At 38.0% G+C, this 57,671-nt stretch carries 54 protein-coding genes, 3 tRNA genes, 1 pseudogene and 1 riboswitch (2 of these 59 only partly in view); of the genes and pseudogenes, 22 read left to right on the top strand and 36 right to left on the bottom strand.

From position 1 onward, the window contains the following. The 14 genes and pseudogenes from D8801_RS04370 to D8801_RS04435 all read right to left on the bottom strand — a co-directional run. Nucleotides 1-269: the beginning of an ABC transporter ATP-binding protein gene (locus D8801_RS04370; protein WP_093586254.1), read on the bottom strand. Its footprint begins 460 nt before the window's first position; the window shows 269 of its 729 coding nt (coding positions 1-269); its start codon is at nucleotides 267-269; its stop codon lies beyond the left edge, outside the window. Then, the gene (locus tag D8801_RS04375) at nucleotides 269-1,276 is read right to left on the bottom strand and encodes an ABC transporter substrate-binding protein (RefSeq protein ID WP_125848130.1); all 1,008 of its coding nucleotides are present in this window, start codon (nucleotides 1,274-1,276) and stop codon (nucleotides 269-271) included. The genes D8801_RS04370 and D8801_RS04375 overlap by 1 nt, the downstream gene beginning before the upstream one ends. Nucleotides 1,277-1,312: 36 nt before the next feature. Then, nucleotides 1,313-2,071 (bottom strand): ABC transporter permease, encoded by a 759-nt coding sequence (locus D8801_RS04380; RefSeq protein ID WP_125848132.1) that lies wholly within the window; start codon nucleotides 2,069-2,071, stop codon nucleotides 1,313-1,315. Then, nucleotides 2,034-2,324, bottom strand: coding sequence for a thiamine-binding protein (locus tag D8801_RS04385; RefSeq protein WP_125848134.1), 291 nt, complete (start codon nucleotides 2,322-2,324; stop codon nucleotides 2,034-2,036). Before D8801_RS04385 ends, D8801_RS04380 begins: the two co-directional genes overlap by 38 nt. 72 nt (nucleotides 2,325-2,396) lie before the next feature. Then, nucleotides 2,397-2,499, bottom strand: a riboswitch (TPP riboswitch). Nucleotides 2,500-2,602: 103 nt separating this feature from the next. Further along, entirely contained in the window at nucleotides 2,603-5,236 is a 2,634-nt protein-coding gene (gene polA, locus D8801_RS04390; protein WP_125848136.1) for a DNA polymerase I, read from the bottom strand. Between the two features lie 84 nt (nucleotides 5,237-5,320). Continuing rightward, nucleotides 5,321-6,430, bottom strand: coding sequence for an SH3 domain-containing protein (locus tag D8801_RS04395; protein ID WP_125848138.1), 1,110 nt, complete (start codon nucleotides 6,428-6,430; stop codon nucleotides 5,321-5,323). Between the two features lie 91 nt (nucleotides 6,431-6,521). Further along, the gene (locus D8801_RS04400; protein ID WP_001278166.1) at nucleotides 6,522-6,797 is read right to left on the bottom strand and encodes a Veg family protein; all 276 of its coding nucleotides are present in this window, start codon (nucleotides 6,795-6,797) and stop codon (nucleotides 6,522-6,524) included. A 1-nt stretch (nucleotide 6,798) separates the two neighbouring features. Continuing rightward, nucleotides 6,799-8,151 (bottom strand): replicative DNA helicase, encoded by a 1,353-nt coding sequence (gene dnaB, locus D8801_RS04405; RefSeq protein WP_084974687.1) that lies wholly within the window; start codon nucleotides 8,149-8,151, stop codon nucleotides 6,799-6,801. Between the two features lie 43 nt (nucleotides 8,152-8,194). Next, nucleotides 8,195-8,647: a 50S ribosomal protein L9 gene (gene rplI, locus D8801_RS04410; protein ID WP_000864206.1), complete on the bottom strand. Its 453-nt coding sequence runs from the start codon at nucleotides 8,645-8,647 to the stop codon at nucleotides 8,195-8,197. Further along, the gene (locus D8801_RS04415) at nucleotides 8,644-10,617 is read right to left on the bottom strand and encodes a DHH family phosphoesterase (RefSeq protein WP_125453763.1); all 1,974 of its coding nucleotides are present in this window, start codon (nucleotides 10,615-10,617) and stop codon (nucleotides 8,644-8,646) included. The genes rplI and D8801_RS04415 overlap by 4 nt, the downstream gene beginning before the upstream one ends. A gap of 161 nt (nucleotides 10,618-10,778) precedes the next feature. After that, complete coding sequence (locus tag D8801_RS04420) at nucleotides 10,779-11,957, bottom strand: acetyl-CoA C-acetyltransferase (protein WP_125453764.1); 1,179 nt, start codon at nucleotides 11,955-11,957, stop codon at nucleotides 10,779-10,781. An 87-nt stretch (nucleotides 11,958-12,044) separates the two neighbouring features. Next, nucleotides 12,045-12,593, bottom strand: a complete 549-nt coding sequence (hpf, locus tag D8801_RS04425) for a ribosome hibernation-promoting factor, HPF/YfiA family (RefSeq protein ID WP_125453765.1) — start codon at nucleotides 12,591-12,593, stop codon at nucleotides 12,045-12,047. A gap of 78 nt (nucleotides 12,594-12,671) precedes the next feature. Beyond that, nucleotides 12,672-13,333: pseudogene (locus tag D8801_RS04430) on the bottom strand (ComF family protein). Next, nucleotides 13,330-14,628 (bottom strand): ATP-dependent helicase ComFA, encoded by a 1,299-nt coding sequence (locus tag D8801_RS04435; RefSeq protein ID WP_125848140.1) that lies wholly within the window; start codon nucleotides 14,626-14,628, stop codon nucleotides 13,330-13,332. Before D8801_RS04435 ends, D8801_RS04430 begins: the two are co-directional and overlap by 4 nt. A gap of 56 nt (nucleotides 14,629-14,684) precedes the next feature. Here D8801_RS04435 and D8801_RS04440 point away from each other — a divergent pair, with 56 nt between their 5' ends. Together D8801_RS04440 and cysK are read left to right on the top strand one after the other, a co-directional pair. Continuing rightward, a complete protein-coding gene (locus D8801_RS04440; protein WP_125848142.1) occupies nucleotides 14,685-15,320 on the top strand; it encodes a YigZ family protein in 636 nt (211 codons plus the stop codon). 156 nt (nucleotides 15,321-15,476) lie between these two features. Then, nucleotides 15,477-16,403 (top strand): cysteine synthase A, encoded by a 927-nt coding sequence (gene cysK / locus D8801_RS04445; RefSeq protein WP_093586276.1) that lies wholly within the window; start codon nucleotides 15,477-15,479, stop codon nucleotides 16,401-16,403. 104 nt (nucleotides 16,404-16,507) lie between these two features. Here cysK and tsf read toward each other — a convergent pair whose 3' ends face one another. The 12 genes from tsf to yfmF form a co-directional block, all read right to left on the bottom strand. Continuing rightward, nucleotides 16,508-17,548: a translation elongation factor Ts gene (gene tsf / locus D8801_RS04450; protein WP_093586278.1), complete on the bottom strand. Its 1,041-nt coding sequence runs from the start codon at nucleotides 17,546-17,548 to the stop codon at nucleotides 16,508-16,510. Nucleotides 17,549-17,626: 78 nt separating this feature from the next. Then, nucleotides 17,627-18,406: a 30S ribosomal protein S2 gene (rpsB, locus tag D8801_RS04455; RefSeq protein ID WP_002876048.1), complete on the bottom strand. Its 780-nt coding sequence runs from the start codon at nucleotides 18,404-18,406 to the stop codon at nucleotides 17,627-17,629. A gap of 223 nt (nucleotides 18,407-18,629) precedes the next feature. Continuing rightward, a complete protein-coding gene (gene pcsB, locus D8801_RS04460) occupies nucleotides 18,630-19,829 on the bottom strand; it encodes a peptidoglycan hydrolase PcsB (RefSeq protein WP_125848144.1) in 1,200 nt (399 codons plus the stop codon). A 93-nt stretch (nucleotides 19,830-19,922) separates the two neighbouring features. Next, nucleotides 19,923-20,417 (bottom strand): rod shape-determining protein MreD, encoded by a 495-nt coding sequence (gene mreD, locus D8801_RS04465; protein WP_125848146.1) that lies wholly within the window; start codon nucleotides 20,415-20,417, stop codon nucleotides 19,923-19,925. A 2-nt stretch (nucleotides 20,418-20,419) separates the two neighbouring features. Continuing rightward, entirely contained in the window at nucleotides 20,420-21,235 is an 816-nt protein-coding gene (mreC, locus tag D8801_RS04470; protein WP_125848147.1) for a rod shape-determining protein MreC, read from the bottom strand. A 60-nt stretch (nucleotides 21,236-21,295) separates the two neighbouring features. Continuing rightward, nucleotides 21,296-22,090, bottom strand: a complete 795-nt coding sequence (locus D8801_RS04475) for an energy-coupling factor transporter transmembrane component T family protein (protein WP_125848149.1) — start codon at nucleotides 22,088-22,090, stop codon at nucleotides 21,296-21,298. Next, the gene (locus D8801_RS04480; RefSeq protein WP_125848151.1) at nucleotides 22,083-22,922 is read right to left on the bottom strand and encodes an energy-coupling factor transporter ATPase; all 840 of its coding nucleotides are present in this window, start codon (nucleotides 22,920-22,922) and stop codon (nucleotides 22,083-22,085) included. The genes D8801_RS04475 and D8801_RS04480 overlap by 8 nt, the downstream gene beginning before the upstream one ends. Continuing rightward, nucleotides 22,907-23,734 (bottom strand): energy-coupling factor ABC transporter ATP-binding protein, encoded by an 828-nt coding sequence (locus D8801_RS04485; protein ID WP_125848153.1) that lies wholly within the window; start codon nucleotides 23,732-23,734, stop codon nucleotides 22,907-22,909. Before D8801_RS04485 ends, D8801_RS04480 begins: the two co-directional genes overlap by 16 nt. Further along, nucleotides 23,731-24,276: a CDP-diacylglycerol--glycerol-3-phosphate 3-phosphatidyltransferase gene (gene pgsA / locus D8801_RS04490; protein ID WP_125848155.1), complete on the bottom strand. Its 546-nt coding sequence runs from the start codon at nucleotides 24,274-24,276 to the stop codon at nucleotides 23,731-23,733. The genes D8801_RS04485 and pgsA overlap by 4 nt, the downstream gene beginning before the upstream one ends. Before the next feature lie 10 nt (nucleotides 24,277-24,286). Next, entirely contained in the window at nucleotides 24,287-25,111 is an 825-nt protein-coding gene (gene rodZ / locus D8801_RS04495; RefSeq protein ID WP_185758496.1) for a cytoskeleton protein RodZ, read from the bottom strand. A gap of 38 nt (nucleotides 25,112-25,149) precedes the next feature. After that, nucleotides 25,150-26,433: an EF-P 5-aminopentanol modification-associated protein YfmH gene (gene yfmH, locus D8801_RS04500; RefSeq protein WP_125848159.1), complete on the bottom strand. Its 1,284-nt coding sequence runs from the start codon at nucleotides 26,431-26,433 to the stop codon at nucleotides 25,150-25,152. Next, a complete protein-coding gene (gene yfmF, locus D8801_RS04505) occupies nucleotides 26,430-27,680 on the bottom strand; it encodes an EF-P 5-aminopentanol modification-associated protein YfmF (protein ID WP_125848161.1) in 1,251 nt (416 codons plus the stop codon). The genes yfmH and yfmF overlap by 4 nt, the downstream gene beginning before the upstream one ends. Nucleotides 27,681-27,838: 158 nt before the next feature. Between yfmF and yaaA the strand changes: the two genes are divergently transcribed. Together yaaA and recF are read left to right on the top strand one after the other, a co-directional pair. Further along, nucleotides 27,839-28,207, top strand: a complete 369-nt coding sequence (gene yaaA / locus D8801_RS04510; RefSeq protein WP_084971997.1) for a S4 domain-containing protein YaaA — start codon at nucleotides 27,839-27,841, stop codon at nucleotides 28,205-28,207. Nucleotides 28,208-28,209: 2 nt separating this feature from the next. Next, a complete protein-coding gene (gene recF, locus D8801_RS04515; RefSeq protein ID WP_125848163.1) occupies nucleotides 28,210-29,301 on the top strand; it encodes a DNA replication/repair protein RecF in 1,092 nt (363 codons plus the stop codon). 58 nt (nucleotides 29,302-29,359) lie between these two features. Here recF and guaB read toward each other — a convergent pair whose 3' ends face one another. Both guaB and trpS read right to left on the bottom strand, forming a co-directional pair. Next, complete coding sequence (gene guaB, locus D8801_RS04520) at nucleotides 29,360-30,838, bottom strand: IMP dehydrogenase (RefSeq protein ID WP_000073412.1); 1,479 nt, start codon at nucleotides 30,836-30,838, stop codon at nucleotides 29,360-29,362. Nucleotides 30,839-30,998: 160 nt separating this feature from the next. Next, on the bottom strand, nucleotides 30,999-32,024 hold the full coding sequence (gene trpS, locus D8801_RS04525) for a tryptophan--tRNA ligase (protein WP_125848165.1): 1,026 nt from the start codon (nucleotides 32,022-32,024) through the stop codon (nucleotides 30,999-31,001). 194 nt (nucleotides 32,025-32,218) lie between these two features. Between trpS and D8801_RS04530 the strand changes: the two genes are divergently transcribed. Together D8801_RS04530 and D8801_RS04535 are read left to right on the top strand one after the other, a co-directional pair. Next, nucleotides 32,219-33,841, top strand: a complete 1,623-nt coding sequence (locus tag D8801_RS04530) for an ATP-binding cassette domain-containing protein (protein ID WP_000958774.1) — start codon at nucleotides 32,219-32,221, stop codon at nucleotides 33,839-33,841. Between the two features lie 61 nt (nucleotides 33,842-33,902). Then, nucleotides 33,903-36,446 carry a YfhO family protein gene (locus D8801_RS04535; protein WP_125848167.1) on the top strand — a complete coding sequence of 848 codons (2,544 nt, stop codon included), beginning with the start codon at nucleotides 33,903-33,905 and terminating at the stop codon, nucleotides 36,444-36,446. 29 nt (nucleotides 36,447-36,475) lie between these two features. On the opposite strand, the gene D8801_RS04540 is transcribed toward D8801_RS04535, so the two are convergent. Next, complete coding sequence (locus tag D8801_RS04540) at nucleotides 36,476-39,130, bottom strand: YhgE/Pip domain-containing protein (protein ID WP_125848169.1); 2,655 nt, start codon at nucleotides 39,128-39,130, stop codon at nucleotides 36,476-36,478. A 129-nt stretch (nucleotides 39,131-39,259) separates the two neighbouring features. On the opposite strand from D8801_RS04540, the gene D8801_RS04545 reads away from it, so the two are divergent. Beyond that, the gene (locus D8801_RS04545) at nucleotides 39,260-39,802 is read left to right on the top strand and encodes a TetR/AcrR family transcriptional regulator (RefSeq protein ID WP_125848171.1); all 543 of its coding nucleotides are present in this window, start codon (nucleotides 39,260-39,262) and stop codon (nucleotides 39,800-39,802) included. Nucleotides 39,803-39,837: 35 nt separating this feature from the next. On the opposite strand, the gene D8801_RS04550 is transcribed toward D8801_RS04545, so the two are convergent. The 7 genes from D8801_RS04550 to rlmH all read right to left on the bottom strand — a co-directional run bounded on the left by D8801_RS04550 (nucleotide 39,838) and on the right by rlmH (nucleotide 43,018). After that, nucleotides 39,838-39,911, bottom strand: a tRNA-Asn gene (locus D8801_RS04550). Nucleotides 39,912-39,916: 5 nt separating this feature from the next. Then, nucleotides 39,917-39,988 (bottom strand) — tRNA-Glu (locus tag D8801_RS04555). A gap of 51 nt (nucleotides 39,989-40,039) precedes the next feature. Further along, a complete protein-coding gene (gene comE / locus D8801_RS04560; protein ID WP_044019988.1) occupies nucleotides 40,040-40,792 on the bottom strand; it encodes a competence system response regulator transcription factor ComE in 753 nt (250 codons plus the stop codon). After that, nucleotides 40,789-42,108, bottom strand: a complete 1,320-nt coding sequence (comD, locus tag D8801_RS04565; RefSeq protein WP_125848174.1) for a competence system sensor histidine kinase ComD — start codon at nucleotides 42,106-42,108, stop codon at nucleotides 40,789-40,791. Before comD ends, comE begins: the two co-directional genes overlap by 4 nt. Before the next feature lie 22 nt (nucleotides 42,109-42,130). Beyond that, nucleotides 42,131-42,256 carry a competence-stimulating peptide ComC gene (gene comC / locus D8801_RS04570; protein ID WP_125848176.1) on the bottom strand — a complete coding sequence of 42 codons (126 nt, stop codon included), beginning with the start codon at nucleotides 42,254-42,256 and terminating at the stop codon, nucleotides 42,131-42,133. A 165-nt stretch (nucleotides 42,257-42,421) separates the two neighbouring features. After that, nucleotides 42,422-42,495, bottom strand: a tRNA-Arg gene (locus D8801_RS04575). A 43-nt stretch (nucleotides 42,496-42,538) separates the two neighbouring features. Further along, a complete protein-coding gene (gene rlmH / locus D8801_RS04580; protein ID WP_125848178.1) occupies nucleotides 42,539-43,018 on the bottom strand; it encodes a 23S rRNA (pseudouridine(1915)-N(3))-methyltransferase RlmH in 480 nt (159 codons plus the stop codon). Nucleotides 43,019-43,202: 184 nt separating this feature from the next. Between rlmH and htrA the strand changes: the two genes are divergently transcribed. The 15 genes from htrA to ftsH all read left to right on the top strand — a co-directional run. Continuing rightward, entirely contained in the window at nucleotides 43,203-44,393 is a 1,191-nt protein-coding gene (gene htrA, locus D8801_RS04585; protein WP_125848180.1) for a serine protease HtrA, read from the top strand. Between the two features lie 57 nt (nucleotides 44,394-44,450). Continuing rightward, nucleotides 44,451-45,209 (top strand): ParB/RepB/Spo0J family partition protein, encoded by a 759-nt coding sequence (locus tag D8801_RS04590; RefSeq protein WP_125399611.1) that lies wholly within the window; start codon nucleotides 44,451-44,453, stop codon nucleotides 45,207-45,209. A 222-nt stretch (nucleotides 45,210-45,431) separates the two neighbouring features. Next, nucleotides 45,432-46,793, top strand: coding sequence for a chromosomal replication initiator protein DnaA (gene dnaA, locus D8801_RS04595; RefSeq protein ID WP_004244340.1), 1,362 nt, complete (start codon nucleotides 45,432-45,434; stop codon nucleotides 46,791-46,793). 158 nt (nucleotides 46,794-46,951) lie between these two features. Further along, nucleotides 46,952-48,088, top strand: coding sequence for a DNA polymerase III subunit beta (gene dnaN / locus D8801_RS04600; protein ID WP_125848182.1), 1,137 nt, complete (start codon nucleotides 46,952-46,954; stop codon nucleotides 48,086-48,088). A gap of 64 nt (nucleotides 48,089-48,152) precedes the next feature. Beyond that, a complete protein-coding gene (locus tag D8801_RS04605) occupies nucleotides 48,153-48,347 on the top strand; it encodes a DUF951 domain-containing protein (RefSeq protein ID WP_093586316.1) in 195 nt (64 codons plus the stop codon). Nucleotides 48,348-48,431: 84 nt separating this feature from the next. Beyond that, nucleotides 48,432-49,547, top strand: a complete 1,116-nt coding sequence (ychF, locus tag D8801_RS04610; protein ID WP_125848184.1) for a redox-regulated ATPase YchF — start codon at nucleotides 48,432-48,434, stop codon at nucleotides 49,545-49,547. 72 nt (nucleotides 49,548-49,619) lie between these two features. Beyond that, on the top strand, nucleotides 49,620-50,189 hold the full coding sequence (gene pth / locus D8801_RS04615) for an aminoacyl-tRNA hydrolase (protein ID WP_061453864.1): 570 nt from the start codon (nucleotides 49,620-49,622) through the stop codon (nucleotides 50,187-50,189). Then, nucleotides 50,190-53,693 (top strand): transcription-repair coupling factor, encoded by a 3,504-nt coding sequence (gene mfd / locus D8801_RS04620; RefSeq protein WP_125848185.1) that lies wholly within the window; start codon nucleotides 50,190-50,192, stop codon nucleotides 53,691-53,693. Nucleotides 53,694-53,750: 57 nt separating this feature from the next. Continuing rightward, entirely contained in the window at nucleotides 53,751-54,017 is a 267-nt protein-coding gene (locus tag D8801_RS04625) for an RNA-binding S4 domain-containing protein (protein WP_001234975.1), read from the top strand. After that, the gene (locus D8801_RS04630; RefSeq protein WP_000041924.1) at nucleotides 54,010-54,378 is read left to right on the top strand and encodes a septum formation initiator family protein; all 369 of its coding nucleotides are present in this window, start codon (nucleotides 54,010-54,012) and stop codon (nucleotides 54,376-54,378) included. Before D8801_RS04625 ends, D8801_RS04630 begins: the two co-directional genes overlap by 8 nt. Nucleotides 54,379-54,382: 4 nt before the next feature. Then, nucleotides 54,383-54,505, top strand: a complete 123-nt coding sequence (locus tag D8801_RS09915) for an SP_0009 family protein (protein WP_260468141.1) — start codon at nucleotides 54,383-54,385, stop codon at nucleotides 54,503-54,505. Then, nucleotides 54,498-55,769, top strand: a complete 1,272-nt coding sequence (locus D8801_RS04635) for a serine hydrolase (RefSeq protein WP_125848187.1) — start codon at nucleotides 54,498-54,500, stop codon at nucleotides 55,767-55,769. The genes D8801_RS09915 and D8801_RS04635 overlap by 8 nt, the downstream gene beginning before the upstream one ends. Beyond that, nucleotides 55,766-57,043, top strand: coding sequence for a tRNA lysidine(34) synthetase TilS (tilS, locus tag D8801_RS04640; RefSeq protein WP_125848189.1), 1,278 nt, complete (start codon nucleotides 55,766-55,768; stop codon nucleotides 57,041-57,043). The genes D8801_RS04635 and tilS overlap by 4 nt, the downstream gene beginning before the upstream one ends. 4 nt (nucleotides 57,044-57,047) lie before the next feature. Then, nucleotides 57,048-57,590 (top strand): hypoxanthine phosphoribosyltransferase, encoded by a 543-nt coding sequence (gene hpt / locus D8801_RS04645; protein ID WP_125848191.1) that lies wholly within the window; start codon nucleotides 57,048-57,050, stop codon nucleotides 57,588-57,590. A gap of 15 nt (nucleotides 57,591-57,605) precedes the next feature. Further along, a protein-coding gene (gene ftsH, locus D8801_RS04650; RefSeq protein ID WP_125848193.1) for an ATP-dependent zinc metalloprotease FtsH crosses the window boundary here: on the top strand, nucleotides 57,606-57,671 show its 5' portion. The gene runs 1,893 nt beyond the window's last position; the window shows 66 of its 1,959 coding nt (coding positions 1-66); its start codon is at nucleotides 57,606-57,608; the stop codon falls past the right edge of the window.

Below are 57,671 nucleotides of genomic sequence, written 5' to 3' on the forward strand. Positions count from 1 at the left end.
TTGCCAAGTACCGTCTTATGTTCTAAGAGCAAATCCTTTTGCAACATATAACTAACGCGCCCCTTGGGATTTTCCTCGCCATCAAGGACAATTCGCCCTGACTGAACTTCTAAAATCCCAGCGATCAGATTAAAGAGGGTGGTTTTTCCAACACCACTTGGACCTAGGATAGAAACCACTTCACCTGAAGTCACTTTCAGATTGATATCCTCTAAAATCCTCTCTTGACCATAGGCATAACTGACGTGTTCTAGTCTAATTTCTGTCATTATTTCACAAATTCATTGGTAAAGCCTTTGCCTGTCAAGTCTTCTTTAAGGATACCATTTTCTTTATCCCATTTGTAGAAGGCATTCCAGCGAGCTACGTCAAATTGTCCCCATTTTTCCTTGTCGCTTGCGTATTCTTTCGACAAGTATTTTTGAGATTCGATAACGAAATCACGTTTTTCCTTGAGTTCGGGAGCATTCTTGATGAGGATATCTGCAGCTTCTTCTGGATGTTCCATGGCATATTGGTAGCCTTTTTTGATAGCTTGGATAACTTTGCGAGCTTCTTCTTTGTTGTCTTTGAGATAGTCGTTGTTTGCGATGATGACTGGTGAGTAGTAGTCAAACTCCTTGACATAGTCTTTCAAGTACATGAAGTTAGCATCTACGCCTTGAGATTTGGCAAGGATACCATCCCAACCGTAGTAGATCCAAGCAGTGTCAAAGACGCCATTGGCAATCGGTGTGATGGAGTTTGAGTCGTTGTTTGGTACTTTTTCGACCTTCTCAAAGTCTCCGCCTTGAGATTCTACCAAGGTTTTCAACATAGCAAGCTCAGTCGGGTCATTCCAGGTTCCATATTTCTTGCCAACCAAGTCTTTTGGACTAGTGACATTGTCAGATTTACGTGAGATGATTCCTGATGTATTGTGCTCTACGATAGCGGCAACGGCAGTGATTCCTGCCCCTTTTTCCAATTTTTTAGCCATGTAGTCTTGGAAATACACTGCAAATGGTGCCTTGCCATTGATAACCAAGTCAGAAGAACTTTCTTCAGGTGGCAATTTCAAATCAACATCCACTCCAGCTTCTTTGAAATAACCTTTTTCCTTGGCAACATAAAGCCCTGTGTGGTTAGTATTTGGCGTCCAGTCTAGGATAAAGTCAATCTTCTTAACTTCTGCCTCTTTGTTGTTCTTAGAAGCAGTTCCTTGGCCACAAGCCACAAGCACGATAGCTACAAGAGCCGTTACTAGCGTTAAAAACACTTTCCATGTTTTCATCATTTTCATTTCCTCTTTTCTTTTTCTAAAACGCTCTATTTAAGTACGTTTCCATTTAATCACATATTTTTCACTGATATCGACCAGCTTCATACCTAGAAGACTGATAATCGACACCAGAATAATAATAGCAAACATGGTATCATACTGAAACAGTTTTTTAGACTGAATCATATAAACACCAAGACCTTCAAAGCCTCCTAGCCACTCGGACACCACGGTTGTGATAAAGGCGTAGGAGACACTGACCCTCAGACCTGCATAAAAGTAAGGCAGGCTAACCGAGATTTTAAAATGCCACAGGATTTGCCAAGGGTTTGCTCGCATCAGACTAAACAAGGTCAGCATATCCTTGTCACAATGTCTAAAACCGTCCAAAATACTAACGATGATAGGGAAGGTTGTCGTCAAGATAATCAAGACAATCTTGGGCAAAATCCCATAGCCTAGCCACAAGACTAAAATTGGGGCTATGGCAATGGTCGGGATGGTCTGAACAACCACCATCATAGGGTAGATCAGATCATTGAGCCAAGTCAGACTGTCCATAAGCACCGCCATGAGACAGGCAATCAAGACTCCTAAGACTAGACCTAGCAAAGCCACTCTCAAGGTTGCCCAGCTATGGTACCAGAGAAATTCTCTGTCACGAACAAAGGACTGGAGGATCTCAAGAGGAGTTGGCAGGATAAACTTGGGTAAAAGTTTGAATATTCCTGCTAACTGCCAGACCGACAAGATTCCTATAAAGCCCAAAAGACTAATGTGTCGTCTCATCATACTTTTCAAGTTTCTCATCGATGCTTAAAATCTCTCCTATATTTATTTTGACATTGGCAAAGACATTATCCGCCTCCTGCCCGGCCACTTCAAGCGCTTCTTTGAGAATGCGCAGAAGCTCATCAAACTCTCCTTCCAAGACCGTTTCAAAGGGTGTCACCACCATGGTCACGGACTGAGCTTGCAGATAAGCAATCACTTGATCGATAATAGCAATTCGATCAATCCCCTGTGATAGGGGTAAAACTTGCAAGGCAATGCTTGCTTTCATAGAAACCTCCTCTTCTCAGGCTTCCTTTTGACAAAAAGAAAACCTTTCCCATATATACGGAAAAGGTGCAGAATTCGGCTAAGTATCCTTCCCTACGCTGGCATTACCCAGATCAGGTGCGGTCGAAGTTTAACACTTCCTCTCAGACTGTACACAGACTCCCGTATATTATATGGACATATGATAACGTAAAAAAAAGGATAAGTCAAGGAAACTGCTTACAGAAAATCATGAAAAAGAGTTTGAAGGCAAGTACTTCAAACTCCATCATAGCTTTCTTATTTAGCCTCGTACCAAGTTGCTCCTTCATTCTCATCAGCGATGAGGGGAACACTGAGCTGGATGGCTTCTTCCATGGTTTGTTTCACCAGCGCTTTGATCGCTACTAATTCTTCCTTTGGAACTTCAAGTACGATTTCATCATGCACTTGCAGAAGCATCTTGGTCTGATAACCACCTTCAACTAGAGCCTTGTCTAGCTGAATCATAGCAATCTTGAGAATATCTGCTGCTGAGCCCTGGATAGGAGAGTTGATGGCCGTCCGCTCTGCAAAACCACGAATGTTAAAGTTGCGCGAATTAATATCTGGCAACTCACGACGACGCTTGAAGAGGGTCTCTACATAGCCCTTATCACGCGCCTCACGCACCACCTCATCCATGTAGTTTTTAATACCTGGGAAGCGTTCAAAGTAAGTGTCAATGTAGGCTTTAGCCTCTTTACGGCTGATGCCCAGATTATTAGACAAACCAAAGTCTGAAATCCCGTAAACCACTCCAAAGTTTACCGCCTTGGCATTACGACGGTCGTTTGGAGTCACATCTTCAGGACGTTCAATACCAAAGACCCGCATGGCCGTCGAGGTATGGATATCAGCCCCCTCTTGGAAGGCCTTAATTAAGTGCTCATCTTTAGAAATATGAGCCAAAACGCGCAATTCAATCTGTGAATAGTCCGAGCTGAGCAACACACTATCCTCCCACTCAGGTACAAAGGCCTTACGAATGAGACGGCCTTGTTCCAAACGAACAGGGATATTTTGCAAGTTTGGATCCACACTAGACAAACGCCCAGTCTGAGTCAAATCTTGCACATAGCGCGTATGGATCTTGCCATCATCCAAAATCCAGTCTTGCAAACCAATCACATAGGTAGATTGAATCTTAGCAATCTGACGGTAATCGAGGATTTTCTTGACGATTGGTGCAATAGGAGCTAGTCGCTCTAGCACATCCACGGCTGTCGAGTAACCTGTCTTGGTTTTCTTGGTGTATTCTAGAGGAAGACCCAGTTTTTCAAAGAGAAGGACGCCCAACTGCTTAGGCGAGTTGATATTAAACTCCTCACCAGCCAGTTCGTAAATCTCTTGGGTGAGTTGCTCAATGACGACCTCATTTTCAGCCTGCATCTCAAGCAGAGTTTCTTTTTTGACCTTGATCCCAGCGATTTCCATCTTGGCAAGGACAAAAGCCAGAGGTTGCTCCATGTCATAGAGAAGGTCTAACTGTCCATGTTCACTGAGTTTTTCAAGTAAAATAGGCTCTGTTTCAACTAAAACAGCAACCTTGCGAGCCAAATGCTCCAAGAATTTCTCTCTCTCAGGGATAGCTTTCTTGACCCCCTTACCGTAAAAAGTCTCATCATCAGCCAGATAAGTCTGGCCATAGAGATTCGCAATAGTTGAGATTTCATTGTTCTCGACTGTTGAGAGTAAGTATTTTGCCAGACGACTGTCAAAAGCGGGGGCCTGCAGGTTCAAGCCCAAGCGATTTAAAAGAACCTTCGCTTTCTTAAAGTCATACACTTTTAGAGGTGTTTTTTCTAGATAATTCTTGAGAATCGGCTCCTGCAAGAGCTCAAGTTTGTCTGTGGCGTAAAGTTTATCCCCGCAGGACCAGGCAAAACCAACCAAGTCATCTGTATGGTAGTTCTCACCAAAGAGTTCAAAGTGGAAGATAGAGTCGGCACTCAGCATGTCTTGACTGACGTGGTCAACGATAGTGAAATCCAAGCTCTCAGGCGCATCCTTCGACGAAACATTTAGAGCTTGTTTGAGCTGTTTGAAGCCCATCTCATCGTAGAATTTCCCGAGATTTTCCACATCTGGGCCATTATATACCAAGTCTTCCAGACCAATCTCAATCGGTGCCTGAGTCTCAATGGTCGCCAAGGTTTTAGACAAAAAGGCTTGTTCCTTATCATTGATGAGATTTTCCTTCATCTTAGAAGCCTTCATCCCATCGATATTTTCATAAATACCCTCAAGCGAACCATGCTCCAGCAAGAGTTTGATACCCGTCTTTTCACCAATCTTAGTAACACCAGGGATATTATCAGATTTATCCCCCATGAGGGCCTTAAGATCGATAAACTGAGCTGGGGTAATGCCCATCTTTTCCATAAGGTAATCTGGTGTAAAGGCCTCAAACTCAGCCACACCTTTCTTGGAAATCTCGACCACCGTATGCTCATCCGTCAACTGGATCAAGTCCTTGTCTCCGCTGACGATTGTCACATCAAAAGAATCCTTCTCAGCCAAACGACCTAGGGTCCCGATGATATCATCTGCCTCATACTGGGGCAGCTCATAGTGGCGAATCCCAAGATGGTCTAACAACTCACGAATGAAGGGAAATTGCTCACGAAACTCATCTGGAGTTTTAGCACGACCACCCTTGTAGTCTGCATACATCTCTGTTCGAAAAGTCGTCTTACCTGCATCAAAGGCTACCAAAACATGACTGGGCTCAACACGCTCCAAGACGTGATTCAACATGAGTTGAAAACCGTAGATTGCATTGGTATGAAGGCCATTAGCATTTTTAAACCGATCCAGCTGCTGATAGAGCGCAAAAAAAGCTCGAAAGGCAACAGAGGATCCATCAATTAATAATAATTTTTTCTTGTCCATACACCCATTATAAAGGAAAGAGGGGAAAAATACCATCGGAAAGAATAGGCAAATGGTAGTGAAGTTCTCTTTTTTATATTCTTTCTAGATTCTAGCTCCATTACTATCCACTCGATAGCCATCCACAGTAGTATTCACTGCTAAAGCCCCTGAAGCATTGACGTAGTAAGATTTTCCGCCTACCTGGAACCACTGACTAGACTTCATAGCCCCTGAACTCTCCAAATAATACCACGTTCCATTTTCCTTGAGCCAGCCTGTCTGCATCTCCCCTGATGCCTTTAGATAGTACCAATGCGAGCCATCCTTTACCCAACCTGTTGACATGGCCCCATTGTCTTTAAAGTGATACCAACTGCCATTTATTTTCTTCCAACCATTTGCTAGTTTCCCGTTCTCACGGTAATTCCAAATACCGTTTTGCTTCTTCCAACCATTCTCCACCGATTCTGTTTCCATATACTGGACGTATCTCCTCATTCCACTATAGGACAGGTAACTAAGCCACTTATAACCGTCCTTTTCTACGATTTGATCGTAGCTAACATTTTCACCAGGATAGTAGTAGTCGATAACTTGCGCTGTACTTGACGGCTGGTTTCGAATGGCAGACTTTTGAGTAAACGTATGAGTCCCACTAGACGCCAACCCTGACCTGATAGGATTTCCAGTTCTACCACCATTCCCTACCAAGTCCTTAAAATGGATAAAGCCTGTCATAGAGCTAGCTTTTACGCTGCGACGATTGTATTTCTCCCTAACTCCATAGTTATACTCTTCAATCTCAATCGTATCCCCTGATACATTTGATACCCAGGCCACATGCCCATAATAACCTTCTGTCGACCAAGCAATTGAACCAATTTCAGGTTTGCTATCCACACGGTAGCCTTCTCGCCTTGCACGATGTCCCCATTCATTTGCATTTCCATAAGCAGGCGGGATCTCAAAGCCATTCACACTACTCAAACGAAAGGCTGCAAAAGAGGTACACTGGCGAGAATACATCCGCCACTGGTCTATTTCCACACTACCATTTTTATAGTGAAGCGGGTAGTCATCTCCACGCGCTACACTATCAGCTTTAACCGATTCACCACCAAACAAAAAAGCACTCGTAACCAACAATGTAGCCAATCCTACACCCAACTGCGTATATCTACTCTTCTTAACTCCTGATTTTAAAAACGTCATTCATTCTCCTTATATAATATAAATTTCTGAGGTTCCCCTCGTTTATACTATTCGGGAAAAAAAGAAAAAAGTGAGCAAAACCCACTTCATTTTAGGATTCTTGGTCTAGATAGCGAATCAAATTCTTCTCTGTCAAGATATCTGAGTAGGTGAAGGATTCAACATAGACATTGGCCTGTTTGTCCCCCTCAACATCCCCAAATTCAACGATAAATAGGGACGGATAAACCTCAATTAGCTTACCCAATCTATTTTTTTGGCGCTTACGGCCATTTTCCAAAGTCATTTCAACGACTTGTCCCTCATGCGCCTTGATTTCTTCTTTGATTTTTTTCATCTTGGCCACATCTGTAAATGCATCTGACATCTTATGCCTCCCTCTTTGAGATACTTGAAAATTTATTGTATTCTTTTTGGAAAATCAATTCCACCGTTCCACGAGCTCCACTACGGTTTTTCTCGATGATAACCTCTACCTTGTTATTTGGAATTCCTTCCTCTTCTTCCCCCGCGCGATCGTAGTAGTCGTCACGGTATAGAAAGGCTACGATATCCGCATCCTGCTCGATAGAGCCCGATTCACGAATATCAGACAAGACTGGTCTCTTATCCTGACGCTGTTCCACTCCACGAGATAACTGACTGAGAGCAATGACTGGAACTTTCAATTCCTTAGCAAGAATTTTCAACTGACGAGAAATTTCAGAGACTTCTTGTTGGCGGTTTTCACGACCAGTCCCTGTGATAAGCTGTAGGTAGTCAATCAAAATCAAACCTAGATTGCCTGTTTCTTGAGCCAGTTTGCGTGAGCGCGAACGAATTTCCGTAATCCGAATCCCTGGTGTATCATCGATATAGATACTCGCATTGGCTAGATTCCCTTGAGCAATGGTATACTTTTGCCACTCTTCATCAGTCAATTGACCCGTACGGATAGAATGGGACTCCACTAATCCTTCGGCCGCCAACATACGGTCTACTAGACTTTCCGCACCCATTTCCAGTGAAAAGATGGCCACAGTCTTGTCTAACTTGGTTCCGATATTCTGAGCAATGTTTAAAGCAAAGGCTGTTTTACCGACCGCAGGACGGGCTGCTATAATAATCAGTTCCTCCTCATGGAGACCTGTCGTCATATGGTCCAAATCACGGTATCCCGTTGCAATACCTGTGATATCCGTTGTTTGTTGTGACCGAACTTCTAGGTTCCCAAAGTTGATATTTAAAATATCACGGATATTCTTGAAACCACTACGATTTGCGTTTTCACTTACATCAATGAGCCCCTTTTCAGCCTGCGCAATGATTTCATCTACAGGCTTAGAAGCTTCATAGGCTTGGTTGACAGAGTCTGTCAACTTGGAAATCAAGCGACGTAGCATAGCCTTTTCTGCAACGATTTTAGCATAATACTCCGCATTAGCTGAAGTTGGTACAGAATTGACAATTTCGACAAGGTAAGACAAGCCACCAATATTTTGGAGATCCCCTTGGTTATCCAAAATCGTCCGAACCGTCGTCGCATCAATCGCTTCCCCACGATCCGACAAATCTACCATCGCTTGGAAAATCAACCGATGAGCATACTTAAAGAAGTCTCGAGAATCAATGTATTCTCGGACAAAAACGAGCTTGCTCTCATCTATAAAAATAGCCCCCAGAACAGATTGCTCTGCCAAAATATCCTGAGGTTGAACTCGCAGTTCCTCTACTTCTGCCATCCGACTTTCCTTCCTTTTACAATCTTGTCAAGAAGTTGTAAACTTACCCTTCTTTTACACGAAGATTGATGACACTTGTAACATCTTGGTAGATTTTCACTGGTACATCAATCAAACCTACTGCTCGAATTGGTGCCTTTACTTGAATATGACGCTTGTCAATATTAATTCCAAATTGCTTTTGCAGTTCTTCTGCAATCTTCTTATTGGTGATTGAGCCAAAGGTACGGCCATCTGGTCCAACCTTTTCAACAAACTCTACAACAGTTTCTTCTGCTTCAAGCTTGGCTTTGATTGCTCTTGCCTCTGCTAACATCTCTGCATGAGCCTTTTCTTCTGATTTTTGTTTTCCACGCAATTCACCGATTGCCTGAGCAGTCGCTTCCTTAGCCAAATTCTTTTTAATCAGGAAGTTTTGGGCGTAGCCAGTTGGCACTTCCTTGATTTCGCCTTTTTTCCCTTTTCCTTTAACATCTGCTAAAAAGATTACTTTCATTCTTCTTTCTCCTTTTCCTTTAGTTCATCTAAGACAAGTTGAGTCAATTTGTCTCCAACTTCTGACAGACCCATATTCTCGATTTGTGCAGCAGCTAGATTAAAGTGACCACCGCCACCCAACTCTTCCATAATGCGTTGGACATTGATTTTACTGCGGCTTCGAGCTGAGATAGAGATAAATCCTTGTGTATTTTTTGCTAGAACGAAACTAGCCTCAATACCAGACATAGCCAACATAGCATCGGCAGCCTTACTGATGACAACCGTATCATAAGTAGTTGAGTCCTTAGCTTGGGCAATCAAGACATCTGCACCCAGCTTACGACCTTGTAAAATGAGTTCATTTACCTCACGGTACTCTTCAAAATCTGTCGCAGCAATCTCCTGAATTGCGATACTGTCGCTTCCCCGTGTTCTCAGATAGCTAGCCACATCAAAGGTTCGACTCGTCACGCGAGATGTAAAATTCTTGGTATCCAGCATCATACCAGCCATCAAAACACTGGCCTGCATACGACTCAAACGATTTTTCTTAGAATTTTGGAACTGAATCAATTCTGTTACCAACTCACTCGCACTACTTGCTCCACTTTCGATATAGGTGATGACTGCATTCTCTGGAAAATCCTGATCACGTCTATGATGGTCAATGACAATGGTTTGCGTGAATAGTTCATAAAAACCTTTGGACAAGGTCAAAGCCGTCTTGGAATGATCCACTAAAATCAACAAAGAGCGCTTGGTGACCAATCTCATCGCATCTGTAAGAGGCAAGAGTTTAGTGACTCCCTCTTTCCCCAAGAAGTTGACAGCCCGCTCAATGTCTGGCGACATTTGTTCTGCATCATAAACAGCATAGCTATTTTCAGTGATATTGCTCGCAAACAACTGCATGCCAACAGCAGAGCCCAAAGCGTCCATATCTAGATTCTTGTGACCTACTACAAAGACTTGGTCTACACTTCGAATTTTATCTGAAATAGCTGTCATCATGGCTCTGGTACGTGTTCTTGTTCTCTTAACGGAGGCTGCGGAACCACCACCAAAATAGATTGGGTTCTTGGTTTCATCATTTTCCTTGACAACCACTTGGTCCCCACCACGAACCTCAGCTAAGTTCAAGTTTCTTAAAGCAACTTTCCCTATCTCATCATGATTTCCATCACCATAAGAAAAGCCCATGCTCAAGGTCAATGGCAGCTGTCTCTGTTTTGACTCCTCACGAAAGGCATCAATCACAGAGAATTTATCATTCATCAAGCCCTCAAGAACTGTGTAATCAGTAAATAGATAAAATCGATCCATCCCCACACGCCGAGAAAACATAGCATATTGACCAGCAAACTCTGAAACAAAATTTGCCACAAAACTATTGATATGACTGATATCCGATTCGGAGGTTGCATCCTCTAAATCATCGTAGTTGTCTACCGAGATGACCCCAATCACTGGTCGACTGGTTACCAATTCGACAGTTGCTTCATATTCCCCTGAAACGTCAAAGAAATACAGGACACCCGCAACCTTGTCCATATGAACGGCATAGCGTGTTTCACCCAAGTTAGCATAAGAACCAGGGTTCCCCACAGAAGCCTTGATAATGGTTTGAATCAAGTCAACATCAATTTCGCCTTCTTCAGTCGTCAAAATCAACTCAGCATAAGGATTAAACCATTCGACTTCGCCACTAGATAAATCTAATTTCAGAACACCAACTGGCATTTGATCAAGCAGCGTGTTCAAGCTATCTTCCGCTTGATGGTTTACGTATTGGATTTGTTCAATTTCGCTCTTTTCATACTGTTTTTTTTGCCATACGAATAAAAGCAGATAAAGAAGTACAAATAAAAACAGGGCACTGATTGTTACAACATTATTTTGTGAAAAAATAATCAGTATTGTTAAGGTTCCGAAAGTCGCAATCCCTAGTAGAACCGCAGAAATCGGAGTTAAATTATTTTTTTTCATTCTAAACCTCTTGCGCATTATTATATCACAAAAGCCCTTAAAAAGCGACCTTTAAAAAGTGGTCAGCCTCCTTTTCCTTATTGATTTTTTATGGTTTTAATGCAAAAAGGAGAATAAGCTCATTATCCTCCTGCACATCTATATACTCTGGTTACTGTCACTTAACGTTCAACGATGAGGGCTGTTCCCATCCCTCCCCCGATACAGAGAGTTGCTAAACCAGTTTTAGCATCACGTTTCATCATCTCATGTACCAGAGTCACTAAGATACGGCAGCCTGAAGCTCCAATTGGGTGACCAAGAGCAATCGCGCCACCATTGACATTGACAATATCTGTGTTAAAGCCAAGTGTTTTCCCAACCGCACAAGCCTGAGCGGCAAAGGCTTCATTTGACTCAATCAAGTCAAGATCATCAACTGTCAAATTGCCTTTTTCAAGAGCCTTGCGAGTTGCATAAATCGGCCCACATCCCATCATCTTAGGATCCAAACCTGCACTTGCATACGAACGAATGCGAGCAATCACTGGAAGTCCTAATTCTTTAGCTTTTTCAGCACTCATGACCAAGACAGCCGCTGCTCCGTCATTGATACCTGATGCATTACCCGCCGTAACAGAACCGTCTTTTTTGAAAACAGGACCTAGCTTAGATAAACTCTCCAAGCTAGCATCTTTTCTAGGAAATTCATCTGTATCAAAGACGATAGGATCGCCTTTGCGTTGAGGAATAACCACCGGAACAATCTCTTCCTTAAAGCGTCCAGATTCTATAGCCGCTACTGCTCGTTTTTGTGATTCCAAAGCAAGAGCATCTTGATCATCCCGGCTAATACCATATTCTTCGGCCACATTCTCGGCTGTAATCCCCATATGGTATTCGTTAAAGGCATCAGACAAACCGTCCTTAATCATGGTATCTACAACTTTCGAATCGCCCATACGGCCGCCCCAACGGAAGTTTGGCAAAACATATGGAGCCTGACTCATATTTTCTGCACCACCAGCCACGACAATATCTGCATCGCCGCACTGAATCGCTTGAGCAGCTAACTGAACTGCCTTTAACCCAGAACCACAAACCTTATTAATGGTAAAGGCTGGTGTAAATTCAGAGAGTCCCGCATGAATACTCATTTGGCGAGCCACGTTTTGGCCTAAACCTGCGCCTAGGACATTCCCCATAATCACTTCATCTACCTGCTCTGGTTTAATATTCGCTTTTTCCAAAGCGCTCTTAATGACCAAAGATCCCAAATCAACAGCAGAAACATTCTTCAAGCTCCCACCAAAGGAACCTAAAGGAGTTCGCACCGCCGAAACAATCACCACGTCTTTCATGACTATCTCCATTTATACCTTGTATAATGATGCAATACAAAAGTGGTTTACAATTGTGTAAACCACTTTTACATAGTTGTCAAGATTTTATGATTCCTTAACTTCTAGCAAACCAACTTCACCATCCTCACGGCGATACAAAACATTTGTTGTTTGATCTTCTACGTCTACATAGATAAAGAAATCATGTCCCAACAAGTCCATTTGAAGAAGAGCTTCTTCCAAATCCATTGGTTTTAAATCAATTTGTTTTGAACGAACCACTTTTGGCTGCACAACATTTGCATCTTCAACTAGAGCATCTGTAAAGAGTTGGCTTGTTGCAACCTTATTTTTATTCTTGCGTTCGATTTTTGTTTTATTTTTACGAATCTGACGCTCAATTTTATCTGTTACAAGATCGATAGAACCATACATATCTTGAGAAATATCTTCTGCACGAAGAGTAATTGAGCCAAGTGGAATTGTTACTTCAACTTTTGCTGTTTTTTCACGGTAAACTTTCAAGTTGACACGTGCATCCATCTCTTGTTCAGGTTGAAAATATTTTTCGATCTTTTCGAGTTTAGAAACTACATAATTGCGAATTGCTTCTGTTACTTCTAGGTTTTCACCACGGATACTATATTTAATCATATAAGTACCTTCTTTCTAAACATTTTTATTTTTCTAGCTATATTATAACGCTTTCATTTTCATTTTGCAAATTTTTCCTCATCTTACAAGAGAAAAAGTTTTGACTTCCAAAACACCTCCCTCTTCAAAAAGTCGCTTCACACGATTAATAGTCGCCCCTGTCGTATAGATGTCATCAATGAGCAAAATCTTCTTAGGAAGAGGGGCTTCCGTTTTGATATAAAAGGGAATTTCAGTAGCTAATCGTTCTGAGCGATTCTTAGAAGAACTAGCCTTCTCTTCTCTTTTCCCTAGTAAGTCTTGAAAGGAGAACCCTGCTGCCTCAACCAAACCTTCAACCTGATTAAATCCTCTCTCAAGCAATCTTTCAGGACTTAGGGGAATTACCACAAATTCATAGTCTCCATACTTTTTCAACTCATTAGTAAGAACAGGAGCAAAATCTTTCTAAGCAGAAAATCCCCATCAAACTTATATCGACTGAAAAAGTCTTTCATAGCTTGATTATAGGTAAAAATCGCCTTATGATCAACCTGAACTCCTTCTTTACACCAAAGTTTACAATCTTGACATTGAGTTGACAACCCTCTTTTCATGCAGTTTGAACAATGGTCTTCACCAATCTTCTCAAAAGTAGGATCACAAGCTGAGCAAAGATAGTTGCACTCATTCTTCAAAAGAAGGAGATGACTAAAAGTCAAGTCACTCTTTGTTGACTGGCCACATAATAAACAATTCATAATCCCGCCTCCTTGTTCATCTGTTTGATTTCCTTAATTGCCTTTTTGATGGAAATATTTAATCCATCATGAAAGAAGAGCAACTCACCAGTTGGTCTATCCATACTACGCCCAACTCGCCCTCCAATCTGAATCAAGCTAGACTTGGTAAAGAGACGATGATTAGCTTCTACAACGAAAACATCCACACAAGGGAAGGTAACTCCACGCTCTAAAATTGTCGTACTGATAAGTATCGTCAACTCTCCATCTCGAAAAGCTTGCACCTGCTCTAATCGATTTTCTGTGACAGAGGACACAAAGCCGATATTTTCATTTGGAAACTGTTCCTGCAATATTTCTTTTAGTTTCTCGCCTTTTTTAATTTCTGATGCAAAAATCAGCAATGGATAACCTGTTCTTCTCTGTTTCTCAATGTAAGTCTTTAACTTAGATGACAACTGACTTTTCTCTAAACAGCGATTAAAATCCGATAACCAAACTGGATTAGGAATGATCAATGGATTTCCATGAAATCGTCTTGGCAAGCTCAACCTTTTTAATTCTCCTGTGCGAACCATCTTATCTAACTCATCTGTAGAAGTTGCTGTAAGAAATATCTTTACCCCCTCAATCTTTACACACTTGTTTACAGCGTAGTAAAGCACAGGATTGTCAACATAAGGAAAGGCATCTACTTCATCCACTATCAACAAATCAAAAGCATGATGAAATTTTAACAGCTGGTGAGTTGTTGCAACAACTAGTGGAGTTCGAAAATAGGGTTCTGATTCGCCATGGAGCAGTGCTATTCTACAAGCAAAATCATTCTGCAGTCGTTTATACAACTCCAAACAAACATCGATTCGAGGACTGGCCAAACAAACTGAACCACCATCATTAATCACTTTGGCTACAACTTGATAAATCATCTCTGTCTTTCCAGCTCCTGTGACAGCATGAACTAAGGTCGGTTCCTGCTTGTCTACCGCTTGAAGCAGTCCCTCTGAAACTTTTTCTTGAAAAGGTGTTAACTGACCACGCCATTTGAGAACATCTTGTTTAGGAAAATCCTCCTGAGGAAAATAGTATAAAGCTTGATCGCTCCTGACGCGCTTCATCAACAAGCATTCCCGACAATAGTAAGCCCCAATGGGCAAATACCAATCTTCTAGAATAGAACTGTTGCAACGTTGACAAAACAGTTTTCCCTTCTCTTTTCTCATACTAGGAAGTTTTTCTGCTAACTGACGTTCTTCTTCTGTTAATTCTTTCTCAGTAAACAAGCGACCGAGATAGTTTGGATTTACTTTCATACTTCTTTATTCGTAAATATCTAGCGCTTTTGGTATTTTTTTAGTACAATTAAATCATGGAATTTAGAACAATTAAAGAGGATGGGCAAGTCCAAGAAGAAATTAAAAAGTCACGCTTTATCTGTCACGCAAAGCGTGTCTATAGTGAAGAAGAGGCTCGTGACTTTATCACTGCTATCAAAAAAGAACACTACAAAGCCACCCATAACTGCTCTGCTTTTATTGTAGGGGAACGCAGTGAGATCAAGCGTACGAGTGATGATGGCGAGCCTAGTGGTACCGCTGGATTCCCAATGCTTGGCGTCTTAGAAAATCATAATCTTACTAATGTCTGCGTAGTGGTTACTCGCTACTTTGGGGGGATTAAGTTAGGTGCTGGTGGTTTGATTCGTGCTTATGCAGGAAGCGTAGCCTTGGCAGTCAAAGAAATTGGCATTATTGAAATCAAAGAGCAGGCTGGCATAGCCATTCAGATGTCTTACGCTCAATACCAAGAGTACAGTAACTTCCTTAAAGAACATAATCTCATGGAGCTGGATACAAACTTTACAGATCAAGTTGATACAATGATTTATGTTGATAAAGAAGAGAAAGAAAATATCAAGGCTGCTCTTGTGGAGTTTTTTAATGGAAAGGTTACTTTAACAGATCAAGGTTTACGAGAAGTTGAAGTTCCTGTAAACTTAGTGTAAATAAAAAATATAAATAGTACTTACTAAATTTATTCGCAAATTTACAGCTTAGATGCTTGATATAAAAAAATCCTATCGCTTCGATAGGATTTCTATATTTTACAAATAGCCGAGAGCACGTTATACTAGTATCATCTTATACAAAGAGGTACATCTATGACTATTTATAACAATATCACTGAACTAATCGGACAAACACCAATTGTTAAACTCAACAATATCGTTCCAGAGGGTGCTGCAGATGTTTATGTAAAACTTGAAGCTTTTAACCCTGGATCGTCAGTAAAAGACCGTATTGCCCTTAGCATGATTGAAAAAGCGGAACAAGATGGTATTCTAAAACCGGGTGCTACCATTGTTGAAGCAACGAGTGGAAATACTGGTATCGGACTTTCTTGGGTAGGTGCTGCTAAGGGATATAAAGTTGTTATCGTCATGCCCGAAACGATGAGTGTGGAACGACGTAAGATTATCCAAGCCTATGGTGCTGAACTCGTCCTTACTCCTGGTAGCGAAGGAATGAAAGGGGCTATTGCTAAAGCTCAGGAAATCGCTGCTGAACGTGACGGCTTCCTTCCGCTCCAATTTAATAATCCAGCTAATCCTGAAGTACACGAAAGGACAACAGGAGCTGAAATTCTAGCTGCTTTCGGTTCTGATGGTTTAGATGCCTTTGTAGGTGGTGTTGGTACCGGTGGAACGATCTCCGGTGTTTCTCACGCTCTTAAAGCAGCAAATCCAAATATTCAAGTTTATGCAGTAGAAGCAGATGAATCTGCGATCTTATCTGGTGAAAAACCAGGGCCTCACAAAATTCAAGGCATCTCAGCTGGATTTATTCCTGAAACACTTGACACAAAGGCCTATGATGGTATCGTCCGTGTAACATCAGATGATGCACTTACGCTTGGTCGTGAGATTGGCGGAAAAGAAGGCTTCCTTGTTGGGATTTCCTCAGCTGCAGCAATTTATGGAGCAATTGAAGTTGCCAAAAAATTAGGTACAGGTAAGAAAGTACTTGCTTTAGCACCGGATAACGGCGAACGTTATTTGTCTACAGCACTCTATGAATTTGAAGTGTAGTCTCCTAAATGCACTTAGCCCTTATTAAAGGGCTTTTTGTTTACTCATAACAGAGTCTACTCTCTAGACCAAAAGAAAAAGGAAGCAAATCACTTCCTTTTCTATTAATTATTCAAGGCTGCTGCCATTGTAGCTGCAACTTCAGCTTCGAAGTCATTTGCAGCTTTCTCAATTCCTTCACCAACTTCAAAGCGAGCGAACTCAACTACTGAAGCATTTACTGATTCAAGATAAGCTTCAACTGTCTTGCTGTCATCCATGATGTAGACTTGTGCAAGAAGTGTGTATGCCTGGTCAACTTTAGTATTGTCAAGCATGAAGCGGTCCATTTTACCTGGGATGATTTTGTCCCAGATTTTTTCTGGTTTGCCTTCTGCAGCCAACTCAGCTTTGATGTCAGCTTCAGCTTGAGCGATTACTTCATCAGTCAATTGTGCTTTTGATCCATATTTCAAGTGTGGAAGAGCTGGTTTGTTAACCATTGCACGGCTTTCGTTGTCTTGATCAATTACGTGGTTCAATTGTGCCAACTCATCTTTAACGAATTGAGCGTCCAATTCTTTGTATGAAAGAACTGTTGGTTTCATCGCTGCGATGTGCATAGAGATTTGCTTAGCAAGAGCTTCGTCTCCACCTTCAATAACTGAGATAACACCGATACGACCACCGTTGTGTTGGTAAGCTCCAAAGTGTTGTGCATCTGTTTTTTCGATTAAAGCAAAACGACGGAATGAGATTTTTTCTCCGATAGTTGCTGTTGCAGATACATACGCTGCTTCAAGAGTTTCACCTGAAGGCATTGTCAAAGCAAGAGCTTCTTCATTGTTAGCTGGCTTTCCTTCAGCAATTACTTTAGCTGTAGCGTTTACCAAGTCAACGAATTGAGCATTTTTAGCAACGAAGTCAGTTTCAGCGTTTACTTCAATTACTGCTGCAACGTTACCGTTAACATAAACACCAGTCAAACCTTCTGCAGCAACACGATCAGCTTTCTTAGCAGCTTTCGCCATACCTTTTTCACGAAGCAATTCAATCGCTTTTTCGATGTCACCGTCTGTTTCTACAAGCGCTTTTTTAGCGTCCATAACACCAGCACCAGATTTTTCACGCAACTCTTTTACGAGTTTAGCTGTAATTTCTGCCATTTTGATTCTCCTATATTTTTTAAAAATAGGAGAGCCGGGCTAAGCCCCGCCCTCCTAGGTAATTACTATTTATATGAATTAAGCGTTGTCGCCTTCTACAACTTCAACGATTTCTTCGATTGAGTCTGCTTGAGCTTCTGAAGCTGCAAATTCTGCTTCAACTGCTGCTGCATCTTCACCTTGACGTCCTTCAATGATAGCGTCAGCCAATTTAGCTGTGATCAATTTAACCGCGCGGATAGCGTCATCGTTAGCTGGGATGATTACATCGATATCGTCTGGATCAGTGTTTGTGTCAACCATCGCTACAACTGGGATACCCAATTTTTTAGCTTCTTTAACAGCGATTTGCTCTTTATGTGGGTCAACTACGTACATTACATCAGGGATACGAGGCATGTCTTCGATACCACCCAAGAATTTTTCAAGACGTGCACGTTGTTTGTTAAGAAGTGCAACTTCTTTCTTAGGAAGAACGTCGAAGATTCCTTCTTCTTCCATACGTTTGATTTCTTTCAAACGAGCAATACGTTTTTGGATAGTTCCCCAGTTAGTAAGAGTTCCACCCAACCAACGGTGGTTGATGTAGTATTGACCTGAACGTACAGCTTCTTCAGCAACAGCGTCAGCAGCTTGTTTCTTAGTACCAACAAACAATACAACTGCATCGTTAGCTGCTGCATCACGCATAAAGTCATATGCTTGGTCAGCGTATTTTACAGTTTGTTGCAAGTCGATAACGTGGATTCCGTTACGCTCAGTAAAGATGTACTTAGCCATCTTAGGGTTCCAGCGACGAGTTTGGTGACCAAAGTGTACACCAGCCTCAAGAAGTTGTTTCATTGAAATTACTGCCATGAGTATTTCTCCTTTTTGTTTTTTTCCTCTCCTCGACTTCAACTTGCAAAACGACCCGAGGGCAACAGTCTCACAATTCATCAAGAATGAGTATTATCGTTTACACGACAAGTTCTATTCTATCATATTTCAACAGTATTTTCAAGCTATTTAGTAGAATTTTAGTAGGACTTTCGGATAAAAACATTAAAAGAGACTCGATTGAGTCTCTTCGTTTTATACATTAGTTTGGATAGATGTATGTTACGTAACCTTCAGAAGTTGTAGTTGGGTTGAACCATCCACGTTTGTTTCCGATTGTACGATCTCCACCGTAGTTTGATTCTGATACTTGAATACGAGTTGATGATGAAACTGCTGTAACAACCGCTACGTGTCCATAACCACCATCATTCCAACATGCAATCGCACCAACTTGTGGAGTTGAACCTGTACGGAATCCTGCTGCAGCTGCACTTGTTGCCCACTGAGCTCCGTTGCCCCAGTAATCTCCAGCCCAAGGTGCCAATGTTTTAGCTCCCCAAGTACATTCACCAGTTGGATAACTTGAAGCATTTGAGCTGTAAGTTGGGCGTTGTCTAGCAGGCGCTGGCGCTGGAGTGTAGCTTGAATCCTCATCGTCAGTTGTTGATGTTGCCTGTACTTGAGCTGAGAAACTTGTGTTTCCAGAAGCAACAACTGACTGCTGTTGGCTTGTTTGACGTGCTCTGTAAGCTGCTTCTGCTTCTGCTGCAGCACGTGCTTCTGCCTCTGCTGCTGCTTTCTTCTCTAGCAAACTAGCTTTTTCACCTTCTGCAGTAGCTTTTTCAGCAGCAAGATTCAACTCTGCAACCTTCAACTCAGCTTGCTTAGTTGTCAATGCCTGCGCATCATCAGCCAGTTTTTGTTGGTTAGCAATAACCGTATTGATTGCTTCATTATTGGCTACTTGTTTATCAGAAATTGCTTTTTTATCAGCCTTTTGTTGCTCCAACATTTTGTTGTTAGCCGATACAATCTCGCTCATTGCAGCAACACGCGAAATAGCTTCTGTGATTGATTTTGAGTTTACAATTGTATTAATGTAGCTAGTCGCAGCTCCATTTGTCTGTGCGCTACGTGCTTGTTTTTCTAAAGAAGCATTACGAGCCACGATATTTTTAGAAAGCTCTGTAATTTCTCCCTCAAGTTTTTTAGATTCAGCTTGTAATTTTTCGTTTTCAGCTTGCAAGCTTGCTTGCTCTGCTTGAATTGTTGAAACTTGACCTTGGATTTGATCCACTTGCTTTTGAGCTTCTTGTTGTTGCTCTGTTAAACTGCTAATTTTATTATCTTGAGCAGCAATTTTTTCATCAGTTGTTTCTGCACGAACAGTTGTCAATACTGCCGTTTGTGAGACCAATACTGTACTTAACAAAAGTGACGCTAAGATTTTTTTCTTCATATTCTGTCGATACTCCTTCTATTTGAGACATTACTAGTATACCAAAAAAAGACATAATAAATATTACGCCTTTGTTACATTTATATTTCTTTCTCATAGATAATATTTTTCAAAAATGTATTGGAAAATCGCCATCCATAAGAAGTTCAGAATCATTGAAGGGACAAGGCTATAGACAATGAAAACCGGCATAGAATCTACAGTCAGTCCCACAGCAAGAGCCAAAAGATAGCTCCCCATATCAAACAGAAAACTGATCACAATAATGGTCAACATCCTTGTCCAACGATTTGTCAAAATCACGCTGTTAAACTTGTGGAGCGAAGCACCTATCAAAATAAACAAAAGCGTGGCAATTCCAATCAAGTGGAAAAAATAAATATCATAAACCAAGCCCACTATAAAACAATAGGCTAGGTAGAGATATTCCGATACTTCGATTGTCTCAAATAAGAGAAACAAAAATAGAAAATGACTGGCTAAATGAAAGTGGGGGAAGAAGGATCCCACCAATTGACTAATATGAGCATCAATTAGCACGACAAAAGGGAGTAAAAAGAATATACCAACTTGTTTAAACAGTCTCATTGCTAATTCCCCACTAACTCTACCACATGAAGATCTTTGATATCAGCACTTAACTTTACAGTTACCTCTCGTGTTAGATAGTCACTGCTGTGCGTTGTACCAACAATCTCTCCAACAGGAATATCTTTGACATTAAAGTTTCCTAGCCCCCCTGTAGTCACCTTATCTCCAGCACTGATGTCACTATTACTATTTAATTGACTGATTTTAAGCAGTTCAGTTTCCTTGTCATAACCAACGATGATTCCGTATATTTCAGTAGAACCATGCAGGATTTTAACAGAAATTTTGTCGGAATTTTCAGTGTTTGTCAATAAGTTGACCGTTGTTGAATGCTCCTCTACTTTTGAAACACTACCAACCAATCCACCATTTGCAATGACCAACATATTTTCAGAAACTCCTTTTGAACTTCCCGTATCAATTGTTAACTCTTGCTTCCAAGATACTGGAGCACGCATAATCACATCTGCTGCTAGGATTTTTGTAGCCTGTAATTTTGAGTTCATCTCTAGCAACTGACGTAGTTGTTCATTTTCTGTTTTTAAACGTTCTGATTGATTAGACTCCACCTCTAATTGATAGAGTTGTTTTTTCAGACTTTCGTTTTCATTGTAAGTCTGTGTCAAATGTCCCAAATCTGATTTGAAAGCATCAAACCACTGAAAAGGTTTTTGAACAATTCTATCTACTAAGGAAATCCCATCTCCTAGTTTTGTCACAATAGCACTTGAATAGGTTGTCACTAATAGTACAGAAACTGCCAGAACTGTGACAAAAACGATGATTAGATATTTTGATTTTTTAAAACGGTTCATATTACTACCTTTATACTAAAAACCTGCTACTGTGAGCTTATTATCAATCCTACAAACCTGCTAAGATTTTAAGAAAAATAAGAGACATCCCAGCACCAGAATCACAAGAATCGCCAGTGTATCCTTTTGACTCCATCTCAACTGTCTATACTGGCTTCTACCCTTTCCTCCCTGATAACCACGCGCTTCCATGGCAATTGCCAATGAATCTGCACGCTTTAAGCTCGTCGCAAAAAGAGGAATTAAAATCGGAATCATAGCCTTTACTTTTTGAACGATGCTTCCCTCACCAAAGTCAACTCCACGGGCCTTTTGAGCATTCATAATTCTCGTTGTGTCATCCATCAAGGTTGGAACAAAACGCAAACTCATTGATAACATCAGACCAATTTCATGAACGGGAACTTTCACGCGTTTCAGAGGCGCTAAAAGAGATTCAACTGCAGCTGCCAGACTCAAAGGCATGGTCGTTAACGTTAGCAAAGTTGAAAAGAAAATAATCAACACAAAACGACAGAAAATGATTCCTGCTTGTTGCAAAGCATAATCCGTTATTCTTATAAAAGAAAACTCAAATAGGACATTTCCACTTGAAATGAAAAAGAGCTGAAAAAGAGTCGTAAAAGCAATCAAGAAGAACATGGACTTTAATCCCTGAACGAAAAATGAGAGGGAGACACCCGACAAAGCGATAAATATACCTGTCGCTACAAAAAGAATGAGATTGGCGAGGGGATTATTGGCCCAAAATACAACCAAAATCAACAGGATCATAGCGAGCAATTTACTACGGGGATCCAAGCGATGAATGATGGAATCTCCTGGTATATAACGCCCTAAAATCATACTATCCATTTAGCGACTCCTTAAACTCCTCTATCTTGATTGGTAGTTTTTTAAAAGCTACACCTCTATCTGCCAAACGTTTACAAAAGGCTGTGATTTTAGGCACACCTAACTGTACATTTTCCATAGAGGCTACATCTTGGAAGACATCACTTGGTTTACCACTTTTGACCAAACGTCCCTTTTCCATAACGTAGACCTGATCAGCATACTCAGCTACATCATCCATCAAATGCGTTACCAAAACGATTGTCATTCCAGCAAGGTGAAGTTTTTTAAACAGGGTCATCAATTCTTTTCTGCCCAGAGGATCTAGCCCTGCTGTTGGCTCATCCAAAACCAAGACAGTTGGCTCCATAGCTAGCATACCTGCTATAGCCACACGTCTCATCTGGCCACCCGAAAGTTCAAAAGGACTGCGCTCAAAGAGTGACTCATTGATGCCTACCAAGGCTAACTTTTCACGCGCAACTTTCTTGGCCTCTTCCTCAGAAACTCCAAAATTTTGCGGTCCAAACGCAACATCTTTCAAAACAGTCTCTTCAAAAATTTGATTTTCAGCAAATTGAAACACTAGACCGACTTGCTTTCGAATCTGTCGAATTTCTTTATTTGTTGATGTAGGGGTAATGACGGTATCGAAAACTCGAACAGAACCCTTACTTGGAACCAATAGGCCATTTAAAAGCTGTAAGATCGTCGATTTCCCACTACCTGTATGTCCTATCAAAGCTGTATAGGAACCATCCTCAATCGTCAAGGAAACATCAGTCAAGGCTGATGAAGATAGGGGAGTCCCCTCTTGATAGGTAAAGCTCACATTTTCTAGAGTAATTCCCATAACTTGTCCTCTAGTTCTCCTTCTGTCAAATAGCTATCCGGCAACTGATAACCAGTCTCTCTCAAAGATTCTCTCAATTGATTCGTAAAGGGATCATCTAAGCCTATCTGGTCAAGGTCGTCCCGAGAAAAAAGTTCTCTTGGGCTACTGGTTGACTCCACTTGGCCTTTTTTCATGACCAGGACACGGTCACTCATCGCAACTTCTTCCAAGTCATGCGTAATGGAGACAACTGTCATCTGGTGGTCTTTTCGAATCTCTTGAACTGTCTGAATCAGTTCTCTTCGACCCTCGGGGTCCAACATACTTGTAGCCTCGTCCAGAATTAAAATAGCTGGCCTCAAGGCAACAACTCCTGCAATAGCCACCCGTTGTTTTTGTCCACCAGATAAGCGGGCTGGTTCTCTCTTCTTAAAGTCCAGCATACCTACCAACTCCAAAGATTCAGCCACTCTCTTTTTCATTTCTTCACGAGGAAGTCCCTGATTTTCTAAACCAAAAGCAACATCATCTTCAACAGTTGCGCCCACAAACTGGTTATCTGGATTTTGAAAAACCATACCAATTTGACGACGCAAGTCCCAAACATTCTCAGAGGACAGCAATTGGCCATCTATCCAGATTTCCCCGGACTCTGCTTCAAGCAAACCATCAATCAAACGAATAGTTGTTGACTTTCCACTCCCATTATGACCTACAATTGAGAGCCACTCCCCACGTTTCACGTGAAACGAGACATTATTAACATCATAATGATCTTGGTCTTCCTTATAACGAAAAGACAGGTCTTTTACTTCAATAATCGATTTCATTTCGAACCAAATGTCCCTTTGAATACATGAGCGCTACCCTTGAAATAATCATAACCAGAGTAGATAGTGAAAAACAAAGCTGTATAAAGCAACAGTTGCCCAATTAAATTCCAATGTAAGAGCAAAAAGATAATCGCAAACATTTGACTAAAGGTCTTGATTTTCCCTGGCATAGCTGCCGCCAGAACCGTTCCTCCTGTCTCAACGAGCAACAGACGTAGGCCTGTCACAGCGAGTTCACGACAGATGATAATAGCAACAACCCAAGCTGGAGTCATACCCAACTCAATCAACATGATAAAAGCTGACATAACCAACAGCTTATCGGCCATCGGATCAGCAAATTTTCCAAAATTGCTGACTACATTCCATTTGCGAGCAAGATAGCCATCGAGATAATCTGTTATACTAGCAACTGCAAAGATAATCGCTGCCAGCAGGTGACTGCCTTGTGAATGACCCAAAGTCAAAACAAGAATAAAGAGAGGTATAAAGAGAATTCTACCAATAGTTAATACATTAGGAATTTGTTCTTTTTTCATTGATTTTTCCTTAATCTGTAGTGAATGTAAGTGTCACAGTTCCAGTCTGAGTTGTCAGCTTGGAAGTATCGATTGTTTGATTGTCCACAGTTAAAGTAACTCCCTTCACTACACCTAAAGTAATCGTCACAGGATTTTTCGTCGAAACTGTTGTTTTTGCGTTTTTATTGTCTGATGACAAGGTCACACCACCTTCAAGGTCACTCCCTGAAACACTAATCCAGCTAGTTGTATCTGAAACTGTTAGCTGAACCGTAACCGTTTCCTTACTTGATTTATAGTGTGCCTCAATATGATTGCCCTCACCCGAAACCGTAATTTTTGATTCTAGGGTAGAAGATGTGCTAGACGTCTGACTGCTAGAAGATGAACTAGACGAGGTTGTTGAACCAGTTGAGTTCACAACACTATAATTAGCTGAAGAAGGACGCATTGGTTGAGTCTGAATATAATTCCAAACATAATAGGTCACAAAAATTAAAATCGACAAAGCAAACAGAACAAAGTAAAACAGAGGGAGATAAGACGTTTTTTTCTTATTTGATCGTCTACGACCAGACAAGTCTTCTTCATCAACATCTACCTCTTCATAGGTAATCATGCTTCCCGAATCATAGGCATCCAAAATGATTCGCTCGTCCAATTCAACCGCCCAGGCATATTTTCTTAAAAAAGAACGAGCATAAAATGGACTAGGAAGGCGATCAAAATCATCAGCCTCCATAGCCTCTAATAGATTCATCTGAATATCCGTTTTTGCCTGCAGTTCTTCTATACTCAATCCCTGATTAATTCTGGCTAAACGCAGAACCTCTCCAATTGTTTTTTTTCTCATACTTAACATTCCTTTTTACATTAATATTTCTATCTATTTTAGGATGGAAAGATAGTAAAATCAATCAAATCACCATCATCTATCAAACGATGCCCAGCTTCAAGAACATCGTCTAAAGTAATTTCTTGTAAAATTTTTGGTAAATCAAAAATAGTTTCCCCTTTGTCGACTGGTTCATACTGTGTCGCAATAAACTCCAAGGAGTTCATACTACTGAAAAATTCCCCAAACATCTCACTCTTAACAAGATCGAGATGCTCCTCTGTAAGATCTGTATCACTACTAAACTGACGAATCGCTTTCCGAAACTGGTGTGACAACGAAACAGGTTCTTTGGTATCCATCGTCAACATTACAAAATGAAAGCGGCCATTCACTTCCACCTCTAAGGACAGCGAGGCATCCAACTTCCCTGTCTCATATAACTTTTGAAATCGCTCAGAAGTCCAACCAAACATCATCGTAAACAGTAATTTTAGCAAAACATTATAACGGTAGCAATCTTCTTCTGCCACTTCACCTGCTCCCCTAATTCCAACAGCAAGCTTTGGTGAAGAAACTTCCATCCGAAGGCTATCTGTTTCTTTGACAGCTTGTAAAGTAAGCTTCTCCTTCCTTACTAGCATTTCTTCCAAGTTTCCAAGTCTCTTTTGCGAAAAATACTTCTCAACCGTATCTACATCAAAATTTCCAACTAAAAACAAAGACATATTGACAGGTTTGTAAAAGGCTGCAAAGTTATTTTTTAAGTCATTTAGCTGAATATTGTTAATTGATTTTTCACTTCCAACAATATCCGCTGCCAGAGGAGTATTGGGATAAAGATTTGCTAAGGTTGCAAAAAACAGACGCGAATCTGGATCGTCTTGGTACATCTCACGTTCCTGTTGGATAATTTCCCGCTCTCTCTCAACTGACTCTTCTGTAAAATGTGCAACTGTTACCAATTCTTCAAGCAAATCCAAATTTTCTGATAAATAATCTATTGTTGAAAACAAATAACTCGTCTTTGTAAAACTTGTAAAAGCATTGCTATCAGCTCCCAAGCGTGTAAAAGACTCCATAATATCCTCAGCATTTTCTCTCTCAAACAGTTTATGTTCAAGAAAATGTGCAATTCCAGCTGGATAACACTGTAAACCTTTTTCAGATAGTGTAAAGCATGTGTCTACTGATCCAAATCGAACTGTTACAACTCCGTAAACTTCATTAAATTGTTTCTTAGGAAGGAGAGACACTGTCAATCCATTTGATAGACGAGTCTGATAAACCGTCTCCTTTACAGCAGGATAGTATTTTTCTTCAAAGATAACTGATGTCATTCTATTCCTTCCATAAAGTATATCGCTTGTAACCGAACACTATTTGCTGCTTTGCAGATAGCTTCTTTGTCAACTTGGTTTAATTTTTCAACCCAACTGTCAAAATCTGATGTAGATTTCCCTAACAGACTATTCAAATAAATTCGCTCGATTAGTGAGGTCTGACTATCTTGCGCAAGCAACAAGGTTCTGCGAATCATCTCCTTGGTCTGTTCAATCTCCAAATCTGTAAAATTACCTTTTTTTAGTTCAAGTAATTGATGATTCATCAATTTTCTGGCTTGATTGCGATTTCCCCGATCAATGCCAGCATACATCCTCAATTGACCACTAAATAAATCCAATTGACTGGAGATAGTGTAGGCTAGACCAGCATTTTCACGAACATTTGTAAAAAGCTTAGAATGAGCAAAACCACCTAATAGACCATTCATTACTACCATAGCTAAATGATACTTGTCTCCATAGCTCGTAGAACAATGGTAAGCCAATTCCAAAACGGATTGGCCTACATTCTTACGAATCATTCCTTCCCGAAGGACATTTGAATATGGTTGCTTATACTGAGGCTGGACATCAATTTGACGCCCATTAAAGGAGAATGACCTCAACCACTCCTTCACTTCTACTTCATTAAAATCACCTAAGAAAAAGAAATCAATCCGATCATTTTTCAGAGCATCTTGAAAGCAAGTGTAGCTACTCCCCGGAGACTCATTTGAAATACGTTTTCGCAAATCACTGTATCTCAATTGAAGACGCTCATCATGGAAGAACAAGCAATCCAACTCCTTATGAGCAAAATAAAATGAATCATCCATATCAGTAGCTAAGCTAGCCAATAATTGTTTTTTTTCAATTTCAAATAAGGCTGACTCAAAAGCACCATCTTGAACTAAGGGAGCAAATAAAGTCTGTTTCACCAATTCCAAAATTTGAGAAGTCAAGACATTCTTCTTACTCAAAAACTCATCCCGCACATAGGTAAATGTTAAGTCAAGAACATGTGCCTGTCCCCTACGATAAGAACTCGTAGAAATATCTGTTCCATACAAACTTGCTAAATATCTACGAAATGCTTGTGATGTTGGGTAAGCTTGATTTGCCGTCTCCAACATACTCGCACTTAACATGCGTCCTGCTACTGTCTCAAGAGATAAGGGAACAGTAAAACGAACAGTGATTTTATTTGTTTTAAACTTTTTGGATTGAACAAAATGTGCTGAAATACCAGGCACTAACTCCATACCTTACCTCCTTACATATAGAGTTCTATTATACCACGAAAATCAAAATTTTTCTTGTTCTCTTTATAGCTTTAAAGAGTAAAATCGTTTTCATTTTCAGTAATTTTGCTCACTTAATTCTAAGAAATATGGTATAATACCTTAGATTGAGGTAAATTATGGAATACAAATTATTTGAAGAATTTATTACACTCCAAGCCCTTCTAAAAGAGCTTGGAATTATACAAAGCGGTGGTGCTATTAAATCCTTTTTGATGGAACATCAAGTTTACTTTAATGGTGAATTAGAAACTAGACGTGGGAAAAAAATCCGTATTGGAGATGAAATTGACATCCCTGATTTAAAGATTGACATCACCTTGACACAACCAAGTTTAAAAGAGCAAGAAGAATACCAAGCAGATAAGATTGAAAAAGAGCGGATTGCTAAACTTGTCAAAGAGATGAATAAGGGTGTAAAGAAAGAAAAACAAAAAACTACTTTATCACCTAAAACCAAACAAGCTCCACGTTTTCCAGGAAGATAATCATGTGGCTCCAACATTTAACAATGAAAACCTTTCGCAACTATAAAGAGACGAAAATTGATTTTAATCCAAAATTAAACGTCTTTTTAGGTCAAAATGCACAAGGAAAGACCAATATTCTAGAAGCAATCTATTTCTTGGCCTTAACTCGTAGTCATCGTACTCGGACAGATAAAAATCTCATTCATTTTGATGAAGAACAACTCCATCTTTCTGGCTTGCTACAGAAAAAAACAGGTTCTATCCCTCTAGAAATTGATCTAACACCGAAAGGGCGTGTGACTAAAGTCAATCATTTAAAACAAGCTCGCCTCTCAGACTATATTGGACATATGAATGTGGTTCTCTTTGCACCTGAAGATCTCCAGTTAATTAAAGGAGCACCCTCCGTTCGTCGAAAGTTTATAGATATAGAACTGGGACAAATTAAACCAATCTACTTGTCAGACTTGTCAAACTATAACCACATACTCAAACAAAGAAATACCTACCTAAAATCCAGCCAAAAGATTGACGAAACATTTATGTCGGTCTTAGATGATCAGTTAGTAGAGTATGGTTGTCGCGTCATAAAGCATCGTATAAAATTCATTAAAGACTTAGAGAAATTTGGTCAAAAAAAACACTTAGAAATTTCAAACCAATCAGAAGAGTTGTCAATATCTTATCAATCAACTGTCAACTTCACTAATGAAGAAGTCTTAATGGATTCTTTTAAAATAGCTTTAGAGAAAAGTAGATCAAGAGATTTATTTAAAAAGAATACTGGTATTGGCCCTCATCGAGATGACATTGCTTTCTATATCAATGGTATGGATGCTAGTTTTGGAAGTCAAGGTCAACATCGCAGTCTTGTACTTTCTATCAAACTAGCAGAGATTGGACTAATGGAAAGTATTACCAACGAGTCTCCAATACTCTTGCTTGACGATGTTATGAGCGAACTTGACAGCACACGACAATTAAAATTACTAGAAACTATTTCACAATCTATCCAAACCTTTATCACAACAACAAGTTTAGACCACTTGCAAAACTTGCCAAAAAATCTTAGTATTTTCAATATCCAAAACGGTAAAATATCTGTAAATTAAAATTGACACATTTGTAAACAAAAAGAACTCCTGAATCTCAAGAGTTCTTTTTTACTTCTTACATAGAGTAGTTTGGCGCCTCATTAGTGATTTGTACATCATGAGGATGGCTTTCTTTCAAACCAGCCCCAGACATTTCAATAAATTGAGCGTTGTCGTGCAATTCTTTAAGGTTAGCTGCACCACAGTAACCCATACCAGAGCGAATACCACCAATCATTTGGAAGACAATATCAGCTGCTGCACCTTTATAGGCAACACGACCTTCGATTCCTTCTGGAACAAGTTTGTTTGCTTCATTGACAGAACCTTGGAAGTAACGGTCACTTGAACCTTTCTTCATTGCAGCAATTGATCCCATACCACGATAGGTCTTAAACTTACGTCCTTGGAAGATTTCCGTTTCACCTGGCGCTTCGTCTGTTCCAGCAAACATTGAACCAAGCATAACTGCATTTCCACCTGCAGCAAGGGCTTTTACAATATCTCCAGAATACTTGATTCCACCATCAGCAATAATCGTTTTTCCATATTCGCGCGCAACTGCTGCCGCATCATAAATTGCTGTCACTTGTGGAACACCCACACCTGCAATCACACGAGTAGTACAGATAGAACCTGGGCCAATACCAACCTTGACAACGTCTACACCTGCTTCATAAAGGGCACGCGCACCTTCAGCAGTAGCAATATTACCAGCAATCAAAGTACGGTCTGGGAAGTGAGCACGAATTTCAGCAATTTTACGTAGAACACCAGCAGAGTGACCATGTGCAGTATCAATAACAATTGCGTCGGCTCCTGCTTCAAAGAGAGCCTCTGCACGTTCAAATGTATCTGAAGTGACACCCACCGCACCAGCAACTAGAAGACGACCAAATTCATCTTTGGCAGCATTTGGAAACTCAATAACTTTTTCAATATCCTTAATAGTGATCAAGCCAGAAAGACGACCTTCTTCGTCAACCAAAGGAAGTTTTTCAATGCGGTGTTCTTGAAGAATATTTTCAGCTGTTGCAAGATCTGTACCAACAGGAGCCGTGACAAGATTTTCACTGGTCATATGGTTTGATATTGGCTGATTGTAGTCTGAAATAAAGCGAAGATCTCGGTTTGTTAAAATACCAACCAATTTACGATTTTCAAGTGTTTCCACAACTGGAACACCACTGATACGGTAACGTCCCATCAGTTCATCTGCTTCAGCAATAGTGTGTTCTGGAGTCAAGAAGAATGGATCAATAATAACACCATTTTCAGAACGTTTTACCTTGCGAACTTCATCTGCCTGTTGCGCAATAGACATATTTTTATGGATTACTCCAAGACCACCCGCACGAGCAATGGCAATAGCCATTTGACTTTCTGTGACTGTATCCATGGCGGCTGTTATAATTGGGATATTTAAAGTCAGATTATCTGCCAATTTTGTTGTTAAATCTGCATCATTAGGCAACACATGACTTTCTGCTGGAATGAGCAATACATCATCAAAGGTAAAACCTTTTTTTAAAAATTTAGTATCCCAATTAGACATTGAAGTTTCCTCTTTTCTTTCTTTTTGAGCTTGACTCTTTTTGTATTGTATCTATCATACCATTCTATGAAAATTTGTCAATTATATTTATGGTAGAAATCATAAAAAACTATCCCTGTGAACCTATGGAAGAGATAGTTTTACGATTCATATTTATCTATTATTTAAAATAATTTAGTCCCATTGCTTTCTTAACTTCAGATAAAGTTTGCCCCGCAACCTCACGCGCTTTCTCACTACCTTTTTGAAGCATATTGTAAACTTCTCCCATATCCTTAGCAAATTCGATACGGCGCTCACGAATAGGGCCAAGTTCGCGTTCTAATATTTCAAGTAGATAACGTTTCGTCTTCACATCACCAAGACCACCACGTTGATAATGTTCTTTCATATCCGCAATGCCTTGAGCATCTTCTGGACGACCAAACACATCTAGATAATGGAAAACCATATTTCCTTCAATCTTACCTGGATCCTCCACTCGAATATGATCCGGATCAGTATACATGCTCATGACTTTTTTACGCAAAGTATCCGCATCATCTGCTAGATAAATACCATTATTAAGGGATTTAGACATTTTAGCATTTCCATCTAAACCTGGCAAACGCCCTGCTCTCTCATTTTCTGGATAAATACCTTCCGGCTCCACCAAGACCTCACAATTATAAGCATGATTAAAGGAACGAACAATCTCACGAGTTTGCTCAATCATTGGTTTCTGATCTGTCCCAACAGGAACATAATTAGCCTTGAAGGCAGTAATATCTGCTGCTTGCGCAATCGGATAAACTAAAAATCCTGTCGGAATACTTTCTCCAAACCCTTTCTGAGCGATCTCTGTTTTCACTGTAGGATTGCGCTCTAAACGTGCTAGTGACACCAAATTCATATAGTACATAGACAGTTCAGCTAACTCTGGAATCTGACTTTGAATAAAGATAGTTGATTTACTTGGATCTAATCCAACTGCTAGGTAATCTAAGGCAACATTCCCAATAGATTCTACAATCGTTTGAGGGTCTTTGGCGTGATCTGTCAATGCTTGTTGGTCCGCCAAAAAAACAAACATCTCATACTTGTCTTCTTCCTGCAGTAATACTCTATTTTTTAGACTCCCAACATAATGTCCAATATGCAGTTTTCCTGTTGGGCGATCTCCTGTTAAAATAATGGGTTTCGTCATTTTTTTCTCCTTCGAAATGGTCTCTTCAATTATAGCATTTTTTTGTTAAAATAACAGAAAATTATTTAAATCAAACAACTAACTCATTGTAAACAAACCTGTAAACTTAGTTGACATAAAATTGACAAATAAAAATTTGAATATTTCTCTCTTTTCTAGTAGAATAAATGTATTACATATTTAGGAGAAAAACATTGCTTACAGTATCTGATGTTTCACTACGTTTTAGTGATCGCAAACTTTTTGATGATGTCAATATCAAATTTACAGAAGGAAATACATACGGATTAATTGGTGCTAATGGTGCTGGGAAGTCTACATTCTTAAAAATCTTAGCTGGTGATATCGAACCTACAACTGGTCATATCTCTCTTGGTCCAGATGAACGTCTCTCTGTTCTTCGTCAAAATCACTTTGACTATGAAGATGAACGTGCAATTGATGTCGTTATCATGGGAAATGAAAAACTCTATAGCATCATGAAGGAAAAAGATGCTATTTACATGAAGGAAGATTTTTCCGATGAGGATGGTGTTCGTGCAGCTGAACTTGAAGGTGAATTTGCTGAACTTGGAGGTTGGGAAGCAGAAAGTGAAGCATCTCAACTGCTTCAAAACCTAAATATTCCAGAAGAATTGCACTACCAAAACATGAGCGAATTAGCTAATGGTGAAAAAGTGAAGGTTCTCCTTGCTAAAGCACTTTTTGGTAAACCTGATGTTCTTCTCTTGGACGAGCCAACCAACGGTTTGGATATCCAATCTATTACTTGGTTAGAAGATTTCTTGATTGACTTTGATAACACGGTCATCGTTGTATCCCATGACCGTCACTTCCTCAATAAAGTATGTACTCACATGGCCGACCTTGACTTTGGAAAAATCAAACTCTATGTCGGAAACTACGACTTTTGGAAGGAATCTTCTGAGCTTGCTGCTAAATTGTTAGCAGACCGTAATGCCAAAGCGGAAGAAAAGATTAAGCAATTGCAAGAATTCGTTGCTCGATTCTCCGCCAACGCTTCTAAGTCAAGACAGGCAACGTCTCGTAAAAAAATGCTTGACAAGATTGAACTAGAAGAAATTGTTCCTTCTAGTCGTAAATACCCATTTATCAACTTTAAAGCAGAGCGTGAGATTGGTAATGATCTCTTGACAGTAGAAAATCTAACTGTCAAGATCGATGGTGAGACTATTTTAGATAATATCAGCTTCATCTTGCGTCCAGGTGATAAGACAGCTCTTATTGGACAAAATGACATCCAAACGACTGCATTAATTCGTGCAATCATGGGTGACATTGACTATGAAGGAACTGTTAAGTGGGGAGTTACTACTAGTCGTTCTTACTTGCCAAAAGACAACTCGGCTGATTTTGCAGGAGGAGAGTCAATCCTTGACTGGTTGCGTCAATTTGCAAGCAAAGAAGAAGATGACAATACCTTCCTACGTGGTTTCCTTGGTCGTATGCTCTTTTCTGGAGATGAGGTTAACAAACCTGTAAACGTCTTGTCAGGGGGAGAAAAAGTACGTGTCATGCTTTCAAAACTCATGCTCTTGAAATCAAATGTCCTTGTACTTGATGATCCAACAAATCACTTGGACTTGGAATCTATCTCAAGCTTGAACGATGGATTGAAAAACTTTAAAGAATCAATCATCTTTGCTAGTCATGATCACGAGTTCATTCAAACTTTAGCAAACCATATTATTGTTTTGTCTAAGAATGGCGTCATTGATCGTATCGATGAAACCTATGATGAATTCCTAGAAAATGCAGAAGTACAAGCAAAAGTTAAAGAACTTTGGAAAGATTAAATAAGACTTCAAAACTCAGTTGGGGTAACCAACTGAGTTTTCTATCATTCTACGAGGTAACATGAAATCATTTTTTAAAACATATTGGACCTATTTTGTTTCTTTCATCATTCCTTTAGTAATTATGACTGGAGTATACCTAACTCAAGGTATCTACTGGAATAGCGATACATCTCCACTATTAGGAGACGGTTTCCATCAATACGTTATTTTTGATGTAGCTTTACGAAATATTTTACATGGAAATGGTAGTTTGTTTTACACCTTTACAAGTGGCCTCGGACTTAATTTCTATGCTCTATCTAGTTATTACTTGGGTAGTTTTCTCTCACCTCTGGTTTACTTTTTTAATCTGTCGAATATGCCAGATGCTGTTTATCTGACCACTCTATTAAAATTTGGATTTATTGGTCTATCAACCTTCTTTAGTTTGACTAGATTATTTAAAGATATCCCAAAATTTTTAAAACTTACCTTATCTACTTCCTATGCTCTAATGAGCTTTACCGTTAGTCAGTTAGAGATAAAAACCTGGCTAGATGTTTTTATCTTGATTCCTTTAATTATAACTGGTTTATACCTACTTATAACAGAAAAGAAGCGCCTGCTATACTTTACAAGTCTGTCAATTTTGTTTATTCAAAACTATTATTTTGGCTATATGACAGCATTGTTTCTAATCTTCTGGTATCTCTGCCAAATTTCATGGGACTTTAAAAATCGAAGATCATCTTTTCTTGATTTTATTGTTACCTCCTTTTTAGCAGGAATGGCTAGTTTGATTATGACTCTTCCTACATTGTTTGATTTACAAACTCATGGAGAGAAGTTAACTGCTATCACAAAATTAAAGACAGATAGTAGCTGGTATCTAGATATTTTCGCAAAACAATTCATTGGATCTTTTGATACAACTAAGTATGGATCTATCCCAATGATTTTTGTTGGATTGCTTCCCTTTATTTTAACCATTCTATTTTTCACAATAAAATCCATAAAGTTTCACGTGAAACTTACCTATGCAATTTTCTTTACTTTTTTAATAACAAGCTTTTACATAGAAGCACTTGATTTATTTTGGCAAGGGATGCACACCCCAAATATGTTTTTGCATCGCTATGCTTGGATTTTTTCCACTCTGTTAATTTATACTGCAGCAGAAGTCTTAAATCGTCTGAAAGAACTGAAGCTCTGGAATCTATTTGTCTCACTTTTTCTTGTACTAACAGGATTTTTGGCTACTGTCTATTTTAAATCACACTATTCTTTTTTAACTGATTTGAATATCCTACTCACTCTTGAATTTCTACTAGTTTATGCTCTTTTACTTCTTGCAGTCATTAGAAAATTTATCTCTGTAAATCTATTTGCAATTCTTTTGTCTTTATTTACAACAGCTGAGCTAAGCTTAAATGCTTCATCTCAAATGGAAGGAATAGCTAAAGAATGGGCCTTTGCTTCTCGTAGTGCCTATAATAGAGATGTAACTACCATGGAATCCATTATAAACCAAATTGACGATCCATTTACACGTACTGAGAAACTGCAAGTTCAGACAGGAAATGACAGTATGAAATTTAACTATAATGGAATCTCTCAATTTTCATCTGTACGAAATCGTTCAGCTAGCACTAGTTTGGATAAACTTGGATTCAAATCCTCTGGAACCAATCTAAATCTTCGTTATGCAAATAACAGTCTTTTAGCAGACAGTTTATTTGGAATCCAGTACAATATTTCTGAAACTTCACTTGATAAGTATGGCTTTCAAGAGATTTATCAAAAGGATCATTTAACCTTATATAAAAATCAACTCTCTTTACCCATTGCTTTTGCCACTCAATCTGTTTACACAGATGTAAACTTTAATAATCACACTCTGGATAATCAGGCTTTGTTTATAAACCAGCTTGCTAATCTCAACTTAGATTACTTCTCCCAAATAGCATATGATAAAACAGATACTTCAGATGGTTTAACAAGCATCACAAGTTCTACGGATGAGGATGCAAGGATTGATTGTCAAATTGAGGTTCCTCAAAATAGTCAAGTCTATCTATCGTTTGCAAATCTTCATTTTACAAACGATAAGCAAAAAAAGGTTGACATCCTTGTAAATGGTGAAAAAAAGACTTTTACAACTGACAATGCATTTAATTTCTTTAATTTGGGTTATACTGAAGAACAAAAAACTTTCAATATCAGTGTTAGTTTCCCTGGAAATTCTCAGGTGTCATTTGAATCTCCAACTTTCTATCGTTTAGATACTCAAGCTTTGACTGAGGCAATCCAGAAGATTAAAGAACAACCTGTTGAGGTATCAACTTCTAAAAACAAAGTCTTTGCTACATATGAAGTCAAACAGGATACCTCTATTTTCTTCACTATTCCTTATGACAAAGGTTGGTCTGCTTATCAAGATGGGGAAAAACTTGAAATCAAGCAGGCTCAGACTGGTTTTATGAAGGTCGATGTTCCAAAAGGAAAAGGAACCATTACACTTTCCTTTATTCCCAATGGTCTTGTTATTGGAGCAGTATGCTCAGTAACTGCCCTTATACTTTTTGGAATCTATAATTACAAACGAAATTCATCTATGACATAAAAAATCGACCACTTACTTGGTCGATTTTTTTAATCTTCTTGCATCTTCTTAGGCTGATAAGCCAGCATGCCTAGAGCAGTAAAGAAAGCTAGTGTTATAATAAGGAAAATCACTTGGTGATGAATATTTCCTGTCATAGAGATTGTTTGTCGTAAACCTGATACAGAGTAACTCATTGGTAACCATGGATTGACACCTTTGAAGAAATCATTTGTCAAAGCAAGGGGATAAGTCCCTGCACTTGATGCTAATTGTAATAAAAGTAAAATAAGAGAGAAGAAGGCTCCTAAACGGCTATTCCAAGTTGTTAAAGCTGTCACCATAGACATAAAAGCTAAACTTGTGATTATAATTAGAAGCAAAGTTCTCATCTCATGGTTAGCAGTTAAACCAATAAGATGAACACCTCCATAAACTAAAACACCTGCTAAGACAGCTATAATCCCATTTATTTCAGAACGAGACTTCAACCAAGCCCAACGACTCTCTGGGTGACGTCCAGAAGGCAACTTCGCAAAAATCATATTAGTAGATATAGCAGCAACAAAAAGAGCAACTGATATCATATAAGGAGCCATGGCAATCCCATTTACAGGAACTTGGTCATTATCTGTTTTTGAGAGAACTAGAGGATTAGATAATGTTTCTGCATTTTCAGATTCTGTTGATGCTGATTTGAGCTGATTATTAGCATTTCCTAATCCTTGTCCTAATGAATCAACTCCTGTCTGTAAATTTTCAAGACCAGAGGTTAAGCTTGTTCCACCTTCTGCTAGTTTTCCAGTACCATCTGCAATCTTCATAGCACCACTTCCTAGTTGGGATGCTGCAGAAAGTAACTGTGTTGATTTGTCTGTTAATTGACCAGAGCCAAATTGTAATTTAGTAAGACCTGCTATTAACTCTGGACTCTTATTGTTCAATTGAGCAGAACCAGATGATAGTTTTTCAATACCTGTTACTAATTCTGGAGTTTTCCCAGCTAGAGTATCCAAACCAGTTGTCAATTTTGAAGAGTTTTCTGTCAACTTGGTTGAGCCAGAAACCAATTGATCCAAACTTGTTGTTAAAGTTGTATTCTTTTCACTTAGTTGATTTACACCTAAAGAAATAGTATCCAATCCCTTAGTATACGCATTAACTCCATTTTCAATTGATTGACTTCCGGGAACTAACTGATTATCTACAGCATTTTGCAACTGTGTAAATCCACTTGACATAGATGTCAAGGAACTAGACGCTATAGGTAAAAGTTGATTTGCTTTAGTCTGTAAAGTAGAAAGATTAGAGACTGGTTGGTTTATACTTCCTAAATTTTCTTTTAAATCTCCTGCCGTCGTTAAAATTGCTTTTGCTGACTCTATCGTAGAATTAGAATTATTTGAAACAGCTTCAGTCAATTCTTTTTTCTGAGTTTCAGTGAGAGATTGATAAGTTGCTGTTGCTTGAAGATTTGTAAGAGTTTTCTCTTGCTCTGCTTGACTATTAGTCACAATAGTTTGAGCAAGAGTCGTTATATTTGTTAAGTCATTAGATATTGTATTTTTAAGATCAGTATTATCTGAAACTGTAACTGATTGGAGAGACTTATTCAACTCATCTAAACTGCTTGCTAACTGTGTTATATCCTCTTTCTGTTGAGATGAAGTATTTAATTGTGTGGATATTTCTTTGATTCCTTTATTTAATTGAGTAATACCGTCTCTCAATGTATCTGATTGACTTGATAGTTGGTTTGTACCAACAGATAATTTGTCAACTCCGCTTGTATAGGCATTGACACCAACCGAAAATTGACTGAGACCTGAATTGAGTTGTGAAACTCCACCAGCATATGACTTCATCCCTGTATTTAACTGGTTGACACCTGCAACTAATTCTGGAGTTTTCGAAGATAATTGATTAAGTCCTGTGTCAACCTGTGAAACCGCACTTGTATAGTTCTGTAAACCATCATTAAATGTTCCTAAGCCACTATTCAGTTGCTTTACTCCTGTGACATACGTTGTCAACCCTTTTGTAAATTGATCTGTTCCATCCGAAAAGGTTAAACTTGAGCTAGCTAAAGTAGCAAGATTTGAAGACAATGTCTGACTTCCTACAGCTAACTGACTGGCCCCGTTAGCCAATTGTTCACTTCCATCGGCTGCCTTCGTTAAACCGGATTTTAAATCACCCATCTTTTGAAATAAAGCTTCCGTATAGGATTCGGTTACATTAGCAGAAACATTCTGTTTTAACTGTGTCATGGCAGAATCACTCATCTTGCTAGCGATAAAACTATGTCCACTTGAAGTCTGATAATCAATCTGCATCTGTTCAGGATGATTTGTTAGGATAGAAGCAGCTTTTTCAGACAAGTCACTTGGTAAAGTCACTACCATGTAGTAGTCACCATCTTCTAGGCCTTTTTCCCCTTCCTCTTCATTAACAAAATGAAAATCTAAAGCCTTATTTTCTTTCAAATTAGACACCATGTCTTCACCTATTGTCATCGTCTGTCCATTATAAGAAGCTTCCTTATCTTTATTGACAACTGCCACAGGTAACTCTGATAATTGCCCATATGGATCCCACATGGATGATAAAAATATAATGTTGTATAAAGCTGGAATAAGAGAAATCCCTATCATTACAATGATAAAGGTCGGTTTTTTAAATATTGCTTTCCATTCTTTAAACATGTTTCCTCCTTTTTTACACATATTGTCTAAAATTTTGATATAATAGATTATACATCAAAAAATCCAAATTACAAGGTAAAAAATACTTTTTTTAGACATATAGTCTATTTTTGTATACAAGGAGGAATTATGAAAGAAAGCAACAAACGTTTAAAAACAAAACGTATTATCGAAAATGCCATGGTACAATTACTGATGGAACAACCCTTTGATCAAATTTCTACTGTCAAGCTAGCAGAAAAAGCTGGAATCAGTCGTTCCAGCTTTTACACTCACTACAAGGATAAGTATGATATGATTGAGCATTACCAAAGTAAGCTCTTTCATACCTTTGAGTATATTTTTCAAAAATATGCTCATCATAAAAGAGATGCTATTTTAGAAGTATTTGAATATTTAGAGTCTGAACCACTATTAGCTGCACTCTTATCTGAAAATGGAACAAAAGAAATCCAAAATTTCTTGAGAAATAAGCTTCACATTATGCTTAGCACAGACCTTCAGAAACGCTTTATGAAACTACAACTCACTCCAATAGAATTAGAATACAGTAGTATTTATCTAACAAATGCCCTATTTGGTGTTTGCCAGACTTGGATTGCTCACGGAAAAAAAGAAAGTCCGCAAGAAATGACTGACTTCCTTATGAAAATGTTAGGTGATGTCAGATAAAAAAAGAACACCANTGGTGTTCTTTTTTTATCTGACTCCGCCAGTAGGACTCGAACCTACGACATCATGATTAACAGTCATGCGCTACTACCAACTGAGCTATGGCGGATAAAATAGTCCGTACGGGATTCGAACCCGTGTTACCGCCGTGAAAAGGCGGTGTCTTAACCCCTTGACCAACGGACCATCTATCTGTAGCAGATATAACCATTATATCAATTTCTTACTAATTGTCAATCACTTTTTAGATTTTTTCTCTAGAATATCTTTTAGTTTGCGGACTTTTAAACGGGTAATCGGGCAACGATGATCTTCATAAAAGACAACTTCTAGATTCTTTCGATCAATTTCTCTCACATTTCCCACATTGACAAGGAAAGATTTATGGGAGCAATAAAATCGCTGGGTATGTTTGTCCTTTTCCTGAATATCTGTCATAGTTCCATAGAATTCTTTAGCAAAATTCTTACCAATAATCCGAAGTTTATGAGAAACACCTGTGGTTTCGATATACAAAATATCATGGTAAGGAATTTTTAAATCATTTCCCTTATAGTTGTAATCAAAATAGTCTACAACATCTTCGTTTTCAAGCAGCATGCTTTTGGTATAGAAGATATTCTGCTCAATACGTTTTTTGAACAATTCATCATTGATATCTTTATCAACAAAATCTAGGGCTGATACCTGGTATTTATAAGTTAAAGTAGCAAATTCAGATCGACTAGTAATAAAGACAATAATAGCATAGGGATTGTGATGACGGATAAACTGTGCCACTTCAAATCCCTTTTTCTCAATCCCGTGAATATCGATATCTAGGAAATAAAGCTGATTTACTTCATCATTTTCGATATATTCCTTAAACTCACGAACTTTTCCTGTTGTCTTGTAAGAAATAGGAATATTTGATTCCTCAGAGATTTCATTCAATATTCTCTCAAGTCTCACTTGATGCTCAATAACATCTTCTAAAATTAATACTTTCATTCAAATTCCCTCTTAAATCTAATAATTTGTCTAAATGTGCTGTCTTCCATCTCTGTTTCCAAAATAATGTTGTCATACTTATCTAAAATCTCTTTGACACTATTAAGTCCGAGACCTCTATTTCTTCCCTTGGTAGAGAAACCTAAAGCAAATAGGTCCTCTGAAGGCGTCATAGTAATTTTACATGAATTCTGGATGACTATAACTGTTTCAAAATCCATTTTAATGACTGCAACTTCCATTTGTTTCAAGTAACTATCTGCAGCACCTTCAACAGCATTGTTTAAGAGAATACTCATGATGCGAACAAGATCAAGTAAATCTATTGACAATCTAGTAATAACATCCTTTACTTCCAATGTAAACTCTACATCATTATTTCGTGCATATACGATTGATTGAGCAATCAAACTTCGTAAGGCAGAATCTGCTATATTGTTTAAATCAAAGTAAGTATACTTATCTGATCGCAATTTTTGATTTGCTTTGACTAGGACTTCCTTATAAATCCTGTCAATTTCTTGTAAATCTCCACTGTCAATTGCCATTTGCATGCTGACAAGCATACCTGCATAGTCATGACGAAAACCTCGAATTTCATTATACAATCCAACAATTTCATCTGTATAGGTTTGTAAATGTTTTTGTTCAAATTTTTTCTGCTTCAAAGCAATGTCTTTTTCAACTTGAACCTTGTAAGAGTTCATTGCAAAGAAGGTTAAAAGGAGTCCAACAAAAACTACGGATGATAAAATACTTCCAAAACTATTTAAATGAGAAATAGTACTCACGATATCTGAAATAAAAGAGACGATATGTAGGAAGATAAATGCATATAGTACTTTTTTCAAAAAAGAATAGAGATAGTCTTTGTCAAAATATTTAAGTTCTAGGTTGAAATAGGTGATAATTTTTTTAATTATAAAATAGGTTAATAACAAAACTACCAAAAAGAAAAGATCTTCATGTTGTAATGCTAATTGATCTCCTGTTATAGAGGATAAAGTTACCGATATGAATGTATGGGTAGTGTGATATAAAAGAGAAATTAATAAACTAATAAAAATTCCTTTATACTTATCATATTTCTTTAATCCTCTTAAATAACCATATATCACTAAAGGGAATAAAAATTTCTCTCCCCCTAATCCATGTAAAGATACAAAATAAAAGAAAAATTCAACTACTAACTGTAATATAAATAGCCAAATACTGAACACATATAATTCTTTTATAGTTGTTTTACAAATCCATTCATAACTTCTGCTAAGAATAAAAAGACCTAGAATAACTATTGCCAATCCGAATAAATTCATTATTTCCTACCCTAATTTTTAATTATTTTCTTTTTTGAAAAAGAAGACTACGTATTACGTCTGGAATTCTCCATTCCCCACCCCGAATCTCCTGCAATTCTGCCTCTGTTACTTCTTTAAACTGTTCCAATTTAATTGTGTTTTTCATAGTAAAATCTCCTGTATTGTTTTTCTTGTAAGTTAACTTACACACCTATTATACAAAATGAAGACCATGTAAGAAAAATTTCTTCTCAACTGCACTGTTTTGTACCTGAAATGCACTTTTTTAAGAAAAAAGCTGGGAGTAATCCCAGCTTTTTATCTAATGTACTGATCCCAGCAGGATTCGAACCTGCGACCGTTCGCTTAGAAGGCGAATGCTCTATCCAGCTGAGCTATGAGACCTAACATGACCATTCTATCAAAAAACAAGAAGTAAGTCAATATTCTATTTGTGATAAGGAGAACCCTGCTGAATCGTAAAAGCACGATAAATTTGTTCAACAAGGACTAATCTCATTAACTGATGTGGTAAAGTTAAACGCCCAAAACTAACAGAGAGATTAGCTCGATGCTTCACAGAAGGGGATAGTCCAAGACTTCCACCAATAATAAATGTAAGGGTAGAAAATCCCTTTATAGAAGCCTGTTCCAGCTGTTTACTGAATTCTTCTGAAGAGAGAGTTTTTCCTTCAATTGCCAACACAACAACAAAATCTCTTTCTCCAACTTTAGAAAGAATTCGATTTCCCTCTATTTCTAATATTTTGTGATTTTCTGACTCACTTGCCTTATCTGGAGTTTTTTCATCAGCTAGCTCAATGATTTCTACAGTGGCGAAACGTGAAATTCGTTTAGTATATTCAGCAATACCATCTTTAAGGTATTTTTCCTTCAGTTTTCCAACTGTTACAATTTTTATTTTCATTCTTCTATTCTAACATATTCACACTTCATTTCACATCTTATTCACAAAAAATTATATAGGAAAACAAGCAAATTCACAGAATAACGTAAGTTATCCACAACTTGTGTAAAACTTCTACCTTTAAGCTTGAATTAAGTTAATAGATTTATACTTTAATCAAATAAAAAAACAAACGGAGGCGTTTATGAAACACTTACAAAAATTTTACAAAAAAGGAGTTGCCTTTCTTATCATCATTCTGATAGGATTTTTGAGTGGTACCCTGGGAAGTTTTGTGACACTGCAACTTTATCAAAAACAAGTAAGTCAAGCCGCAAATAACACTACAAACACTGTTACTCAGACTTCCTACAAAAATGAAAATGCAACAACTCAGGCCGTTAACAAGGTAAAAGATGCCGTTGTATCGGTCATCACTTATTCAGCAAATCGGCAAAATAGTGTTTTTGGAAATGACGAGACAGATACGGATACCGACTCTCAGCAAGTAGCAAGTGAAGGTTCCGGTGTTATTTACAAAAAGAATGGGAAAGATGCCTATCTTGTGACAAATACCCACGTTATTAAAGGAGCTTCAAAAGTTGATATCCGTTTAGCAGACGGTACAAAAGTTCCTGGTGAAATTGTCGGTTCTGATACGTTCTCTGATATTGCTGTCGTAAAAATTTCTTCAGAAAAAGTCACAACCGTAGCAGAATTTGGAGATTCTAGCAAACTAAATGTTGGTGAGACTGCAATCGCAATTGGTAGTCCTCTAGGATCCGAATATGCCAATACAGTTACCCAAGGAATCATTTCAAGTCTCAATCGAAATGTCTCTCTAAAATCTCAAGATGGTCAAGCCATTTCTACGAAAGCTATTCAGACAGATACTGCCATTAACCCTGGTAACTCTGGTGGTCCACTTATAAACATTCAAGGCCAAGTTATCGGGATTACATCAAGTAAAATTGCAAGTAATGGTGGAACCTCTGTCGAAGGTCTTGGTTTTGCAATCCCATCAAATGATGCTCAAAATATTATTAAACAGCTTGAAAGTGACGGTAAAGTGACTCGCCCTGCTCTTGGAATTCAAATGGTTAATTTAGCTAATATCGGAACTAGTGATCTTAGAAAACTCAATATTCCAAGTAGCGTAACTTCTGGTGTTGTGGTAAAATCTGTTCAAAGTAATATGCCTGCATCTGGTCACCTTGAAAAATACGACGTTATTACCAAAGTTGACGACAAGGATATTTCTTCGTCAACAGATTTACAGAGTGCTCTTTACAACCATTCTATCGGAGACACCATTAAAATCACCTACTATCGAAATGGGAAAGAGGAGACTACAACTGTTAAACTAGATAAAAGTACAAGTGATTTAGAATCTTAATTGACATTAGTGTAAAGAAAACTTTACATATAATAAAAGATATGTTAGTGTAGAATCATGGAAAAATTTGAAATGATTTCTATCTCAGAAATACAAAAAAATCCCTATCAACCTCGAAAAGAATTTAATGCAGATAAACTAAGGGAATTGGCTGAGTCAATCAAAGAAAATGGGGTCATCCAACCCATCATCGTTCGTCAATCTCCTGTAATTGGTTATGAAATCCTTGCAGGAGAGAGACGATATCGGGCTTCTCTCTTGGCTGGTCTGACTTCTATTCCAGCCGTTGTGAAACACCTCTCAGATCAGGAAATGATGATTCAGTCTATCATTGAGAATTTACAGAGAGAAAACTTGAATCCAGTTGAAGAGGCACGCGCCTACGAATCTTTGGTAGAAAAAGGATATACCCATACCGAAATAGCGGATAAAATGGGAAAATCTCGTCCTTATATCACTAATTTTATTCGTTTGCTTTCCCTACCAGAGCACATCTTATCTGAAGTAGAAAATGGAAAAATTTCTCAAGCTCATGCACGCGCACTAGTTGGTTTGAATAAAGAGCAGCAAGACTATTTTTTTCAACTAATTAAAAATGAAGACATCTCTGTGAGAAAGTTAGAAACACTGCTGACAGAGAAAAAACAAAAGAAGCAGAAAAAAAGTGATTCTTTCATCAAAGATGAGGAAGATAAATTAAAAAAACTACTTGGATTAAATGTAGAAATTAAACTTTCTAAAAAAGATACTGGAAAGGTTATTATTTCTTTTTCAAGCCAAAAAGAATATGACAGAATTATCAACAGCCTGAAATAAGGCTGTTCTTTTATTTTTTCAACTCACAAATTTATCCACTAATTTTTCTAGCAAAAAACCAAGGAATTCTTTGAATTCCTCACTTATCCCCAACCTGTGGATAAAAAATATAAACATTGTGGATTCTTTTCCACAGATTGTGGAAAAATGCTAGCATCTATGGTAAAATAAGTCTAACAGTAAACCTTTTTACATCAAATATAGCAAAGGAGGGGATAATCGGTGAAAGAAAAACAATTTTGGAATCAAATCTTGGAATTGGCTCAAGAAAGATTGACACGTTCTATGTACGATTTCTATGCCACACCTGCTGAACTCATAAAAGTGGAGGGAAATGTAGCTACTATCTTTTTACCTAGACCTGAAATGGAAATGGTTTGGAAAAAACAGCTCAAGGATATCATTGTGGCTGCTGGTTTTGAAGTTTACGATACTGAAATAAAAACTCAATTTGTCTTAACAAAGCCTGAAGAAGAATCTTCAACCTATGTCATGGATTCTGAAAATAGCAATCATTATGTTGCTTCACAGGCCAATCTTGCTATTCCATATTCTGAAACAGGATTAAAGGAAAAATATACCTTTGATAACTTTATTCAAGGAGATGGGAATATCTGGGCTAAGTCTGCTGCTCTGGCTGTTTCCGAAGACCTCGCATTGACTTATAATCCCCTTTTCATTTATGGTGGTCCTGGACTAGGGAAAACCCATTTACTGAATGCTATCGGAAATGAAATTCTAAAAAATATTCCTGAAGCTCGTGTTAAGTATATTCCTGCTGAAAGTTTTATCAACGACTTTCTTGAGCATCTGAGGCTCGGGGAAATGGAGAAGTTCAAAAAGACTTACCGAAGCCTTGATCTCTTACTGATTGATGATATCCAATCTCTCAGTGGCAAAAAGGTTGCAACTCAAGAAGAGTTTTTCAATACTTTCAACGCTCTTCATAGCAATCAAAAACAAATCGTTCTGACTAGTGACCGAAGTCCTAAACACTTAGAAGGACTTGAAGAAAGACTTGTCACGCGCTTTAGCTGGGGATTGACTCAAAATATCACCCCTCCTGACTTTGAGACACGTATCGCCATTCTTCAAAGTAAAACGGAACATTTAAACTACCATTTCCAGAGTGATACCCTAGAATATCTGGCTGGCCAATTTGATTCAAATGTTCGAGAATTGGAAGGAGCAATTAACGATATCACTTTAATTGCCAGAGTAAAGAAGATTAAAGACATCACTATTGATATTGCTGCAGAGGCTATTAGAGCTCGCAAACAAGATGTTAGCCAACTGCTAGTCATTCCAATTGACAAAATCCAAACTGAAGTTGGTAATTTTTATGGAGTGAGTGTCAAAGAAATGAAGGGGACGAGACGAGTTCAAAACATCGTTTTGGCGCGTCAAGTAGCCATGTATCTAGCTAGAGAACTGACAGATAATAGTCTTCCAAAAATCGGAAAAGAATTTGGCGGAAAGGATCACACCACCGTTATTCATGCCCATGCTAAAATAAAATCATTGATTGATGAAGACGATAATTTACGCTTAGAAATCGAAGCAATCAAAAAGAAAATTAAATAATTTGTGGATAACTTTTCCTTTTCTATCTTTTTTATCCACATTTTTTAAACAAGCTTAAAAGTCTGAAATTGCTAAATAGAAATCAGTTTTCCACAGAATTCACACACTCTATTATTTCTATTATCCTTCTAATACTAAAAATAAATAAAGGAGAATCCATGATTCATTTTTCAATTAATAAAAATTTATTTCTACAAGCCCTAAATACCACAAAACGAGCAATTAGCTCAAAAAATGCTATTCCTATTTTATCAACTATCAAAATTGATGTTACCAATGAAGGCATTACTTTGATTGGTTCCAATGGTCAAATTTCCATTGAAAATTTCATTTCTCAAAAAAATGAAGATGCTGGTCTTTTGATTACTTCCTTAGGTTCGATTCTTCTTGAAGCTTCTTTCTTTATCAATGTTGTATCCAGTCTTCCAGATGTAACCCTTGATTTCAAAGAGATTGAACAAAAACAAATTGTCTTAACAAGTGGCAAATCAGAAATTACTCTAAAAGGAAAAGATAGCGAACAGTACCCACGAATCCAAGAAATTTCAGCAAGCACACCTTTGATTCTTGAAACAAAACTGCTCAAGAAAATTATCAATGAAACAGCTTTTGCTGCAAGTACGCAAGAAAGTCGTCCAATCTTAACAGGTGTCCACTTCGTATTGAGCCAAAATAAAGAACTAAAAACAGTTGCGACAGACTCTCATCGCCTTAGCCAGAAAAAATTGACTCTTGAAAAAAATGGTGATGATTTCGATGTGGTGATTCCTAGTCGCTCCCTACGCGAATTTTCAGCTGTTTTTACAGATGATATCGAAACAGTGGAGATTTTCTTTGCCAATAATCAAATCCTCTTTAGAAGCGAAAATATTAGCTTCTACACTCGTCTACTAGAAGGAAACTATCCTGATACAGATCGTTTGATTCCAACTGACTTTAATACTACGATTACTTTTGATGTTGTTAATTTACGTCAATCAATGGAACGCGCACGTCTCTTATCAAGTGCGACTCAAAATGGTACCGTGAAGCTTGAAATTAAAGGTGATGTTGTTAGCGCCCATGTTCATTCTCCTGAAGTTGGTAAAGTAAACGAAGAAATCGATACTGATCAGGTGACTGGGGATGATTTGACCATTAGTTTCAACCCGACTTACTTGATTGATTCCCTCAAGGCTTTAAATAGCGAAAAGGTGACCATTAGCTTTATCTCAGCAGTTCGTCCATTTACTCTTGTGCCAGCAGATACTGACGAAGACTTCATGCAGCTCATCACACCAGTTCGTACAAATTAAGTGAAAGAGGTTGAGCCTAGCTCGCCTCTTTTATGATATAATCGAAAAAGAAAAGGAGAGTAGTATGTATCAAGTTGGAAATTTTGTTGAGATGAAAAAACCCCATGCTTGTACAATTAAGTCAACAGGTAAAAAAGCCAATCGTTGGGAAATTACACGTGTAGGGGCAGATATCAAAATCAAATGTAGTAATTGCGACCACCTTGTTATGATGAGTCGCCATGATTTTGAACGAAAAATGAATAATATTATTGACTAAGAACCCTTAGTTAGAGAGTTAGCAAGTTTTCCCTTTTTGTGTTATAATGTTAGGGATTGAAATGAGAACGGAGAATGAGAAACTATGGCTTTAACAGCAGGTATCGTTGGTTTGCCAAACGTTGGTAAATCAACCCTTTTTAATGCAATTACAAAAGCAGGAGCAGAGGCAGCAAACTACCCATTTGCGACTATTGATCCAAACGTTGGGATGGTAGAAGTTCCAGATGAACGTCTACAGAAACTAACTGAAATGATCACACCTAAAAAGACAGTCCCAACAACTTTTGAATTTACAGATATTGCAGGGATTGTAAAAGGCGCATCAAAAGGGGAAGGTCTAGGGAATAAATTCTTGGCCAACATCCGTGAAGTAGATGCGATTGTTCATGTTGTACGTGCATTTGATGATGAAAATGTTATGCGCGAGCAAGGACGTGAAGACGCTTTTGTGGATCCAATTGCAGATATTGATACCATTAATCTGGAGTTGATTCTTGCTGACCTAGAGTCAGTAAATAAACGCTATGCGCGTGTAGAAAAGATGGCACGTACGCAAAAAGATAAGGAATCTGTGGCAGAGTTTAACGTCCTTCAAAAAATTAAACCAGTCCTTGAAGATGGAAAATCAGCACGTACCATTGAATTCACGGATGAGGAACAAAAAGTAGTCAAAGGACTCTTCCTTTTGACCACTAAACCAGTTCTTTATGTTGCTAATGTGGATGAGGATGTAGTTTCAGATCCAGATTCTATCGACTATGTTAAAAAAATTCGAGAATTTGCAGCGACAGAAAATGCAGAAGTAGTAGTTATTTCTGCGCGTGCTGAGGAAGAAATTTCCGAGTTAGATGATGAAGATAAGCAAGAGTTTCTTGAAGCACTTGGCTTGACAGAATCAGGTGTTGATAAGTTGACTCGAGCTGCTTACCACTTACTTGGACTTGGAACTTACTTCACAGCTGGTGAAAAAGAAGTTCGCGCTTGGACCTTTAAGCGTGGTATGAAAGCTCCTCAAGCAGCTGGTATTATCCACTCAGACTTTGAAAAAGGTTTTATTCGTGCAGTAACCATGTCATATGAGGATCTAGTGAAATATGGATCTGAAAAGGCTGTAAAAGAAGCTGGGCGCTTGCGTGAAGAAGGAAAAGAATATATCGTTCAAGATGGCGATATCATGGAATTCCGCTTTAATGTCTAATAACATTTAACAAATAGTGTCAATTAGGTTGGAAAAAAATTCCAACCCTTTTGGCTTTTGAAAGGAAAATAAATGACTAAATTACTTGTTGGATTAGGAAATCCAGGGGATAAATATTTTGAAACCAAGCACAATGTTGGCTTTATGTTGATTGACCAACTAGCTAAAAAACAAAACGTCACCTTTACACACGACAAGATATTTCAAGCTGACCTAGCCTCTTTTTTCCTCAATGGCGAAAAAATTTATCTTGTCAAACCAACAACATTTATGAATGAAAGTGGAAAAGCAGTTCATGCTCTATTGACTTACTATGGTTTGGATATTGAAGATTTACTCGTTATTTACGATGACCTTGACATGGAAGTTGGGAAAATTCGTTTAAGAGCAAAGGGATCAGCAGGTGGCCATAATGGTATCAAGTCTATTATTCAACATATTGGAACCCAAGTATTTAACCGTGTTAAAATAGGAATTGGAAGACCCAAAAAAGGCATGTCAGTTGTTCACCATGTTTTAAGTAAGTTTGATCAAGATGACTATGTAGGTATTTTACAGTCAATTGACAAGGTTGACGATGCTGTAAACTACTATTTACAAGAGAAAAACTTTGAGAAAACAATGCAGAGGTATAACGGCTAAATGGTGACTTTATTAGATTTATTCTCAGAAAATGACCAGATAAAAAAATGGCATCAAAATCTGATAAATAAGAAAAGACAACTAATTCTTGGTTTATCAACGTCTACCAAGGCTATTGCAATTGCAAGCAGTCTAGAAAAAGAAAATAAGATTGTGTTACTGACTTCAACTTATGGAGAAGCAGAACGAATTATCAGTGATCTTCTTTCTCTCTTAGGAGAGGAAGTTGTCTATCCTTTTTTGGTAGATGACTCTCCTATGGTAGAGTTTTTGATGTCTTCGCAAGAAAAAATCATTTCGCGGGTTGAGGCCTTGCGTTTTTTGAATGATCCGTCTAAGAAAGGGATTTTAGTTTGTAATATCGCAGCAAGTCGATTGATTTTACCTTCTCCAACTGGATTTAAAGAAAGTATTATAAGGATTGTAGTTGGTGAAGAATATGACCAACATGACCTTCTTCACAAATTAAAGGAAATCGGTTATCGAAAAGTTACTCAAGTACAGACCCAAGGTGAGTTTAGTATTCGAGGAGATATTTTAGATATTTTTGAGATGTCTCAGTTAGAACCTTTCCGAATCGAGTTTTTTGGTGATGAAGTAGATGGTATTCGTACTTTTGAAGTCGAAACACAATTATCAAAAGAAAATCAGACAGAACTCACTATCTTTCCAGCAAGTGATATGCTTTTAAAAGAAAGGGACTATTTAAGAGGTCAGTCAGCTTTAGAAAAGCAAATTTCGAAGACCTTATCAGCAATTTTAAAATCATACTTGGAAGAGATTTTGTCAAGTTTTCATCAAAAACAAGTACATTCAGATAGTCGAAAATTTTTATCTTTATGTTACGATAAAACATGGACTATATTTGATTATATTGAAAAAGATACACCAGTATTCTTTGATGATTATCAAAAATTGATGAATCAGTATGAAGCCTTTGAAAGAGAATTAGCGCAATACTTTATAGAAGATTTACAGAATGGTAAAGCATTTTCTGAGATGCAGTATTTTGCATATACAGAGCAAACCTATAAAAAACAAAGTCCAGTTACCTTTTTCTCAAATCTACAAAAAGGATTAGGAAATCTCAAGTTTGATCACATTTACCAATTTAATCAATATCCTATGCAGGAGTTTTTCAATCAATTTTCTTTTCTTAAAGAAGAAATTGAGCGATATAAAAAAATGGACTACACTATTATCTTGCAGTCTAGCAATTCAATGGGAAGTAAAACATTGGAGGATGTTTTAGAGGAATATCAGATTAAATTGGATTCCAGAGATAAGTCAAGTATCTGTAAAGAATCTGTAAACTTGATTGAGGGTAATCTAAGACATGGTTTTCATTTTGTGGATGAAAAAATTCTCTTGATTACTGAACATGAGATTTTTCAAAAGAAATTAAAACGTCGTTTTCGAAGACAACATGCATCAAATGCAGAGCGCTTAAAAGATTATAATGAACTTGAAAAAGGGGACTACGTTGTTCACCATATCCATGGAATTGGTCAATATCTAGGCATTGAAACAATTGAAATCAAAGGGATTCACCGTGATTATGTCAGTGTACAGTATCAAAATGGTGACCAAATCTCCATCCCAGTAGAGCAGATTCAGTTACTGTCCAAATATGTTTCAAGTGATGGTAAAGCGCCAAAACTTAATAAATTAAATGACGGTCATTTTAAAAAGGCCAAGCAAAAAGTTAAGAACCAGGTAGAGGATATAGCTGACGATTTAATCAAACTCTATTCTGAACGTAATCAGTTGAAGGGTTTTGCTTTCTCAGCTGATGATGATGATCAACATGCTTTTGATGATGCCTTCCCTTATGTTGAAACGGATGATCAACTTCGTAGTATTGAGGAAATCAAGAGAGATATGCAGGATTCTCATCCCATGGATCGACTTTTAGTTGGGGATGTTGGTTTTGGGAAGACTGAAGTTGCAATGCGTGCAGCCTTTAAGGCAGTCAATGATCATAAACAAGTTGTTGTTCTAGTTCCGACGACGGTTTTAGCGCAACAACACTATACAAATTTTAAAGAGAGATTCCAAAATTTTGCAGTTAATATTGATGTGCTGAGTCGCTTTAGAAGTAAAAAAGAGCAGGCAGAGACACTTGAAAAATTGAAAAATGATCAAGTCGATATTCTGATTGGAACGCATCGTGTTTTGTCAAAAGATGTTGTGTTTTCAGATTTGGGATTGATGATTATTGATGAGGAACAACGATTTGGTGTCAAGCATAAGGAAACTTTGAAAGAACTGAAAAAACAAGTAGATGTTCTAACCTTGACTGCAACACCAATCCCTCGTACTCTCCACATGTCTATGCTGGGAATCAGAGATTTGTCTGTTATTGAAACTCCTCCAACCAATCGCTATCCTGTTCAAACCTATGTTTTAGAAAAGAATGACAGTGTGATTCGTGATGCTGTCTTGCGTGAAATGGAGCGTGGAGGTCAAGTCTACTATCTTTACAACAAAGTTGACACAATTGACCAGAAGGTTTCAGAATTACAGGAGTTGATTCCAGAAGCTTCGATTGGGTATGTTCACGGACAAATGAGTGAAATTCAGTTAGAAAATACTCTACTGGACTTTATTGAAGGTCAGTATGATATTTTGGTGACAACTACCATTATTGAGACAGGAGTTGATATTCCAAATGCCAATACTTTATTTATTGAAAATGCGGACCATATGGGCTTGTCAACCTTGTATCAATTAAGAGGGAGAGTTGGTCGGAGTAATCGCATTGCCTATGCCTATCTCATGTATCGTCCAGAAAAACCAATCAGTGAAGTCTCTGAGAAGAGATTAGAAGCAATCAAAGGGTTTACGGAATTGGGCTCGGGATTTAAGATTGCTATGCGAGATCTTTCAATTCGTGGAGCAGGAAATCTATTAGGAAAATCGCAGTCTGGTTTCATTGATTCTGTTGGTTTTGAATTGTATTCGCAGTTACTAGAGGAAGCTATCACTAAACGGAATGGCAATGGGAATACAAGAACCAAAGGAAATGCTGAGTTGATTTTACAAATTGATGCTTATCTTCCTGATACTTATATTTCTGACCAACGACATAAGATTGAAATTTACAAGAAAATTCGTCAAATTGACAACCGTGTCAACTATGAAGAACTACAAGAAGAATTGATGGATCGCTTTGGAGAATATCCAGATGTAGTAGCATACCTTTTAGAGATTGGTTTGGTCAAGTCATATTTTGACAAGGTCTTTGTAGAACGTGTGGAAAGAAAAGAAAATAAGATTACAGTTCAATTTGAAAAAGTCACTCAACGCCTATTCTTGGCTCAAGATTATTTTAAAGCCTTATCCGCAACCAACTTAAAAGCAGCTATAGCGGAGAATAGAGGATTAATGGAAGTCGTATTTGATGTCCGAAACAAGAAAGATTATGAAATTTTAGAAGGTCTTCTGATTTTTGGAGAAAGTTTATTAGAGATAAAAGAATCAAAGAAAGCTAATTCTCTTTGACGTTTTTCTTCTATAAAAGGGATAAAAATGGTACAATAATAATTTGAGGTAATAAAAATGAGATTAGATAAGTATTTAAAAGTATCACGAATTATTAAGCGTCGTACAGTCGCAAAGGAAGTAGCAGATAAAGGTAGAATCAAGGTAAATGGAATCTTGGCCAAAAGTTCAACGGATTTGAAAGTTGATGACCAAGTTGAAATTCGCTTTGGAAATAAGTTGTTGCTTGTTAAAGTACTGGAGATGAAAGATAGTACAAAAAAAGAAGATGCAGCAGGCATGTATGAAATTCTCAGTGAAACACGGGTAGAAGAAAATGTCTAAAAATATTGTACAGATGAATAATTCTTTTATTCAAAATGAACACCAACGTCGTCGTTACCTGATGAAGGAGAGACAAAAGAGGAATCGCTTTATGGGTTGGGTTCTTATTTTGATGATTTTGTTGTTTATTTTACCAACTTATAACTTGGCCCAAAGCTATAATCAGTTATTGCAACGTCGTCAGCAATTGACAGAGTTGAAAGAACAATACCAAACTCTTAGTGATGAAAAGGATAAGGAATCTGCTTTTGCTGCAAAGTTGAAAGATGAAGACTATGTAGCAAAATATGCACGCGCCAAGTACTATTACTCAAAGAAACGAGAAGCAATTTACACCATTCCTGATTTGCTTCCGAGGTAATGTTATGGAAAATTTATTAGAAGTTGTTGAGCAATTTTTAAGTTTATCAGATGAAAAATTAGAGGAATTGGCAGCTAAAAACCATTTATTACGATTACAAGAAGAAAGGGAAGGGAAGAATGCGTAAGTTATTAGTAGTGTTATCGCTACTATCTGTTTTTATCATAACTTCAAGAGTAGTTAGCACAGAAAAACAGCTTCCTTACTCTTCACAAGAAATTTATTACCTAACTGAGTCTGATCATGGATTCTACTATAAAGAAACCCTGGAATCCCCAATGGTATATGGAGAGACAGTTATTTATGCTAATGAAGATCTTGTTAAGGAGTCTGGAAAATTGACTCCTGGAACCACCTTTAAAATCGTAGAATGGCGTTTGAATAGACAAGGTATTCCTGTTTTTAAATTAGATAATCACCAGTTTATCCTTGCAGATAAGCGCTTGGTCTATAATCAAAGTCAAGTTCAAACTCAAAATAGACAAGTATGGTTGGAACCGGGGTTTGTTATCTATAACAGTCCTTATGGTGCTAAAGAAATTTCTTCATTCCTCTCTCCCTATCAACGCGTAACAGTAGATAGAACCCTCTTTGCTGAGGGACAAGAATTTCTTCATATTGATCAAGTTGGGTGGGTATCAAAAGAGTTTGTTTCAGAAGAAGATAATCGTATCCAGAAAGTTCAAGAAGTCTTGTCAAACAACTATCAGAATGAAAATTATTCTATTTATGTTAAACAACTGAGTACAGGTAAAGAGGCTGGGGTGAATGAAGACAGCAAACTCTATGCAGCTAGCATCTTGAAACTAGCCTATCTTTATTACGCTCAAGATAAGATAAATCAAGGGGAATATACGCTGGATAGCAGCTTCAAGTATATTCCAGAAGTGAATAACTTTCCCGGATCCTATAAACCAGAAGGTAGTGGTAGTTTACCTAAAACAGGAGACAACAAAGATTACAGTCTCCAACAGTTAATTACCAAGATAACAAAAGAGTCTGACAATGTTGCTCATAATATTTTAGGTTATTATGTGACCAATCAATCTGACGGGGCTTTTAAAGAAAAAATGTCCACCATTATGGGTGAAGATTGGGATGTGAATGATAAATTAGCTTCTTCAAAAATGGCTGGAAAGGTCATGGAAGCTATTTATAATCAGAATGGCTTTGTACTAGAGTCTCTAAGCAAGACGAATTTTGATAACCAACGAATTGCGAAAGGTGTTTCGGTTAAGGTAGCTCACAAAATTGGAGATGCCGACGAGTTCAAACATGATACTGCCATTGTCTTTACAGACTCACCTTTCGTTCTCTCTATTTTCACTAAAAATTCTGATTATGACACCATTGCTAAGATAGCTAAGGATGTCTATGAGGTTCTAAAATGAGGGAGCAGGATTTTTTAAATCATTTTCTCAGAAAAGAGTATTTCAAAAAACATTCTAAAATCGTATTAGCTCTGTCTGGTGGACTGGATTCAATGTTTTTATTCCAGCTATTGTCTACTTATCAAAATGAGTTGGGAATTGAGTTGATTTTAGCACATGTCAATCACAAGCAGAGAAGTGAGTCTGACTGGGAGGAAAATGAAATAAGGAAGTTAGCTGATGCAGCTGGACTTCCTATTTATATCACAAGCTTTTCAGGAGACTTTTCAGAAGCGCGTGCTCGAGAGTTTCGTTATGATTTTTTTAGGAAAATCATAAAAGAGGTTGGAGCAACTGCCTTGGTCACTGCCCACCATGCAGATGATCAGGTTGAAACGATTTTGATGCGCTTGATTCGAGGAAGTAGACTACGTCATTTAACAGGAATAAAAGAAAGTCAAGTCGTTGATGATATTGAAATCATCCGTCCCTTGTTGCATTTTCATAAAAAAGATTTTCCACTAATTTTTCATTTCGAAGATCAAACAAATCAGGAAAATACCTATTTTCGCAATCGCATTCGGAATAGGTATTTACCAGAACTTGAAAAAGAAAATCCTTGTCTTAAATCCGCCCTTTTAGATTTTGGAAGGGAAATTTCAGATTACCAAGCAACAATAACGGAACTTTCGAAACAAATTGATGTGGAAGATTTGAATGAGCTATTTTCATACTCTCAACAAACTCAAGGAATCTTGCTCCAGAACTATCTTAATCAATTTCCAGACTTAAATCTGACAAAGGCTCAGTTTGCCGAAGTTCGACAGATTTTAGCAACTAAAAGCCAGTATCGTCATTCTCTTAAAAATGGCTATGAATTGATAAAAGAGTATCAATATTTTCGAGTTTGTAAAATCAGTCCTCAGGCCGATGAAAAGGAAGATGAACTTGTGTTATACTATCAAAATCAAGTTCGATATATGGGCTATTTATTTTCCTTTGGTATCCCTATTGAAGGGGATTCTGTTCAAAAAGTAACGGTTTCACGAGAAACACCTGTACATATTAGGTGTCGAAAAACTGGCGATGTTCTGCTTATAAATGGTCACCGAAAGAAACTGAGACGTCTATTTATAGACTTGAAAATCCCTATTGAAAAACGAAAAATTACTCCTATTATTGAGCAATTTGGAGAAATTGTCTCAATTTTGGGAATTGCTATCAGTGATTTGAGTAAAAACACGAAAAATGATATAATGAACACTGTACTTTATATAGAAAAAATAGATAGGTAAAAAGATGTTAGAACACGATATAAAAAAAATCCTCGTTTCACATGATGAAATTACAGAAGCAGCTAAAAAGCTAGGTGAGCAGCTAACCAAAGACTATGAGGGGAAAAATCCAATTCTTATTGGAATTTTGAAAGGATCAATTCCTTTTATGGCTGAATTGGTCAAACATATTGATACGCATATTGAGATGGACTTCATGATGGTATCTAGCTACCATGGTGGAACAGCAAGTAGTGGTGTGATCAATATCAAGCAAGACGTGACTCAAGATATCAAGGGAAGACATATTCTATTTGTAGAAGATATCATCGATACAGGTCAAACTTTGAAGAATTTGAAAGATATGTTTATTGCAAGAGAAGCAGCTTCTGTTAAAATCGCGACTTTGTTAGACAAACCAGAAGGACGCATTGTTGAAATTGAAGCGGATTATACTTGCTTTACTATTCCAAATGAGTTTGTAGTAGGTTATGGTCTGGACTATAAAGAAAATTATCGTAACCTTCCTTATGTTGGAGTATTGAAAGAAGAAGTTTATTCAAATTAGAAAGATCTATCTTTAATGAAAAAACAAAATAATGGTTTAGTTAGAAATCCATTTCTATACTTGTTAATTATCTTCTTCCTT

Origin of the sequence: Streptococcus oralis (assembly GCF_003943415.1) — a bacterium.
GTDB lineage: Bacteria > Bacillota > Bacilli > Lactobacillales > Streptococcaceae > Streptococcus > Streptococcus oralis_BJ.

Coding starts and splice junctions, on each gene's coding strand:
- htrA (WP_125848180.1), top strand. CDS start 43,203: ATGAAACACTTACAAAAATTTTACAAAAAAGGAGTTGCCTTTCTTATC.
- tsf (WP_093586278.1), bottom strand. CDS start 17,548: ATGGCAGAAATTACAGCTAAACTCGTAAAAGAGTTGCGTGAAAAATCT.
- comE (WP_044019988.1), bottom strand. CDS start 40,792: ATGAAAGTATTAATTTTAGAAGATGTTATTGAGCATCAAGTGAGACTT.
- rpsB (WP_002876048.1), bottom strand. CDS start 18,406: ATGGCAGTAATTTCAATGAAACAACTTCTTGAGGCTGGTGTACACTTT.
- pcsB (WP_125848144.1), bottom strand. CDS start 19,829: ATGAAGAAAAAAATCTTAGCGTCACTTTTGTTAAGTACAGTATTGGTC.
- D8801_RS04485 (WP_125848153.1), bottom strand. CDS start 23,734: ATGAAATCGATTATTGAAGTAAAAGACCTGTCTTTTCGTTATAAGGAA.
- ychF (WP_125848184.1), top strand. CDS start 48,432: ATGGCTTTAACAGCAGGTATCGTTGGTTTGCCAAACGTTGGTAAATCA.
- D8801_RS04375 (WP_125848130.1), bottom strand. CDS start 1,276: ATGATGAAAACATGGAAAGTGTTTTTAACGCTAGTAACGGCTCTTGTA.
- yfmF (WP_125848161.1), bottom strand. CDS start 27,680: ATGGAGTTAGTGCCTGGTATTTCAGCACATTTTGTTCAATCCAAAAAG.
- D8801_RS04545 (WP_125848171.1), top strand. CDS start 39,260: ATGAAAGAAAGCAACAAACGTTTAAAAACAAAACGTATTATCGAAAAT.
- guaB (WP_000073412.1), bottom strand. CDS start 30,838: ATGTCTAATTGGGATACTAAATTTTTAAAAAAAGGTTTTACCTTTGAT.
- D8801_RS04635 (WP_125848187.1), top strand. CDS start 54,498: ATGCGTAAGTTATTAGTAGTGTTATCGCTACTATCTGTTTTTATCATA.
- pth (WP_061453864.1), top strand. CDS start 49,620: ATGACTAAATTACTTGTTGGATTAGGAAATCCAGGGGATAAATATTTT.
- D8801_RS04395 (WP_125848138.1), bottom strand. CDS start 6,430: ATGACGTTTTTAAAATCAGGAGTTAAGAAGAGTAGATATACGCAGTTG.
- D8801_RS04540 (WP_125848169.1), bottom strand. CDS start 39,130: ATGTTTAAAGAATGGAAAGCAATATTTAAAAAACCGACCTTTATCATT.
- D8801_RS04415 (WP_125453763.1), bottom strand. CDS start 10,617: ATGAAAAAAAATAATTTAACTCCGATTTCTGCGGTTCTACTAGGGATT.
- D8801_RS04385 (WP_125848134.1), bottom strand. CDS start 2,324: ATGAAAGCAAGCATTGCCTTGCAAGTTTTACCCCTATCACAGGGGATT.
- D8801_RS04380 (WP_125848132.1), bottom strand. CDS start 2,071: ATGAGAAACTTGAAAAGTATGATGAGACGACACATTAGTCTTTTGGGC.
- recF (WP_125848163.1), top strand. CDS start 28,210: ATGTGGCTCCAACATTTAACAATGAAAACCTTTCGCAACTATAAAGAG.
- polA (WP_125848136.1), bottom strand. CDS start 5,236: ATGGACAAGAAAAAATTATTATTAATTGATGGATCCTCTGTTGCCTTT.
- D8801_RS04535 (WP_125848167.1), top strand. CDS start 33,903: ATGAAATCATTTTTTAAAACATATTGGACCTATTTTGTTTCTTTCATC.
- hpt (WP_125848191.1), top strand. CDS start 57,048: ATGTTAGAACACGATATAAAAAAAATCCTCGTTTCACATGATGAAATT.
- rplI (WP_000864206.1), bottom strand. CDS start 8,647: ATGAAAGTAATCTTTTTAGCAGATGTTAAAGGAAAAGGGAAAAAAGGC.
- D8801_RS04400 (WP_001278166.1), bottom strand. CDS start 6,797: ATGTCAGATGCATTTACAGATGTGGCCAAGATGAAAAAAATCAAAGAA.
- yfmH (WP_125848159.1), bottom strand. CDS start 26,433: ATGACATCAGTTATCTTTGAAGAAAAATACTATCCTGCTGTAAAGGAG.
- tilS (WP_125848189.1), top strand. CDS start 55,766: ATGAGGGAGCAGGATTTTTTAAATCATTTTCTCAGAAAAGAGTATTTC.
- cysK (WP_093586276.1), top strand. CDS start 15,477: ATGACTATTTATAACAATATCACTGAACTAATCGGACAAACACCAATT.
- rlmH (WP_125848178.1), bottom strand. CDS start 43,018: ATGAAAATAAAAATTGTAACAGTTGGAAAACTGAAGGAAAAATACCTT.
- trpS (WP_125848165.1), bottom strand. CDS start 32,024: ATGACGAAACCCATTATTTTAACAGGAGATCGCCCAACAGGAAAACTG.
- hpf (WP_125453765.1), bottom strand. CDS start 12,593: ATGATTAAATATAGTATCCGTGGTGAAAACCTAGAAGTAACAGAAGCA.
- dnaN (WP_125848182.1), top strand. CDS start 46,952: ATGATTCATTTTTCAATTAATAAAAATTTATTTCTACAAGCCCTAAAT.
- mreD (WP_125848146.1), bottom strand. CDS start 20,417: ATGAGACTGTTTAAACAAGTTGGTATATTCTTTTTACTCCCTTTTGTC.
- rodZ (WP_185758496.1), bottom strand. CDS start 25,111: ATGAGAAAAAAAACAATTGGAGAGGTTCTGCGTTTAGCCAGAATTAAT.
- D8801_RS04440 (WP_125848142.1), top strand. CDS start 14,685: ATGGAATTTAGAACAATTAAAGAGGATGGGCAAGTCCAAGAAGAAATT.
- D8801_RS04590 (WP_125399611.1), top strand. CDS start 44,451: ATGGAAAAATTTGAAATGATTTCTATCTCAGAAATACAAAAAAATCCC.
- D8801_RS04630 (WP_000041924.1), top strand. CDS start 54,010: ATGTCTAAAAATATTGTACAGATGAATAATTCTTTTATTCAAAATGAA.
- mreC (WP_125848147.1), bottom strand. CDS start 21,235: ATGAACCGTTTTAAAAAATCAAAATATCTAATCATCGTTTTTGTCACA.
- D8801_RS09915 (WP_260468141.1), top strand. CDS start 54,383: ATGGAAAATTTATTAGAAGTTGTTGAGCAATTTTTAAGTTTATCAGAT.
- D8801_RS04480 (WP_125848151.1), bottom strand. CDS start 22,922: ATGGGAATTACTCTAGAAAATGTGAGCTTTACCTATCAAGAGGGGACT.
- D8801_RS04420 (WP_125453764.1), bottom strand. CDS start 11,957: ATGAAAGACGTGGTGATTGTTTCGGCGGTGCGAACTCCTTTAGGTTCC.
- D8801_RS04435 (WP_125848140.1), bottom strand. CDS start 14,628: ATGAAAGTAAATCCAAACTATCTCGGTCGCTTGTTTACTGAGAAAGAA.
- mfd (WP_125848185.1), top strand. CDS start 50,190: ATGGTGACTTTATTAGATTTATTCTCAGAAAATGACCAGATAAAAAAA.
- comD (WP_125848174.1), bottom strand. CDS start 42,108: ATGAATTTATTCGGATTGGCAATAGTTATTCTAGGTCTTTTTATTCTT.
- D8801_RS04605 (WP_093586316.1), top strand. CDS start 48,153: ATGTATCAAGTTGGAAATTTTGTTGAGATGAAAAAACCCCATGCTTGT.
- comC (WP_125848176.1), bottom strand. CDS start 42,256: ATGAAAAACACAATTAAATTGGAACAGTTTAAAGAAGTAACAGAGGCA.
- yaaA (WP_084971997.1), top strand. CDS start 27,839: ATGGAATACAAATTATTTGAAGAATTTATTACACTCCAAGCCCTTCTA.
- dnaB (WP_084974687.1), bottom strand. CDS start 8,151: ATGGCAGAAGTAGAGGAACTGCGAGTTCAACCTCAGGATATTTTGGCA.
- D8801_RS04475 (WP_125848149.1), bottom strand. CDS start 22,090: ATGGATAGTATGATTTTAGGGCGTTATATACCAGGAGATTCCATCATT.
- pgsA (WP_125848155.1), bottom strand. CDS start 24,276: ATGAAAAAAGAACAAATTCCTAATGTATTAACTATTGGTAGAATTCTC.
- D8801_RS04625 (WP_001234975.1), top strand. CDS start 53,751: ATGAGATTAGATAAGTATTTAAAAGTATCACGAATTATTAAGCGTCGT.